Raw genomic sequence first — 57,671 nt, 5'->3', positions numbered from 1 at the left:
TATTATAAGCAGCTCTGTCCTTAACGCTGCGGGTAGGATTAAAATACTCAAGCTTTACATAAATATCTGCGCCGTTTTTCGGGCTAATTCTGTTTAATTTGACTAATGGAGTTTCTCCTATTAAATCAGCGATATTATGAACTACGCGCATCCAAAACACTTCCTTTTGATATAGTCCATCCATATCATATCATAATTTATACGGACAGAAAAACTCGGATATACAAAGAATGCGCAGTTTTTGCTACAATATGTTCGAAAGTGAGGATAGAAAAAAATGCAAAAACATTATTTTCTTGCATTGGATGTTCCGATTGAAACGGCAAAAAGTATTACAAATTGGATATCAGCGAATCAAGATCGGTGGCACTTTTCGCGTTACGTCCATCCTTTTGACTATCATGTAACATTAGTGTTTTTAGGGAATGTTGATGCAAAGAGGCTTGCTTTGCTGTCAGAAAGCTTGCTAGAGCCCTGCCGGAAAATTCCGTCTTTTTCACTTGAACTTTCAGAGGCAGGAATTTTTGGGAAACGGGAACATCCACGAATTTTATGGGTAGGCGTGAAAGAAAACGAGTTATTATACCAGTTGCGAAATGAAGTTTATAATACGTGCAAAGCTTTCGATTTCTCTTTAGATGAACGTCCGTTTAGACCTCATATTACTGTCGCCAGAAAATGGGAAGGACAGGTTTCATTTTCCTTGGAGGAGAAAAGCGACCCATATTTGTTAAACGAACATTTTCATGTGGGTTCTGTTACTTTATTCCAAACGAATATTGACCAAACGCCTAAATATGAAGCGATCAAACAAATTCCTCTTGGAGGATAATGAGAGGAGTAAGGGGTAAAAAAATTGAAAATATTTAATTTGATATGGCAAATAGGTTTGTTGTATGTCATTTATGTTATTGGGACGTTCCTTCAAAAATTGTTTCATTTAATGATTCCAGGAAGCATTATAGGCATGTTGATTCTTTTCGCTCTTTTGCATTACGAGCCTTTTCAAAATTTAGTGAAAGACGGATGCTCTTTTTTAGTCAAGCATCTTGCCCTTTTATTTATTCCTGCGACAGTTGGGGTGATGGAATATTTTTCGCTGTTCCAATCAAAAGGTATCTTGACAGTATTCATTGTCATTATTAGCACGGTGCTGGTGATGTCCATTTCATCTTTTGTCAGCCAGATGACCGCTGCCAAAAAAAAAGCAGGCTGCTGGGCAGAATGGGAGTGATCAAAGCTTATGAAAATAATAGTCTCCATCTTAATGATACTTGCTACAGTGCTGATTTATTGGCTAATGGTTAAATTGTACAATAAAATCCATATTCCATTATTAGTTCCGATTGCCACTTCAACATTTGTCATCATTAGTTTATTGATTACATTTCATATTTCGTATCATACGTACATGTATGGAGGAAAATGGATTGATGAGCTTCTAGGCCCTGCCGTAGTCGCGCTGGCATTCCCGCTGTACAAGCATCGATCAACATTGAAAAAGTACGCTGTATCAATTGTTTTGAGCGTTGTCGTCGGCACGATTATCGGGCTGTGTTCAGGAATTATGATGGCTGTTTTATTCGGAATAGATAAGGAACTGATTCTTTCTCTTGCACCCAAATCGGTCACTTCGCCGGTAGCTATGGATATCACAGACATAATTGGAGGTAATCCTACCCTTGCTGCAGTTTATGTCATGATAGCAGGAATATTTGGTGCGATGTTTGGACCTTATTTATTGAAATTACTTCGCATACATCATCCAATTGCTATTGGGATCGGATATGGTACAGCTTCCCACGGAATTGGCACAGCGAGGGCAGCAGAATACGGCAGTCTGGAAGGAGCAATCGGTTCGATTTCGATGACGTTAAGCGCTATATTTGCTTCCATTATCTGCCCGTACGTTGTTCAGCTATTTTTGTAGAGATAAAGAGGAGATGACGCGATCTTGGCTCAGTTGATTAAAATGGAGGATTATATATCAAGGTATGAAATAGATCTAAATCGTTATGCCAATCAATTTATCCGCTTGAAAAAACAACAGTGGGAAGAAATTAAAAAAAGGTTTGAGAGTATCCAATTTGCTCATTCAACCTTAGATAGTGAAAAACAATTGTTTTTAGATCGGATTTTCAACTCCCAGCTTGTATGGGCAAGCTCTACCATTCGGGAAATTTCCCCGATGGATGAAGCTTTTGAAAAGGATTCGCTGCTCAAATATTTTTTGCAGCGGTTTCCTGACACTTATTTTGTCATGTATTATCCGGTTTTTCTTATTAAAAAAGCCTCTGTCCAAGGAGAAATTATCATCATTCGGCCAACAGATATCGTATGCCTTACCGCATTAGAATATAAAGAAAACAACGTATTAATCGGTACAAAACAGAAATTTTGGCTGAAACGGGACGATCAAGGTGAGAAAAAAATATTATCTCCCATTATCGGATTGGAGCGGACAGCAAATATAGTAAAACAGATTTTATCAAATGCGGAGGTTGACTTTCCAATTCGAAAAATATTATTAAACAGAACGGGATATATACATGCTTCAGAGCTGCCGGCAGATATTGAAATAATTGATGTGAGAAGCTACGACGACTGGTTTCAAAATATGCGGCGCCAGCCTTCTCCTTTTAAAAATATGCAACTAAAAGCTGTAAAGGCTCTTTTAGCATCATGTGCAACAAATGCGGTAAAACGATTTAATGAATGAATTTTTTGAAAATGTTCGATTACATGTTGTTCTTTATGGAAGTATGAGGGTATGTTTTTACTTTTTCTTGACGAAAAAGACTGTTAGAAGATAAAATTTATTATGGATAGCTATTGGAAACATCTCATTCAATTCAATAGCTGTCTTTTTTATTGCGCAGGGTGAATCTACTAACGAAATGTGGGCTTGAAATTGAAGGTGAATTGGTTGGAAGACGTATTAGGTAGCGATTGGGAAATATCTCCGGCAGGAGGAGCGACAGGAGAAGCCTTTTATGCTGAAAAAAATGGAAAAAAACTGTTCTTAAAACGCAATTCTTCGCCGTTTTTAGCTGTTTTGTCAGCGGAAGGAATTGTTCCTAAGCTCGTTTGGACGAAAAGAATGGAAAACGGTGATGTGATTACGGCGCAGCATTGGCTAAACGGGCGCGGTTTAAAACCGAAAGATATGAAAAACGAGCACGTTGCGGAGCTCCTAAAGAAAATCCATCGGTCGTATGAACTACTTGATATGTTAAAACGTTTAGGAAAAGAGCCGCTCTCGCCTGAAACGCTGCTTGAAAATGTAAAAAAAGCAGCGAATTTGGAGCTTTTGGAGCTTCCGGTTATTCGACAAGCACTATGTTATTTGGAACAAAACGTAGGAGAGGTGCAGCATAAAGAAGCTGTTGTTTGCCATTGTGATATTCATCATAACAACTGGCTTTTATCTGAGGACAACCAATTGTATTTAATCGATTGGGATGGAGCAATGATTGCCGATCCGGCGATTGATTTAGGAATGCTGTTATATACTTACATTCATGAAAGTGAATGGGATGAATGGCTGAAAAAATACGGAGCTGATTTAACGGACGATTTAAAAGTTCGCATGCATTGGTATATGTTAGCTCAAGTCATTTTGTCCATCTCTTTTTTGAGAAAAAAAAACAATGAAAAAGAAATGGCGGAGCAGCTGGAATTTTTAAATGCTTTGCTTAGGAAAGGGCATTGATATCCTCAAGCCATTGAGTCAACTGCCCTTGATGTGAGGCGATAAAATCGGTTATATCGCTGGAATTTTTCCCGTTTTGGCAATAAGTATATATTGTTTCAAGCGATTGCTTTAACTGATCATTAACTTCAGCATTGGCCATTAATGACCGAATGAGGCGCTCTAATTGCTCATATTCCGCTACTGATCCGCAGCATTCACTTTCATGTTCAGATAAAATATCTTTCAGAAGCATCAGTTGATCACGATAATTCAATTGCATTCATTCTCACCCCATTTCTTTATTGATTAGAATATACATCATTTCGATTTCTATACAATAAAGAGCCGTTCAGTATACGGCTCTTTTGACATAGTAAAAAAATAAACAGAGGTGGAATATGCGTTTAAGAAATAAGCCTTGGGCCGGAGATTTTTTAAGAAATCATCCCCAATTTGTTATACAGCAGCCTTTTGAATGGAAAGGGAAATGGAACGATTTGTTCGGGAATGAGCATCCCGTTCATATAGAAGTCGGCACCGGCAAAGGACAGTTTATTGTCGGTATGGGGAAGCAAAATCCGCATATTAATTATATCGGCATTGAGCTTCAGGAAAGCGTCCTCGTCTCGGCTTTAAAAAAATTAAAAGAAGAGGAACTTCCGAATGTAAAGCTTATGAACGTAAATGCGAGCCAGTTAGCTGAAATTTTTGCGAAAGGCGAGGTTGAGCGAATCTATTTAAATTTTTCAGATCCTTGGCCAAAAAAACGCCATGCGAAGCGGCGCTTAACACATCATTCCTTTCTTTCCATTTTTGAGAGCATTTTAGCTGATGAAGGTGAAATTCATTTTAAAACGGATAACCAAAGGCTGTTTGAATATTCGCTTGTCAGTTTTTCCGAATACGGATTTTTATTGAAATGGGTAAGTTTAGATCTTCACCAAAGTGATTTTACAGACAATGTAATGACGGAATACGAAGAGAAATTTTCCAAAAAAGGACAAAAGATTTATAGGGCGGAAGTGAAATTGCGAAAGTGAAAATTCGGTAAAGACAAACATCCCTGCACGATAGTGTGCGGGATGTTTTTTTGATAAAAAATGGAATCTTCGAGGGATGAATCTTCTGCACTCTTCAGTCTTTTGCTTAGCAAAAACTTTAGGCGAATTGATTTGTTTCGTACACGTGAGGATTCCGTAAGCACATTTTTAAAATGTTCAGATTTATCGTTTCATTTTTATTCGTCATTCGATCTTCGAGAAAGGAGAAAGCCAGTCTTTTACGCGGCGCCTCGCCGCAAACATCGAGGCCGATCACTTTTTTTTCATTTAATATTGTCCGCAAATAAAAAAGCAATGTTGCAGCACTCATTGTACCTTGATCCCAGTTTGTCACCGCCTCCCCTTTTTTTAAAACATCTTTGTCGATGCTAATATAAACAAAATCATTTTGTATTTGTTGAATTTGTTGTAAAATAAACGGATGATTTTCAGGTGTATACGGGATGACCTTGACTTTTTCTATTTCTTGTTTTTCTGTCCATTTTGGACCGATGATAATGGCTTTTGTTAAAAAAGGATTGTCTTTTAGCGCAAAAGATAACCATGAGCCGCAAGAAATTGGCATGTTCCTCCCGATTGCAGAATCGTCTAAGTCTGTATGATGGTCAAATAGAAGAAGGGTAAACGGAAGTTTTATTTCATTCAACAGGAGATATGTAACATAGTGATAATCGCCGCTGCCGATGAACGTAATTCCTTTTTGCTTGCGGCTCAACAGCTTTCTTTTTATTACTTTTAACGATTGTCCGTCACAAAACAGCCGGGTTCCTTCTAAATCAGTGAAATCAATGCATTCGTGAGAATACGATTGTAATTTTCTTTGATAATGGTATGTTTCATCAAAATGTAAAATCGTCACACCTTTTTTAACAATCCCCATTTTTTTCACTCCCCAAAGAGACAAAGAAATTCGTTTTCTCTGTTTCTTGTTAAGAGGAAAGCTGATTTACATGTAAGATGGTTCCGCTCGATGCATCGACAATAACTTCAAACTGTTCAGTTTTCCCTTTATAAAAACGGCTGATTCCTGCCTCATACACTTTATAAGATATATCATTTTTTTCATAATCTTGCGGGATGGTGTAAATCCAGGATCCGTTGATCGGGCCTTTTTGTTTAAAAGCTTTTTTCACCGATTCAAGTGCTTTTTCCGGCGAAAGAAACGGCTTTTTATATTCGTTTTTTAATACATATCCGACGGCAATCCCTGCTGCAAAGCCGATCAGGAAATTTTTCCATTTCACAATCTTCCCTCCTTAAACAATTTACTATTAGTATAACGCAGTTTTGTTACATTTGTGGAATATACATTCATCATTCGCTAAAATAAGTTTATACATATTTTGTGTACGTGATGGTCTAAATTAAGCTAAAGAAGGGGATATAAACATGAACAACGAAACGTTGGATTTATTTAAAACATTAACAGAGCTGCCGGGTGCATCAGGCAATGAACACGCTGTTCGCTCATTTATGCGCAAAGAGCTAGAAAAATATGCAGATGAGATCGTTCAAGACAAACTCGGCAGCATTTTTGGAGTGAAAAAAGGCAGTGAGGATGGACCAACTATAATGGTTGCAGGCCATATGGACGAGGTAGGCTTTATGGTCACATCTATTACAGAAAATGGAATGATCCGCTTTCAGCCGCTGGGAGGATGGTGGAGTCAGGTTTTGCTGGCGCAGCGCGTGCAAATTATAACTGAAAGCGGTCCGGTGATCGGCGTGATCGCATCCATCCCTCCGCATTTGCTCAATGAGGAAGTTCGGAAAAAGCCGATGGAGATTAAAAATATGCTGATTGATATCGGCGCTGATAATCGCTCAGATGCGGAAGCCATAGGAATCAAGCCAGGACAGCAAATTGTTCCGGTCTGCCCGTTTACGCCGATGGCTAATTCGAAAAAAATTTTGGCAAAAGCTTGGGACAACAGGTATGGATGCGGGCTGGCTATTGAACTGTTAAAAGAAGTGAAAGATGAATCATTGCCTAACATTTTGTATTCTGGAGCGACTGTCCAGGAAGAAGTAGGGTTAAGGGGAGCGCAAACGGCCGCCAATTTGATTAAGCCGGACATCTTTTTTGCATTGGATGCGAGTCCCGCCAATGACATGAACGGGGACAAAAACGAATTTGGACAGCTTGGAAAAGGTGTTCTGCTGAGAATTTATGATCGGACAATGGTCACTCATCGGGGAATGCGGGAATTTATTCTTGATACAGCTGAAACAAACAATATTCCATATCAATATTTTACATCCCAAGGCGGAACAGATGCAGGCCGAGTACATATTTCTGGCAGCGGAGTGCCTTCAGCGGTAATCGGGATATGCGCCCGATATGTTCATACTCATGCTTCGATGATCCATGTCGATGATTATTTAGCAGCAAAAGAATTGCTTGTGAAGCTCATAAAAGCTTGCGATCGATCCACTGTTGAAAAGATTAAGCAAAACGTTTAACATAAAACATTCCGGAGGGAAAAAATGAATGTCGCAATCGGATCGAAAAACCCGGCGAAAATCAATGCGGTGAAGGAGACCTTTTCTCTTTTGGAAGAGAAGAACATGGAATTCATCTCAGTTGATGTTCCATCCGGGGTTTCAACACAGCCATTTTCCGATGAGGAAACATTGCAGGGGGCATTAAATCGGGCAAAAAATGTCTTTGAAAAAGTTAAACCGGATCTTTCGGTTGGTCTTGAGGGGGGTGTGGATGTTACACCTCGCGGATTGTTTTTATGCAATTGGGGTGCATTAATTGATAAAGATGGAAATGAATATATTGCTGGAGGGGCGAGAATCCCGCTCCCGAATGAATTTCTTGAGCCGTTGAAAAAAGGCTTGGAGCTTGGAGATGTAATGGATGCATATGCGAAAAAAAGAAATGTGAGACATCGAGAAGGAGCAATCGGAATCTTTACAAACGGCTTTATCGACCGTAAAGAAATGTTTGCACATATCGTGAAGCTGTTAATAGGACAATATCAATTTTCCAAAAAAAATTAACTTTGATCGGCTAAAGGCATGCGAGTTAGTAGCTTTTTTTGCTGAGATTTGTTACGATGCCAATGAAAAAAGATAAAAGGAGACTTTTAGAGATGGAAAACATTCAATCTGTTGATCATTTTTGGGAGCTTACGAAAGGAAAAAATGCTTTATTTGTATTTTCGGCTGATTGGTGTCCAGATTGCGGGTTTATTAAGCCGCATCTTCCTGAATTGGAAAAGGAGAATCCGCAGTTCGCATTTTATTATGTCGATCGGGATGAATATATCGATTTATGCGCAGAATTAAATGTTTTTGGCATCCCAAGCTTTATCGCATTTAACGAGGGAAAAGAGATCGGACGCTTCGTCAGCAAAGATCGGAAAACAAAAGAGGAAGTTCAGCAATTTTTAGATGGCTTAAATCTTTAATATAAAGAAAATAAAAGGAGATGATCAGCCTTATGAATTCTGAACAAATGGTCGAATTGTTAAAAGAGAAGTTAAATGATTACTCATTTCACTTTTCATTTAATCGAAAAAAGGATACGTTAAGAATCGAAGATCCAGAATTGAAAAAAGGGCTGACACTCTCCTTGCCAGGTATTATTTCAAAATGGAACGAAAAAAAAGAAAAAGCGATTGATGAATTCGTTTATTACATAACCGAGTCTCTCTCAGCTATGAAAAATGAAGGTGCATTAAGCGGCAAGGAAAAACAGATTTATCCTGTCATTCGCTCAACTTCCTTTCCGGTTGAGTCGAATGGCGTTCCTCTTATTTTTGAGGATCATACTGCTGAGACCCGCATTTATTATGCCCTTGATCTCGGAAATTCGTATCGCCTAATTGATGAACAGATGATGAAGAAGGAGAATTGGACGCGCCAGCAATTGAAGGAAATGGCTGCCTTTAATTTGCGTTCATTGCCGACAAAAGTAAAAGAAGATAAGGTCGCAGGCAATGTTTTTTATTTTTTTAATTCAAATGACGGCTACGATGCCAGCAGGATTTTAAATGAGTCAATTTTAAAAGAATATGAATCAAAAGTTCAAGGGGATATGACTGTCAGCGTTCCTCATCAAGACGTGCTGATCATAGGCGACATTCGAAATGAAACGGGTTATGACGTTTTGGCACAGCTGACGATGAGCTTTTTTACAAATGGGAGGGTGCCGATTACGGCTTTATCCTTTATTTATGAAAACAAAAAGCTCGAACCGATCTTTATTTTGGCAAAAAACCGCAGAAAACTGACGAAAGGAGACGATGACAAGCAATGAATGTATTTTACAATAAACAAGGAATCGGCGATGTACTCATCATCTCTTTAAAAGATATCCCATATGAACGGAAGCGGTTTGAAAGAAAAGGAGATGTTGTAAAAATATTTGATGCTGAAACTAATGAAACAGCAGGCTTCAACATTTTTCAGGCAACTTCTTATTTTTCGCTTGACGGAAACGGCCAATTAGATGTAACGCCGGAAATGGTGGAGAAGATCAATCAAACAATTGCACAAAACGGTTTTCAAGATAAGGTGGAGGCGGATTTATCACCTAAATTTGTCGTGGGCCATGTATTGGAAAAAGAAAAGCATCCGAACGCTGACAAATTAAGTGTATGTAAAGTAGATGTCGGAGATGAAGTGCTTCAAATTGTTTGCGGGGCACCGAATGTTGCGGCTGGACAAAAAGTTGTTGTTGCAAAGGTAGGAGCGGTTATGCCAAGCGGAATGGTGATAAAAGAAGCTGAACTAAGAGGCATTTCCTCGAGCGGCATGATCTGTTCGGCAAAAGAATTAAACTTGCCCAATGCACCAAAGGAAAAAGGGATTCTTGTATTGGAAGATAGTCGAAAGCCAGGGGAGCCGTTTTTTAAGTAAAAATGCGATAAAATTTCAAAAAGCACGCGGAAAACTTTTTGTTTGCTGCGTGTTTTTTATATGATGATTTATTAATTTTTGACTCATTTTAAATCATGATTCAACCGTTCCACTGAATGAAGTGAGCGGTGATCAGGAAAATAGCAGATAATCCAAACCAAATTAAAAATAATGGTACATAAAAGCGAACCCATTTTTGCCATGAAACTCCAGCTAGTGCTAGTGCAGCCATAAAATATCCTGAAGTTGGAAATAATATGTTGCCTAGCCCGTCTCCAAATTGGTAGGCCAAAACAGCTGTTTGTCTCGTAACTCCGATTAAATCAGAAAGCGGAGCTAAAATCGGCATAGTAACTAATGCTTGTCCGCTGCCTGACGGAATTAAAAAGCTAAATAGCATTTGGACAATAAACATCCCAATGACACTAAATGTTCCTGGTATTTCGCCTACTATCGTTCCTAGTGTATGGACAATGGTGTCCATTATTTGTCCGTCTTCCATAACTACTGATACTGCTCTGGCAATACCAACAATGATTGCCCCAACTAAAACTTCACGAAAACCGTCATTAAATGCTTCACAAATATCGTTTAATGTTAATCCAGCGATCAGGCCTACAACCACACCCATTATAATGAACAGTCCAGCCATTTCTAACATAAACCAGCCTTGAGTTAAAACACCGTACACTAATAAGACAAAAAAGGATAACAATGCAAAAGAAGCAGCTTTTTGTTTTTTATTCATTTCATTCCTTTTGGATAGGTACTGTCAAGAATTTTGTGTAATGTAAGATAGATAGGGTATCTCTGAAATGGATTTAGAATAGAGAGGGATATTTCCTCCACACAGGAGACTGAATATTCAGTCTCCTGTGTGGAAAGGGAGAATTCCCTTATTTTGTTTATTTACAATATTTGGTTAACAATAACGTTCTTCAAACATTCGTTGAAGGGCTTCATGCGCTTCGGCAAATCCTCGCAACTTTCGCCCTGCCCATTTCTCATTAAAATCTTGAACAGTCAAATACACGACTTTTTCCGCGGCTTCTAAACTGTTCAAACTGTTCATCGGCTTTAGGCGTTTCCGAATCTCCTTGATCGTTCGTTCGATGGCATTGGTCGTGTAAATCACACTTCGAATACTGTTTGGATAATCCATAAATGTAAGGAGGACATCCAACTCATTTGCCCAAGATTGAACTTCTCTTGGATATTTGCTGGACCATTTTGATTCAAACTGTTGAAACATCTCCAGTGCAATTTTTTATTCGGAGATCGATAAATGAGTTTCAAATCTTCCGCCATTTCGAATTGGTCTTTTTTCCGAACACGACTAAGTGTGTTACGGACTTTGTGAACGACACAACGCTGCACATCGGCTTTCGGATAAACCGCCTTAAAGGCTTCCTCTAAACCCGGTAGTCCATCGAATACGCCCAGAAGCACTTCCTTGACGCCTCTTTGGTAGAGATTTTGAAGAATTTCCTGCCATACATAGGCACTTTCTTGTCCTCCTACAAAGAAATCAAGAATTTCACGATATCCTTCTTCATTCACACCTAACACCACATAAATGACTTCTTTCTCAACGGTTTCACGACGAAGTTTTACGTATAAACCATCCAAATATAAGACGGAATAACGCTTATGTAGAGGACGAGTGTGCCATTTCTCGATGTCTTCCTTCACGACATCGGTAATATGACTAATCGTTGTTGGTGAGTAGGCATTTCCTAAAATTCGTTCAATAAACTTACCAATTTCCCGCGTACTCATGCCACTTTGATACATTTTGATGACGGCTTCCTCGAGCCAGCCAGTATGACGTTGGTAAGGGGCAAACAGCTGCGTTTGAAATTCCCCATTTCGATCTCTTGGGACCAAAAGACCTTCAATCCGGCCATATTGCGTATCTAGATTTCGTTGATAATAACCGTTTCTCATATTCGACGTTCCAGCCTGTTCAATTTCGAGGAAACTTTTCATTTCTTCTCGCATGATCAGTTCTAATTTTTCCTTTACAAACTGACGAATAACACTTTCCAGTTGATTTGCCCAGTCTACATTCGGTATACTTTTAGACATAGGTAGGGTTCTCCTTTCTCTGGAATGTGTTTTTGTCCAAATCAGAGAATACCCTACCTTTTTTCTTTTGGTCTAGCAAAATGCTTTACACAAAATTTTATACATCATCTTTGGATACAGATTGATTGAAGTACATATTCCTTTTAGCATGATCGTCTTTATATACTAAGCTTGCTTCGGGATTCTTTTTAACTTTTTTAGCATATTGCATAATGTAAATCATTCCTGCTAAAACAAAGACAACGAAAGCCGCTATGCGAAATTCTATACCTGAGTATATTGGAAGTCCTGCAATTTTTTGACCTAAACCAGTATTAATAGGGTTAAGAAAGCCTGTCATAAAACCAGCAGTAGTTGCAACTAAAGCAACCGCCGCCGCCACCATTGAATCAAATCCTAAAGCAATAAATAGGGGGAGAATTACAGGTATATAAACTAAACTCAGTTCTTGCGTTCCAATTAAACTGCATATAATTGCGAATACAGTCATTAAAACTGGAATTAATACAATACCATTGGAAGCAAATGTTCTTGCTAGTTTCTCTACTCCTATTTCTATAAGTCCTGTTTTTCGAATAACGGCAAATATACCGCCGATGATCAAAGTGAAAAAAACGATATCACTTGCTGCAACTAATCCTTTTGGGACTGCCATCATAAATTCAACAGGACTTACAGGTGCTGCTTCAACAAAATCAAATGAGTTTGGATCAATCGTTGTTCTTCCTTCAGGTCCTGGAATACGTTCATAAACGCCAGCAGGTACAAAATAAGTAGCGGCTGTAGCAAGAATTATTAAAACAAACAATATGACATAAATATGAGGCATTCTTAATTTCTTTTTCTCCAATTGTGGTTTTTGATTAATAAAAGCTGCATTTTTTACACCTTTTTCAGCTTCCATTTTTTATCCCTCCTCCTCTGTTTGTGACACTTTATGTTCGTTTTTATAACATAATAATTTGTGGTAGCTATTCTGTCATTGGTTATTTTCACTGAAAATGAACTATTTTTTTGTAAAATCTATTAAATTTTACAATTATTTTAATTTGAAAAGCGAAATCATGTTATAAAAAATAACATAAAATTATTTAAGTCTTCAAAAAGTGCTGATTGATATAGAGGTATGTATCGGATGTACGAGCGAAAAAGGGAAGTTAATAAAAACTTATTGAATGTGATAAGAAAACGAAAACAACGAATTTTCAAAAAAGTCTTCCAATCTGTATTAATCTGTTATATATTAAAAATGTAATTTAAAAACTGTTTTATAACAAGGTAGGTGAGGAAACGTGAAGGCTAGTGCAGCATCTAGGCTGGAAGTGAAGGGAACTCTTCTGCCTTCTTATAGGGAGATTTTAACGAACGAAGCCCTTCAGTTCGTCGAAAAGCTTGAACAAACATTTGGTTCAAGAAGAATCGAGCTGCTTGAACTGAGGAAAGAACGGGAAAGGCGAATTAATGAAGGAGAGAAGCCGTCGTTTTTAAAGGAGACGGAACATATTCGAAAAGGGGACTGGACGATACCGCCTGTTCCAAAAGATTTGCAGGATCGCAGAGTTGAAATTACTGGACCTGTCGACCGGAAAATGATTATCAATGCCTTAAATTCAGGCGCAAAAGTTTTTATGGCGGACTTTGAAGATGCAACATCACCGACTTGGGAAAATATTGTGGAAGGACAAATTCACTTAAGGGATGCGGTCAACAAAACGATTGAATATGTGAATGAAAACGGAAGGGTATATAAGCTGAATGAAGAAACGGCAACGCTGATCGTGCGGCCGAGAGGACTCCATCTAGAAGAAAAACATGTCCTATTGGACGGAAAACGGATTTCAGGCAGTCTGTTTGATTTTGGCCTATATTTCTTCCACAATGCAAAAGAACTGATCAAAAGAGGAAGCGGACCTTACTTTTATTTGCCGAAGCTGGAAAGCCACTTAGAAGCCAGATGGTGGAACGATGTTTTCTGTTTCGCGCAAGATGAATTGGGGGTAAAGCGGGGGACGATTAAAGCAACCGTTCTGATTGAAACGATATTGGCCGCGTTTGAAATGGACGAAATATTATACGAGCTGAAAGAGCATTCAGCTGGATTGAATTGCGGCAGATGGGATTACATTTTTAGCTATCTGAAAAAATTCCGAAACGATCAAAACGTCATTTTACCTGATCGGGCGCAAGTAACGATGACGGTTCCGTTTATGAGGGCGTATTCTCTGCTCGCGATTAAAACGTGCCATCGCCGGAACGTTCATGCCATTGGAGGAATGGCAGCGCAAATTCCGGTTAAAGATGATCCGGTGAAAAATGAAGAGGCGTTCCAAAAAGTGCGCGCTGATAAAGAGCGGGAAGCGAAAGATGGACACGATGGCACATGGGTGGCACATCCTGCGCTTGTACCGGTTGCCAAAGAAATTTTTGACCAATATATGAAACAACCTAACCAGATTGATAAACAGCTAGATGTTGAGATTTCAGCAGAACAGCTTCTTGAAGTCCCGGAAGGAACAATTACAGAGCAAGGATTAAGAACGAACATTGATGTCGGCATTCGTTATCTTGCATCATGGCTTTCTGGAAGAGGAGCTGCACCTATCCACAATTTGATGGAGGATGCTGCAACGGCAGAAATTTCAAGGGCACAGGTATGGCAATGGATTCGTCATCCAAAGGGGGTGTTGGAAGACGGACGGAAGGTTACAATAGAGCTTTATGAAAAAATTAAGCAGGAAGAGCTGGAAAAAATAAAACAAGAGTTTGGTGAAGAAGCCTATCAAAAAGGGCGTTTTGATGAAGCGGCGAAATTGTTTGATGAGCTTGTGAGAAATGATGAATTCGTAGATTTTCTGACGCTTCCAGGCTATGAAAGATTAAATTAAAAAATATTTCAAAAAAGGGGAGAGAAAAGATGACATTACAAGAAAAAGCGAGACAATTGCAAGAAAGCTGGGAGAAAGATGAACGCTGGAAAGGGATTACACGCCCTTATTCGGCTGAAGATGTGTTGAAGCTTAGAGGTTCCATTGAAATCGAATATACTCTTGCCAGAAGAGGAGCAGAAAAATTTTGGAATTTAATGAAAACTGAGGAATACGTAAATGCCCTCGGAGCTTTGACAGGAAATCAAGCTGTCCAACAAGTAAAAGCCGGATTAAAAGCAATTTACTTAAGCGGCTGGCAAGTGGCAGCAGATGCTAATCTTGCGGGGCAAATGTATCCGGATCAAAGCTTGTATCCTGCTAACAGTGTGCCGCATGTCGTAAAGCGGATTAATCAAGCTTTGCAGCGGGCAGATCAGATCCATCATATGGAAGGGGATCATTCAATTGATTGGTTCGTTCCAATTGTTGCGGATGCTGAAGCTGGATTTGGCGGTCAGTTGAACGTTTTTGAATTGATGAAGGCGATGATTGAAGCAGGAGCAGCTGCTGTTCACTTCGAGGATCAATTGTCTTCTGAGAAAAAATGCGGCCATTTAGGCGGAAAAGTTTTGCTCCCGACACAAACAGCTATTCGCAATTTGATTGCTGCAAGACTGGCTGCTGATGTGATGAATGTTCCGACTGTTATCATTGCTCGCACTGACGCCAATGCGGCTGATTTGATCACAAGCGACATCGATGACAGGGATAAAGAGTTTATTACTGGGGAACGGACACAGGAAGGATTTTTCCGCACTCGCGCTGGTCTTGATCAAGCAATTGCTAGAGGTTTGGCATATGCGCCATACGCAGACATGATTTGGTGTGAAACATCTGAACCTAATTTGGAAGAAGCACGGAAGTTTGCTGAGGCTATTCATAAAGAATTCCCAGGCAAGTTATTGGCATATAACTGCTCACCTTCCTTTAACTGGAAGAAAAAGCTTGATGACGATACTATCGCACGTTTCCAAAAGGAAATTGCTTCTTACGGCTACAAGTTCCAATTCGTTACTTTAGCTGGATTCCATGCATTGAATTACAGCATGTTTGAACTTGCACGCAAGTATAAAGATCATGGAATGGCTGCCTACTCTGAACTTCAGCAAGCCGAATTTAGAAGCGAACAGTATGGTTATACAGCAACACGGCATCAGAGGGAGGTTGGAACTGGTTATTTTGATGAGGTTGCCCAAGTGATTACTGGAGGTACTTCTTCTACAACCGCTTTAAAAGGGTCTACGGAAGCTGAACAATTTACCACAACTTAATTGACTGGCCATAATCATTACCTTCACATAGATTGAGCCAATCCTCTGGGATTGGCTTTTTTTTATCATTTAACGCACCCATTTCGCATATTCTTTGGATAGCTCCATAAATTTTTCTCTATCTTTTCGGTCCAGAGCATCATTAATTTTGTCTTCCAGCATTTTTTTTCGATGATTGAACCATGCTTCGTCCAGAATCATTTGGATGTATACATCCATCATGAAGTTTTCTGGATTTTCCTTCACAGAACGGGTCTTCATCAGTTCGGAATAAGATTTCCGGTTTTCCATAACCCATCACCTCTGATGCCTTTTTTATATTATATGGATTTCGGAAGGAAAAATCAACTTATAATTTGTAATTTTTAGAAAAATTATATTAACAATAACATCTTGCCTTGATCTAATGCTTTGTATTTAAAAATTTTAAAAAAATATAGAAATTTTGGAATTTTTATGATAGATTTAAATCAGTAAAAAAGAACTATTATATAGAAAAAATTAGGAGGTAAGAATTCTAGTGAGTACGAAGCAGTTTGAGGTAGAAAAATGTATTGTAAATGGGGAAACAATGGCAATTTTGCCTTTTAGAAAAGAACATCACTTGTACGCTAAAATTTTGGAAACTAGCGGAGAGCGCATAGTACCTATTCGACCTGTTTATGTTATTGATCAAAGCTGCCGTTATTATGGTTCAAGCTTTAAAGGAAGAGTTGAAGGATCAAAAGGGCTGCTTGGCATAACAAAAAAGCTTCCGATTGTCATTGATCCTGCCAATTCCCTTTATTTTTTTCCTACTCATTCACCCGCAAGGCATCAGTGCGCCTGGTTTTCCCATTCCCACATTTCCCGCTTTATGAAAACAGATTCGAATTGTACGGAAGTCATATTCCGTAACGGTCAGAAAATAGTTGCTGACATATCTCCATCTTCTTTTTCCCATCAATTTTATAAAACGGCACATCTTCGAACGATTATCTCTTCAAGAATTGAGCAGGAGCAGCGCCGCATGAACACAATCCTTTTTCCGAAGGAGCAGCATGCATATATTTATGAACAGCTCGTTCGCGAATTCAGAAAAGAAGATGGATAAGCTTTATCTTCCGGCACGCAAGCTGTCAATTTGCGTGCTTTTTTCCGTGTTAGAAAATGGGGGAGATTTCATTTTTCTGTTATAAGGGGACAGGCATTCAACGGGCGAAACAAATAGTCCTGTTCCCTCATCTTCTGTAGCGAACGGTTTGGCCGTTGTCTTTCTTTTAAGATAAAAAGTCTAAGAGGTTGGAATGCCAGATTTTTTTTCAGTTTTAAACAAATAATGTTCAATCAGTTCATTTACTTTATTTCGGATTCTTGGATTGAAGTAGCTGTGGTGTTCTTCGTAGCCGTTATAGTAGAAAGTGTACGTTGTGAATGCTTCATCCTGTTTGGCTTTTAAAACTTTCACCTTTTGTCTGCGCAATTCTTTGCGAACCTCTGCCAAATCTTTTTGTACAAGCTTTAACGCCTCTTCAATTAGATGCAAATAAGGATCTTTCAGCTTGAATGGACTTTTTTTTACGACATTCATGTCTTTGTTCAGCACCGTAGCAGTCATCGGTAAGTAGATCGACTGTTCAATCAAATGGCGAATGTCGGTTGGTATTTTCGACATAGGGAATACCTCGCTTCAAATGGAACATATGTTCTATTTTTATTATAAAACAGGAAAATAAATCATTTCAATTAATTTTTTTCGGCAAAATTTTTCAACTTATGCTCAAAAGGTGTAAAATAAAAGGAGATGTTGAAGTAAGGAGTTAAGATATGGATGTCATTGCATTTTTCGATTCCATTACATTAGAAGATGTTGAACGATTCTTTAAAGAATACCGAGCGCTCGGACCTCTTCCAGGGATTCTGCTTCCGATGCTTGAGGCTTTTTTTCCGTTCTTGCCTCTTATTCTGTTTGTAATTGCGAACGCTAATTCATTTGGACTTTGGTTCGGCTTTTTGTACTCGTGGATCGGTTCATCGGCAGGCGCATTGCTCGTGTTTTTTTTAGTGCGAAAGTTTGGCCGGAAGCGTTTTTTAAATTTTTTAAGCAGACATGAAAAAGTAAGACGAATGATGAACTGGGTCGAACGGCACGGCTTTGCTCCTTTATTTTTAATGCTCTGTTTCCCTTTTACGCCTTCTGCGCTTGTAAATGTAGTAGCCGGTCTTTCCAAAATCAATGTGTGGCAGTTTGCGCTCGCTGTTTTATCAGGGAAGCTCGTGATGATTTTTATGCTTAGCTTATCAGGGTATGATTTACGGGAGCTGATTGAAGAGCCCGTCCGGTTGATCATTGTGTTTGTTGTGATGGCGCTCATGTGGTTTATCGGAAAAAGGATTGAGCAGCGTTTAAATGTTTCGTTAATTAAACGAAAAGATAAAAAGTAGGTGAAGAGCCGTGAGGAAAAAACGAGTTATTGCGGGAATCGTCACTTCAGCTCTTTTATCAACCGTTTTAATTAAAAATATTGCGTTTGCCGCGTACACTGTTGATGGCGTATCGATGCAGCCCACCTTAAAAGAAGGCCATCATTTTTATATAAATAAATTGACGAATCGGTTTAATAAAATTGAACGGTTTGACATTGTCGTGTTTCAGATGCCCGGCGAAAAGCAAGTTTTGGTTAAAAGGGTCATCGGCCTTCCAGGAGAAAAAATTGAATATCGAAACGACAAATTATATGTGAATGGGAAATATGTACCGGAACCATTTTTAAAGAAAAATAAAGAAAAAGTATATGGAAATCCGATCACAGGGAATTTTACATTAAAAGAAATAACTGGAAAAGAAGCGGTGCCGGAAAAATGTATTTTTGTCATTGGCGACAATCGGTTAAACAGCAGGGACAGCCGGCATTTTGGCTTTGTTCATGAAAAAAATGTGATCGGAGAGGTAAAACCGTAAACGATGATTCCTATTAGTTGGAAATTCGGATTGTCCGAATCAATGGATTTTCAAAACCATTTACAGTAAAATAAATGTATTCATAAACACGAAATCAGAATGGGACAAGAAAATTGTCCCATTTTCCGTTTGGATGCCTTCTGAAGGGGGGAGATTTCATGGGTATTAAGTTTTTGGTCGGTTCATCCGGCACAGGAAAAACGACGGCAATCTTAAACGAAATTAGGGAAAAATTAAAAGAAGATCCGTATAATGGAAAACCTATTTTGTTTCTTGTTCCAGATCAAATGACTTTTCAAATGGAATATGAACTGATGAAAACTCCGGAATTAGGAGGAATCATTAGAGCGCAAGTATTGAGCTTCAACCGTTTGGCGTGGAGGGTGCTGCAGGAGGAAGGAGGCATCAGCCGTACCTTTATTTCCCAAACAGGCATGAACATGTTTCTTCGAAAAATCATCGAAGAAAAAAAGCACGAATTTAAAGTGTTTTCCAAAGCCAGTGAAAAAAAAGGCTTTATTGAGCATATCGAACAGATGATTACAGAAATGAAAAGATATATCATCAGTCCAGATATGCTCGATGATCAAGTAAAAAAATTAGCGGAAAGCCATGATCATAGAGAGCGGATTCTTTCCGATAAATTGAAAGATTTGGCGGGCATCTATCGTTCCGTGGAAAAATTATTTGCTGATAAATACATAGATTCAGAGGATTATTTGCAGCTTCTTTCAGAGAAGATTTATGAATCAAGCTACATGGACGGAGCGGAAATTTATATCGACGGCTTTCACAATTTTACGCCTCAAGAATTGCAAGTAGTCGAATCGATGATGAAAACAGCTTCTTCTATAACAATTGCTCTCACATTGGATAAACCGCCTGAAGAGGCCGTTGCCGACGAGCTTCATTTATTTTACATGACGGCTGAAACCTTTTCTTTGCTGAAAAAAATGGCTGAACGAAATAATATTTCCATTGATGAAGTAGCATATATGACTGACCGGAAACGTTTTATTGAAGAGCCGTCACTTGTTCATCTAGAAAAAATGTACTCTTCCCATACTCCCGAACCTTTTCACGGAGACAGCGCGATTGTATTTATGCAAGCGGTGAATAGACGCGCCGAAATTGAAGGGATTGCTAGAGAAATTATCCGCCTCGTTCGGGATGAGGGAGTGCGATTTCGGGAGATTGCACTGCTTATTAGAAACATGTCCGATTACAGAGATTTGCTGGAGCAATTGTTTCAAGATTACGAGATTCCTTTTTTTATAGATGAAAAAAGCTCAATGACATATCATCCGCTGATCGAATTTATCCGCTCGAGCTTGGAAGTCATAACCGGAAACTGGCGGTATGAAGCTGTTTTCAGAACGATTAAAACAGAATTTCTTTACCCGCTAGATGCCGATAAAGCCGAAATGAGAAAAGAAATGGATCAATTGGAAAATTATGTGCTTGCCTACGGTATTCAAGGGAAAAAATGGACGGATCAAGCCGGCTGGACGTACAGGAAGTACCATTCATTCTATGGCAACGACAAAAAGACAGATGAAGAAGAGGAAATAGAAAAACGGATCAATCAATTACGGAAGCTGATTGTGGAGCCTCTGCAGGCATTGGAAAATAAGATGAAACGCGCCAAAACCGGCAGGGATATGGCCGAAGCGCTATATATGTATTTAGAACAAACAAAAGTGCCTGATAAGCTGGAGCTTCTTCGTCTAGATGCGGAAAATGGAGGGAACTTGATTGAAGCAAGGGAGCATGATCAAGTTTGGAATGCTGTGATGGAGCTATTGGATGAATTTGTAGAAATTATGGGCGATCAGGAAATTTCCATTCATTTGTTTAGGGAAATGGTCGAAACCGGAATGGAATCGATGAAATTTTCTCTCGTTCCGCCGGCCATTGACCAAGTGATTGTCGCAACACTTGACCGGTCACGTTTATATGGCATTAAGACGGCATTTATTGCAGGAGCAAATGACGGAGTGCTTCCGGCAAAACCGGTGGAAGACGGAGTTTTAACAGATGATGAAAGAGAGCTTCTATATCATAATGGAGTGAAGCTTGCGCCGACAGCTCGAAGAAAATTGCTGGATGAAAATTTTTTGATTTATTTAGCGCTCGCGTCTGCTAAGCAAAAGCTGTATTTATCGTATTCTTTGGCGGATGAAGAAGGAAAAGCGCTCATGCCGTCTATTATTGTCAAACGGTTAAAAGAAATATTTCCAGATGCTAAGGAAATGATCTCTCTTAATGAACCGGAAAGTGAGGAGGCGGAAGAACAGCTTTCTTTTATTGTCAGTCCGAATGTTTCTTTGTCTGTTTTAACTTCAAAATTGCAAAATTGGAAAAAGCAGTATCCTCTCCATGAGCTGTGGTGGGATGTTTACAATTATTTTGTATATGATCAAGAATGGAGCAGCAAAGCGAAAAAGGCGATTGCCAGCCTGTTTTATTCAAATACAGAAAGACCTTTATCCGAAGAGGTAAGCAGAAAATTATATGGACGGAAAATACAAGGAAGCGTTTCAAGGATGGAGCGGTTTCGGGCATGTCCTTTTGCCCACTTTGCTTCTCACGGCTTAAAGTTAAAAGAACGGGAGTATTACAGATTGGAAGCGCCGGATATCGGCCAATTGTTCCATGCGGCATTAAAGCTGATGGCAGACCGGCTTCAAAGCATGAAAGTAGAATGGCGCGAATTAACAAAGGAGAATTGCGAAAGACTTGCTCATGATGCAGTCGAACAGCTGGCGCCGAAGCTGCAAAAAGAAATTTTAATGAGCACAAACCGCCACTATTATATTAAACGCAAGCTTCAAAATATTGTTGCCCGCGCATCAAAGGTTTTAAGCGAACATGCAAAAGCAAGCGGTTTTGTCCCAATTGGTTTAGAAATATCATTTGATGAAAAAAGCAAGCTCCCCCCGTTCCGATTTAAGCTTGAAAACGGATGTACGTTGGAGGTCGTCGGAAGGATAGACCGAGTGGATAAAGCGGAAAGTTCGAAAGGTCTTTTGCTTCGCATCGTCGATTTTAAATCGAGCGACAAAACATTAAATTTGGCAGAAGTGTATTACGGCATTGCGCTGCAGATGCTCACTTACTTGGATGTTGTTATTTCCAATTCTCAATCTTGGCTTGGCGTAGAAGCGACTCCAGCAGGGGTGCTGTATTTCCATATTCATGATCCGTTCATACAGTCCCCAGATTTATTAACGGATGATGAAATAGAAGAAGAAATTTTGAAGAAATTTAAAATGAAAGGCTTGCTGCTTGGAGACGAAGAAACGGTGCGGTTAATGGATCAAAAATTGGAAAGCGGCTATTCCAAAATCGTTCAAGCCGGCATAAAGAAAACCGGGGAATTTTATGCAAATTCTCAAATCGCCAGCGAGGATGAATTTCATGCATTACGCTCGTATATCCGGCGCGAATTTAAGCGGATCGGTACGGAAATAACAGACGGAAATATTTCCATTGCGCCATATAAAATGAAAGAGAAAACGCCTTGCACCTTTTGTTCCTTTAAATCGGTCTGTCAATTTGATGAATCGATTGAAACGAACCGTTTTCGCATATTGAAAAGCTTAAAAGGGGAAGAAGTGCTGCAAAAGGTAAGAGAGAAGGTGGATTCAGATGAAGAATGAGCTGAAAAAGTTAGAAAAAGGCCAATGGACCGATGAACAATGGAAAGCGATTGTTGCCGACGGACAAGATATATTAGTGGCGGCCGCTGCCGGATCAGGGAAAACGGCCGTTCTAGTTGAGCGGATTATTCGCAAGCTGACCGACAATCAGCATCCTGTAGATGTGGACCGGCTGTTAATCGTAACGTTTACAAACGCTGCGGCTGCAGAAATGCGCAGCAGAATTGGCGAAGCGCTGGCAAAGGCTTTGCGAAACCAGCCTTCTTCCCTCCATCTGCGCCGCCAATTAACCCTTTTAAACAAAGCGCAAATATCAACATTGCATTCTTTTTGCCTGCAAGTTGTTCGCAAATTTTATTACAAAATTGATATTGATCCCGGGTTTCGAATAGCGGACGAAACAGAAATGGAACTGTTAATGGAAGATTGCATGGATGAATTGTTAGAAGAAGAATACGGAATGGAGCATAATGAACTATTTTTCGAATTAGTTGACAAATATACAGGCGATCGCTCAGATGATGAAATCAAAAAAATTATTAGATCCATTTATGAATTTGTTAGATCTAATCCATTCCCGGAAAAATGGCTTGATGAAATGGTGCAAATGTATGACATAGAACAAGCTGAATCATACGAGGACTTGCCGTTTTTTCAATATTTACGGAAGGATATAGCGATACAGCTTTCCGGAATAAAGGATTTGTTAGCGAGAGCTCTCGACATTACGAAATTGCCGGGCGGCCCCTCTCCAAGGGCTGAAAATTTACTCGATGACATGAAACAGGTGGAAAACATTATAAACGCTTCATCGTGGCAGGAGCTTGCCGAGCAAATGAGAGCTTTTCAACCGACACGCGCCAAGGCATGCAGGGGAGAAGAATATCGAAAAGAGCTCATTGATGAAGTGACGGAAATGAGAAAGAAAGCGACAAAGGAAATAGAGAAATTAAAAAATGAGCTTTTCTCTAGGGATATTCAAAACCAACTGCTCGATTTGAAAAAAATGAAGCGCACAATGATTTGTTTAGCCGACTTGGTGAAAAAATTTGCTGTCCGGCTGGAAGCAATGAAAAAAGAAAAAGGAATTGTCGATTTTTCGGATCTTGAGCATTATTGTTTACAAATATTAACAGAAAAAGATGAGAAAGGAAATGTTGTTCCGAGTGATGCTGCTTTGTTTTTTAAACGACAATTTCAAGAAGTATTAGTGGATGAATACCAAGATACCAACTTGGTGCAGGAAGCGATTTTAAAGCTGGTGTCAAAAGATCATGAAGCGGAAGGAAATCTATTTATGGTCGGCGATGTAAAACAATCCATTTATCGTTTCCGGCTGGCTGAACCGTTATTGTTTTTGGCGAAATATAAACGGTTTACCTCCAGCGGAACGAATTCCGGCTTGCGCATCGATTTAGCTAAAAATTTCCGCAGCCGAAAAGAAGTTTTGGACGCCACAAATTTTCTTTTCAAACAATTGATGGGAGAGACTGTAGGCGAAGTCGTTTATGATGAGGCAGCAGAATTGAAGCTTGGCGCACGTTATCCAGAGAACAGTAGAATGAATACAGAGCTCCTCCTAATAGACCGCCGGAAGGAGGAATTAGCAGAAAAAGAAGAAATAATGATTGAATTTGATGAAGAAGAATTGGAAACGGTGCAGCTTGAAGCCCGCCTTATGGCGAAAAAAATAAAAGAGCTTATTCAGGAAGGCTTTCCTGTTTACGACCGAAAGCTTGATCGTACGAGACCTGTCACATACAGAGATATTGTGATCCTGCTTCGTTCGATGCCTTGGGCGCCGCAAATCATGGAAGAGTTTAAGCAGCAAGGTATTCCGGTGTATGCGAATTTATCAACAGGATATTTTGAAGCAACAGAAGTGGCCATTATGCTTTCGCTTTTAAAAATTATCGACAATCCTTATCAAGATATTCCGCTCGCTTCTGTGCTGCGTTCGCCGATTGTCGGCTTAAGCGGAAATGAACTTGCCATCATCCGTCTTTATAAGAAAAACGGTCCGTATTTCGATGCACTTGAATCATTTTTGCAGCAAGAAAAAGCCCATCATAGCGAGCTTTATCAAAAAGTAAGCGAATTTGTCAGCCGGCTCAATCAATGGCGGAACTTGGCGAGAAAAAGCTCCGTTTCGAATTTAATTTGGCAATTGTACCGTGATACCCGCTTTTTTGATTTTGCAGGCGGAATGCCCGGCGGAAAGCAGCGGCAGGCCAATTTAAGGGCATTATATGACAGAGCAAGGCAATATGAGGAAACGTCCTTTCGGGGATTGTTCCGATTCCTGAGGTTTATTGAAAGAATGCAGGAACGGGGCGATGATTTAGGAGCAGCAAGAGCTTTAGGAGAGCAGGAAGATGTTGTCCGAATTATGACGATTCATTCAAGCAAGGGGCTTGAATTTCCGATTGTTTTCTGTGCAGGTTTATCTAAACGATTTAATATGAAAGATTTGACCAAAAAATATTTGCTCGATAAAGAATTAGGGTTTGCCTCGCTGTTTATCGATGAAAAAAAGCGGATTGTGTATCCTACTCTTCCTTATATAGCTGTAAAAAAGAAATTGAGAATGGAAATGCTTTCGGAAGAGCTTAGGGTATTGTATGTGGCTTTGACTAGAGCAAAGGAAAAGCTGTTTTTAATTGGCACAGTGAAAGACGGAGAAAAAAAGTTTAAAGAATGGGAGCAATCATTCACTCACCGCGAATGGCTGCTTCCAGATTACGATCGTTTAAAGGCAGTATGTTATTTAGATTGGATCGGTCCTGCTGTCATCCGTCATAAAGATGCGGCAATTTTACGAGAAGAAGAAAGAGAAGCAGCGGATGAAATCTTCTCTTATCCGGTGAAATTGCAAATTGATGTGATTCCTGAAGAAAAATTAAAAGAGCAAAATGAGCAGGCAGCGGTTATGATGGATGAAAAAATGGACGCTTTGAGAAATTTCGTTCCTGTTCAGTCAACAAGTAGTTTCGCCAACCAAGTGCAAAGTCAGTTGTCCTGGAGCTATCCTTTTTCAGATGCAGCCTCTCTCCGGTCGAAGCAATCGGTGACGGAAATCAAAAGAAGACTTCAATTTTCAGATGAATACAGCGACATTTCCATAAAGAAGAAAATACAAGGGAATTCCTCGTACAAGCGTCCGAAATTTATGCAGGCAAAATCTCTTACAGCAGCAGAAAAAGGAACGGCCATGCACACAGTGATGCAGCATTTGCCATTGGGTGAAGACTTGACGGAACAAACGATTCGACAAACCGTGCATTCTCTCGTGAAAAAAGAAATATTAACGGAGGAGCAGGTGGAAGCGGTCAATGTAGTAGGAATTGTGCAATTTTTTGAATCACCGCTGGGTAGACGCCTAAAAGGCGCAAAAAAAATTTTTCGTGAGATCCCTTTCAATTTGGCAGTGCCGGCGAACGAAATTTACGAAAAAGGAAGTTCTCTCAATACTGAAACGGTCATCGTTCAAGGTGTGATCGACTGCCTTTTTGAAGATGACGATGGGCTCGTTCTGTTAGATTACAAAACGGATGCGGTAAAGGATCGTTTTCCATCCATTGAAAAGGCAAAACAGGTGCTTGCTTCTCGATATGAAATTCAAATTGACTTGTATGCAAAGGCGGTAGAGTCAATCTTAAAAAGACGAGTCGATGATCGGTATTTATTCTTTTTTGATGCAGGGCTCATCATAAAATTATAGATTTGCAGACTATTTTAGAGGTGAGGCAATTGAGAATCTTGCATACGGCGGATTGGCATCTCGGAAAAACGCTTGAAGGTCGGAGCAGGCTAAAAGAGCAGGCACAGTTTCTTGATGAACTGTATGAAATTGTTGTAAAGGAGAAAATTGATGTCATTTTGATGGCAGGAGACGTTTTTGATACGGTGAATCCTCCGGCAGGAGCAGAAAAGCTGTTTTATGAAAGTATTTCAAGACTTTCTGATAGAGGAAAAAGACGTGTTATCATCATTTCCGGAAATCATGACAGTCCGGAACGATTGCAAGCAGCAGCTCCGCTGGCAAAGGAGCAGGCGATCGAGTTGATCGGCTACCCGAGAGGCGATGTTTTAACGGTTGAAGTTCCGCGGACAAATGAAACAATGAAGCTGGCGGCGCTTGCTTATCCGTCGGAAGCAAGGCTGAATGAACTGCTTTCAAACGAATATGATGAACTCTTATTGAGAGAGCATTACGATGAAAAAATTCGCGGCTTGTTTGCAATGATGAGCAGAGAGTTTGAACCTCATACGGTGAATATTGCCATGAGCCATCTTTATGTAGCCGGAGGCAGCACGACAGATTCGGAGAGACCGATTGAAGTCGGCGGAGCGTATACAGTTCGAGCCACAAGCCTCCCGGAAAAAGCGCAATATGTCGCATTGGGGCATCTTCACCGGCCGCAAAATGTTAAAAAGTCCAATGTGCCGGCAAGATATTCTGGATCGCCGCTTGCCTATAGCTTTTCTGAGGCAGGTTATACGAAGTCTGTCACAGTGATCGATGCAAAACCCGGCGAGAACGCGGTTGTTTCCGAAATTTATTTGTCGAGCGGAAAACCGCTTGTGAAATGGAAAGCAACTGGCGGTCTTCTTCAAGTTCACCAGTGGCTTGAAGAAGGAAGAGACAAAAACGCATGGATTGATCTTGAAATTTTTTTGACCGACAGCCTTTCATTAGAAGAAATTCATCGGTTGAGAAAATGGCACGACGGCTTTATTCACATCCGGCCGATTTTTGAAAAAGAAGCCGAAAAGATCCAACAAGAAAGAAGAGAAAATCTCCCGATTGATGAAATGTTTAAACGTTTTTACAAAAAACAAACTGGCGGCGCCGAGCCGGAGGCAGAGCTCATTGAACTGTTTATGACATTGCTCTCTGAAGACTTAAAAGAGGAAGGAGCACAGTCATGAAGCCGATAAAACTTTCTTTAGCTGGACTGAATAGCTATCGAAAGATGCAGACGGTCGATTTTGAAACACTATGCGACGGCGGTGTCTTCGGAATATTTGGTCCGACTGGCAGCGGAAAATCAACGATATTGGATGCCATTACGTTAGCGCTTTATGGAAAAGTAGAGCGAGCGGCCAATAATACGCAAGGGATAATGAACCATGCGGAAGATCAATTATATGTCAGTTTTACATTTGAGCTTGAAGATGGCCGATCAAAAAAAAGATACACTGTTGAACGAACATTTAAGCGGGTGGATAATGTCAGGATCAACACAAGGCTGTGCCGGCTTCTCGAAATAGGAGAAGAAACGGTCGTTTTGGCAGATAAAACAAATGATGTAAATGACAAGATTTACGAGCTTTTAGGGCTGACGATAGAGGATTTTACCCGCGCTGTTGTCCTTCCGCAAGGGAAGTTTGCTGAATTTCTTTCTTTAAAAGGCTCGGAAAGAAGGAAAATGTTTGAACGATTGTTCAATTTGGAACGATTCGGCGACCAATTAAATAAAAAGCTGAAAAAACGTCTTTTGGAATCAAGACAGCAATTCGCTGAATTGTCAGCGGAACAAGCAGGTCTTGGCGATGCCTCGAAAGAAGCCGTTTTAGAGGCTGAAAAAACGTTTATACGCTGTGATACAGTGCTGAAAGAACGGGAAAAGCAGCTGGATGAGGCAGCAAAGGAATTTGAGCGGATTCAGACAATCTGGAATTTGCAGACGGAAAAAACGACTTATGAGAAAAAACGACAGGAGCTTGAGCAAGAAAAGGAGCGGTTTCAAGAAATCGAAGAAAAGCTGAAAAAAGCGGAGCAAGCGGAGATGCTGAAACCATATGCGGAAGCAGTGCTCGAACATTTAGCGGAAAAGGACCGTTTTGAAAAAGAAACAGAGCATTGGCAGCAGGAAGAGAAAAAGCTAGCAAGCCTTTATAAAGAAAAAAAGAAAGCTTTTGAAGCGATTCGTGCCAAAAAAGCTGTTGAAGAGCCGGAGCTTTTAACAAAACGTGAACTATTGAAACAGCTTATCTCATTGGATGCAGAAATCAAAGAGGATGAAGCATCGTTTGCAAAGCTGAAAGAAGACTATGAAGCATTGAAAATGAGGTTGCATGAAAAACAGCATACAGAGAGAAAGACGAGCGAATTATTAAATAGGGCGTTAGAGAAGCAGCAGGCTTTAAAACAGCAGGCGAAAGAAGAAACAGTTTCAAGAGAATTCCGGGAAAAAATCCAAAAAGCATATCAACAGAAGCTGAAAATCATGCAGCTTATGAAAGACGAATATGAATTAAAAAGCAAAAAGCAAAAGAAAGAAGACCAACTTAACGAATGGCGGGAAAAGGCTGACGAGTTCGCCCGCAAAAAGAGTGAATTAAACGAACGCCTGGCAGGTAATTTCAATCAATTACAAAAAGTTTATGATCGTTTATGCAGCCAAATGCGGGAGCATGAATTTTTTAAAGAAAAAGTAAAGGATGATTTACAGGCTGCAAAAAGTCAGCTTGAAGAAGAAAGAACAAATCAGGCGGCAGCTTTGATTTCCGAGCAGTTGACGGAGGGGGAGCCTTGCCCTGTCTGCGGCTCCACACATCATCCGGCCCCGAACAGACATTTTTCGATTGAACGTTTAAAAAAATTAGAAGAAACAACGCAGCAGCTAGAACGAATTTTCAAAGAATGTGATCAAACCGAACAGTTGTATTCCTCGCTGAAGCAAAAGCTGCAGGAGCTGACTGAAGATTTACAAGCGGAACAGTCATTCCTTGCCGGAGTGAAAGAAATAGCGTCGGCTAACGAAGAGCCGATCATTACGATGGACGATAAGCCTCATGATCTTTTGGCATATGACAAATTTAAAATCGAATGGAAAGCTTTGAACCAAGATTACTTAGAAATAAAAGACGCAATAAGAAAAACAATAGCAGACATTCGTGAAGTCAACCATATTACAGCACAAATAGAACCGTTGCTGGATGCTGGGGGAAAAGACTTATCCGAAATCATGCTACAATTGCAAAATGTAATAGAGCAGCTGGAAGAAGAAAAAAGAAAGTGGGATTTAGAGTTTGCTGATCTCGATATGGATCAAATCGAGATGTATGTAAAGGAAATTAGTAAAAAAGACTCGCTCGTTGAACAGCTGCACGAACGAATTGAAAAAAGCGTCAGCTTTATTCAAGAAAAAGAACAGGAAATCGAGCGGTTAAGGGAAGAAATACTCAATCTTTCCTCTCAATTAGCTGCCAAAAAAGGAGAAATGGACAGGCAGGCAGAACTGATAGCCGATAAACAGAAAAGGCTCACAGCGCAAAGAGCTGCAAAGGAAAACCTTTTAACAGAACTTAAGAGGATCGATCTTGCCCTTGAACAGCTAAAAAGGGATGAACAAGCAGCTTATGATATTTTCCAAAAAACGGCAAATGAATATCAAAAAGCTGAAAGTCAGCTCCATACCGCCAAACAGCAATTGACAAGCTGTATAAGCAAGCTTGAAAAAGCGGAAAAAAATTGGAACGACCGAAAACAGCAGACTCCTTTTGCAAATGTGCATGAAGTGAGAAATTCCGTTTTGCAGGAAGAAGAAAAACTGGCTATGCAAACGAGTCTAGATCAATATAAAAAAGAAATGGAGCATGTAGCATCTGCAATTGAACGTCTGGAAGAAAAATTAGGCGGAACTGTTCTTAAGCAGGAAACATGGGAAGAAACGAAAAAATGCTTAGAAGAAGCTAGAAAGCAAGTAAACGAAGCAATGGAACAAAGAGGCGCGGCGGCAAAGCATTTGCAGCTGTTAAAGGAAAAACATGAACGATATGTGGAAATAGAAAAAGAGAAAGAAGAGTTGCAGCTTCTTCTTAATCGGTTAGAAAAACTTCAAGCCGTCCTGAAAGGGAATAGTTTTGTCGAATACATGGCTGAGGAACAGCTTCAACAAATAAGCTTTGATGCTTCACAGCGGCTTGGGGAATTGACAAGACAAAGATATGCGATTGAAGTCGATTCAGAAGGCGGTTTTATCATGCGTGACGATGCAAATGGCGGAGTAAAACGACCTGTTTCGACATTATCTGGCGGAGAAACATTTTTAACTTCTTTAGCCTTAGCTTTGTCGTTGTCCACCCAAATTCAGCTTCGCGGAAAATATCCGCTTCAGTTTTTTTTCCTTGATGAAGGGTTTGGAACGCTTGATGCAGAGCTTCTCGATACGGTTGTATCGGCTTTGGAAAAACTGCAATCGCAAAATTTATCCGTTGGCGTAATCAGTCACGTGCAGGAGCTAAGGGAACGATTGCCTAAGCGGCTGATCATTGAGCCAGCTGAACCTTCCGGAAATGGAACGACCGTGCGAATCGAAACGATTTAATTACATGAAGCAAGGATATTTCTGACCTAGTATGCCGTTACCAGTTAACAGCAAGTATTACATTCTCTAAAGGATCTTAACCGCTCAACATGACGGGGCTGTCTAATAAGTCGATTTTCCGGCTTATAGACGCCCCGTTAATGTTTTAGAAATGTTGATATATCAATGTTTATGATGTTTCGTTTTCAATGGATTTTGACTTTCTAAGACAGCCCCTGCTAATCTTAGCATGTTTTGATTGCTGTGCTCATCCGTACTTGTTAACCGTTTTTCATTGTTTTGACAAGATGTGCTGTTTCAGCATTCTCCAAATAAGCGAAAAAAGCAGGTTCGATGGTGACGCCTGCTGCATCATGCACAAATCGTTTCAGCATTTCCAAATAAGCTTAAAAACAGGAGAACGGTACCATCTGCAATTTACCCCGTTTTGAAATAGGTTGAGTAAAAGTTTTCCGTCAAAAAAATAAGACTATGAAAAGGCGAGTCTTATAAAATATAAAATTCCTCTTTTACAACGGGATGAAAATCACTTTACGAAATTAACTGTATTGTATGTTAATGTTGTGAGTGCGAATGCTTTCTAACTGTATAACAGTCCATGAAAAAACTAATGCAGGTTTTCAGCTTCTTTGAACCGATTCATAGTTTCACTCTATTTGTGCATCATGAGGACATCCACATTCCTAAAAAGAGTCTTTTGATCTGAAATGCAAGACAATGCGCTTTTTCTATTGAGCAGGACAACAAATTGAATGTCCTGCTCGCAAATAGTGTTTCTGGATCATAATATAAATCCAATCGTTATTTTTCACTAAGTTTTTTTAACGAACCAGGCGGCTATGCATTTGCCGTCTGGTTTTGATCATTTACGTCCGGATCGATTCCGTTTGTTATGCTGAGACCGTTGTTATTAATATGAAAATCGCCTGTGCAGCTGCTACCAGAGCCGCTGATGGATTTTGATGCTGATTTTGGAGATAAATAAAAGGAATCTCCGAAATTCACAACTCCTCCTGAAACGGAATTAATTTTTATCGGTCCGACAATCGCTGGCATGAGGAACATCCTTTTCCTTGTTGTCTCATAAATCACATGCGTAGAGAAAATCTATTGTTCAGGGATCAATATGTTTTGTCCTGTTGAAATTACCGTTGTTTTTCGTCGCCATCAACGTTTTTAGACAATTGTCGAATATGTTTTATTCGTGCTTCCGCGCATATTTCTTCGGCTGATCCAAAGTTCACGATGCTTGAAGATGAGATGCCCAAAATTTTTACGTGATCGACATATATGTTCGGAGAATTGTTTGAATATGCGCTGGAAAATTGCTCGTCAAAGGAAGGCTGAGGAATGGATTCGCGGAAAAGCTGATAGGAGCGAAACGACCCTTCCTTTGTATTAAATTTTTCATAGTCCCGCTGAACTGCCAGAACATTCGTTTTAGGGGTAATTTTTTTCGCGTCACCGATTTGGAATACGGAACAGATGTCTACTGAGTGTATATACGCCACTCTTATGTTCGCAAATCTTTTTAACAAATACATTAGTCTAATGACAAAGGAACAAATGGACCGATGATTAATGATTCAGGTGGCGTATCAAAAATGGAAGAAAGAGAGATTTTATCCGCATCCCCTATTAAAAAAACTGATGAACTTGAAACCCCTATGATTCTCACCATGCCCACATGCAAGCCGTTATTGATGACGGTAAAATTCATGACAATTCGTCGCCTTTCTTTTTATTGGGGAAATGTTTAAAAAAATGATCGATCGATTGATCAATATCTTTTTTTACCTTTTCTTCAATCCATTGTATTTTTTCTTTTATATCTGTTTGCTCATGGAGACGGAGTCTTTGTAGATAATAAGTAATCCTTCCTTCAAGTTGTTTTCTAATGTCTTCTATGATGATAGCTTTATATGTTTCATCTAATTCATATTCATAGTTTTTAGCAAAGTCTTCAATCTTTTTCGGACATTCTTCTTGTAAATAACTATGAATGCTTTCAACGCATTGTTCGAATATTTGCTGTTTTAATTCGCTATGAACATCATCGACGTTTAGTTCTTCATTTTTTACGGAAAATTGTTCAATTGCTTCCTGATCGGCAGGATTTAAGCCGATATTCAAGACTCCTTCGAGCGTTTCGATTTTCAATTGGTCAAATTTGTACTCAACTTTTTCAATATTTGTATAAGGTTTGTTTTTGATCTCTTCCATTTGTTCTTCAAGGTAAAGAAACCCTTTTTCCAGATGGTCGATTCTTTTGCTTTGGGAATGGAGATATTGTTCCAATTTTAGGATATATTGCAATAATGATTGCACAGTGTAATTCATGATGTTCTCCCCACCTTTATCAGCATTCGTTACCATATTTATATTCTTTTCCAAATGAAAGGTGAATCGCTATGAAATGCTTGGTGGACGGAGAGGCACAATGACTCCGTTTCCCTGGCCGGATGGAGCGGGAGCCGGTTCAGTAAATTGTCCTGTGTTGTATAAATTCGACAGCGGTTTTATGATTCCGGCGCTGCCGATTTGAAATACGGATGAATTGGCGATCGTTCCGATACGTATAAATTGTATGTGAATCGATTGTTGAATATAAAAATTCATAAAACCACCCTCTAAGCGTTTAACACTTGCGGCTGATCAACGAGATCACTGTCAAACGTATTCGTAATGCTGTTTTGATTAAATACGTAAAGACCGTCGCCTGTATTGAAGGAACCGGCCCCTGCGAATGTTTTCACTTCACTGTATGGTGAAATGTTTACGACGTCTCCGACATGAACGACACTGGCCGTCCCGACGCTATTTACCTTCATAGCACCAACAATTGCAGGCATCGTTTTCCATTCCTTTACCTTAAAAGTTATTTAGCTATTTTTAGTGTATGTTATGTCTTGAAAACTGTGATAAAGGTTTAGAGTCGCATTTTTGTATCCTCAATATTTCACAAAATAACTATGCAAAATTCGTGGTGCTTTTAGCCCGTTTACATGAAAAACTCCATCAAATGATTGCACAAAAAAATTTTTTTGCCCGAATAGCATGATGACTCTTCTTGTTTTACAATGTTTTTCATTTGTCAAGGAAAAATAATGGAAAAAAGTACAAAAAAATTATTATTCTTACTTGACATATAGGATTAATACGATTAAAATGTAACTCAATATTATTTTCTTAAACTATCAAAAAGTTTTTGTCGTGAAAATCCCTACCGTTTTAGTCGAGATTAATCTAGTAAACTTTCAGGGGAAGGGGGCATTTGGTGAAGGTTTCAAGCAGAGGTGAATATGCATTACGTGCTTTGCTTGTACTTGGTCAGCAACAGGGAAAAGTCTGTCCGATCAATGAAATCGCCAAACAAACGCTAGTTACGGTCAAATACTTGGAACAAATCTTGCTCCAATTAAGAAAATTGGGGTATGTGCACAGTAAAAGGGGTATACAAGGAGGCTATATGCTCCGTTTATCGCCGACTGACATTAACATAGGGGAGGTTATCCGGCAAATTGAAGGTCCTTTATCTCCAATGGGGTGTGCCAGTACGACGGCTTATGTGCCGTGTCCATTGGAAGATAAGTGTTTATTAAAGCCGCTTTGGACGGTTGTACGTGACACAATTGCCCGCGTTCTTGAACAAACAACTTTAGATGATTTATTGAATAAAAGAATTACAACGGGAATTGGAGGGGAGAGCTTTGTTAAAAACGAAAATTGATCAGGAGTGGATTGAAAGAATTATACGTTCACTAGAAGATTTGGAATACGGATCTGTGCAAATTATTGTACATGACTCAAGAATTACACAAATCGAAAAATTGGAAAAATTCCGTTATCCTTTAGAACGAAAGGATAGCCATAACAAAGGGGCTAAGTGAACATATAAAACAATATCATAAAGAGGTCGTCGATCGGTCCACCGAAGACTCCCTATGTCTTTTCAATATTCCCGGATCGAGGAAGTTTTTTTATTTATAACACCGCCATCGAAACATAGCGGAAAGGGAGATGAATTTTATGAATATTACAAATAAACGCAAGTCAAAAGGACTATTTTTTCTATTATCTGTTATTACAAGTGTAGCTCTTGTTTTAAGTGCTTGTGGTTCAAAAAATGAAAGTGCCAGCTCCAGCTCAGAGGGAGATAAAAAGGCAGTCGAGTTATTAAACGTTTCTTATGACCCTACACGTGAGTTTTACCAAGACTTTAATAAAGCTTTCGCAAGCTATTGGAAAGAAAAAACTGGTCAAGAGGTTACGATAAAGCAATCACATGGCGGTTCTGGCAAGCAGGCGCGGTCTGTTATCGATGGTTTGGAGGCAGATGTTGTAACGTTAGCGCTGGCTTATGATATTGACGCCATTGCAGATACTGGATTGATCGAAAAAAATTGGCAACAAAGATTGGATAAAAACAGTTCTCCTTACACGTCCACTATTGTGTTTCTAGTACGCAAAGGAAATCCGAAAGGTATTAAAGATTGGGACGATCTTGTCAGATCTGATGTTTCGATTATAACCCCCAATCCAAAAACATCGGGTGGAGCGCGCTGGAATTATTTAGCTGCATGGGGATACGCATTGAAAAAATATGGCGGCGATGAAGAGAAGGCAAAAGAATTTGTTGCGAAAATATATAAAAATGTTCCAGTATTAGATTCCGGGGCAAGGGGTGCTACAACAACATTTGTCGAAAGAAAAATCGGTGATGTTCTTCTTGCTTGGGAAAATGAAGCTTTTCTAGCTATCAATGAATTAGGAAAGGATCAATTTGAGATTGTTGTACCTTCTGTAAGCATTTTAGCAGAACCTCCTGTTGCTGTTGTAGACAAGGTGGTTGATAAGAAAGGAACGCGCGAAGTAGCTGAAGAGTATTTGAAATATTTGTACACGGAAGAAGGACAGGAATTGGCAGCGAAGCATTATTATCGTCCAACATTGCCAAAAGTCGCTGAAAAATATAAAGATACATTCCCGCAATTGGAACTCTTTACAGTTGACGAACTGTTTGGGGGCTGGAGAGAGGCTCAGAAAAAACATTTTGACGACGGCGGTATTTTCGATCAAATTTATCAGCCGAAATAATGATTTGTTCCGATGAATGGAGGATTGGAAGTGGCCAAAACAAAACAACAGCACAGAAAAGGGGTTATTCCAGGTTGGGGACTCACGATGGGCTTTACGCTAACTTATCTTAGTTTAATAGTGTTGATCCCCTTGTCCGTTATCTTTTTAAAAGCCTCAACACTCAGCTGGGAGCAATTTTGGCAAATCGTCACAACTGACAGGGTGGCAGCCTCGCTTCGTTTATCTTTTGTTTCTTCATTTATTGCCGCTGCCATCAATTTAGTTTTTGGTCTTTTGCTTACTTGGGTGTTAGTGAAATATGATTTCCCAGGGAAAAGAATTATCGACGGATTAATCGATTTGCCGTTTGCTCTCCCAACTGCAGTAGCGGGAATTTCTTTAACAGCTGTTTATGCCCCGACAGGCGTTATTGGACAGTATTTGGACCGCTTCGGTATTGAGGCTGTTTATACCCCGCTCGGTGTCGTAATTGCTTTAACGTTTATCGGATTGCCGTTTGTTGTGCGGTCTATCCAGCCCATTTTGCATGATTTAGATCAGCAGTACGAAGAAGCGGCAGCTGTTTTAGGTGCAAACCGTTGGCAAACGTTTTGGAAAGTGATTTTGCCATCACTTGTTCCTGCGATGTTCACCGGGTTTTCGCTCGCATTTGCGCGGGCGTTAGGCGAATACGGATCAGTCGTTTTCATTTCCGGCAATATGCCAATGAAAACGGAGATCGCCCCTCTTTTGATCGTCACCAAATTGGAACAGTACGATTATGAGGGGGCAACAGCGATTGCCGCTATTGTATTGATTATCTCTTTTTTCCTGCTTTTTCTTATAAATTATTTGCAATGGAGAACGAGTCGAAAATATTTTATTCATTAAGTCACTAAGGAGATGTTATGCCTCAAATGGGTACTAAAACGAAGAAACAGCCTCTTGTCGGTGTTCATACAGAATCTGCGTGGATTCGTTTTATATTGACGGGAACGGCTCTATTATTTGTTGGTTTTTTTCTCATTATCCCGCTAATTACTGTTTTTACAGAAGCTTTGAAAAACGGTTTAGAAGTTTATTTTGCTTCGGTTACAGAACCGGATGCTCAATCAGCGATCCGTCTTACACTTTTGACCGCAGCAATAGTAGTGCCATTAAATTTTATTTTTGGTATTGCTGCTGCATGGTGTATCACAAAGTTTCAGTTTCCCGGGAAAACCTGGCTCATCACGCTTATTGATTTGCCGTTTTCTGTATCGCCCGTTATCGCTGGTTTAAGCTTTGTTTTATTGTTTGGTGCACAAGGTTTGTTAGCGCCGGTTTTAGATTCGCTCGGATTGAAAATAATCTTTGCTGTCCCAGGCATAATTTTGGCTACTTTATTTGTAACTTTTCCGTTTGTAGCCCGCGAGTTAATACCGGTCATGCAGGCAAAGGGGAGTGAACAGGAGGAAGCCGCTTTATCTTTAGGTGCCAGCGGATGGAAAACATTTTTATTCGTGACGCTTCCAAACGTCAAATGGGGAATTTTATACGGCGTCATCCTGTGCAATGCGAGAGCAATGGGTGAATTTGGAGCCGTTTCTGTTGTGTCAGGGCATATACGAGGAATGACAAATACGATCCCGCTCCATGTAGAAATTTTATATAATGAGTACCAATTTACTGCTGCATTCGCAGTCGCTTCCCTTTTAGCTATGTTGGCGATCGTTACATTAATTGTTAAAGGGGTGCTTGAATGGAAGGGTGTAGTTGATGGAAAAGGGTAAGGAGTGTGCATCATGGATATCAATGTGAAGCAAATTTCTAAAAATTATGGCTCATTTCAAGCATTAAAAGAAGTAAATTTAACAATACCGTCAGGGAAGATTACCGCTTTGTTAGGTCCATCCGGTTCAGGGAAAACTACGTTGCTGCGGATGATTGCCGGATTGGAAATGCCTGATAGCGGAAGCATCTATTTTGGCGACCATGATTATACGACAAAAACGGTCCGTGAAAGAAATGTCGGTTTTGTTTTTCAACATTACGCTTTATTTCATCATATGAACGTTTTTGAGAATATTGCATTCGGACTTAAAGTGCGTCCGCGAAAAGACAGACCGTCCAAACAAGACGTCCAACGAAAAGTAAATGAATTGCTTCATTTAGTCCAATTAAATGGTCTTGATCGCCGTTACCCGGCTCAATTATCAGGCGGACAGAGGCAGAGAGTTGCATTAGCTAGAGCGTTAGCAGTGGAGCCGAACGTGCTTCTGCTTGATGAGCCGTTTGGAGCTCTTGATGCAAAAGTGCGTCAAGAATTGCGGAGATGGTTGCGGCAGTTGCATGAACAATTACATGTAACAACTGTTTTTGTTACGCATGACCAAGAAGAGGCCTTAGAGGTTGCTGATCAAGTGGTAATCTTAAATAATGGACAAATTGAGCAAGTCGGAACACCGGATGAAGTATATCAACATCCAAAAACGAAATTCGTGTATCAGTTTCTAGGGCGTGTTAATGTTTTTCATGCTGAAGTGAACGATGGTCGCCTACATATCGGAGAAGCATTATTTGCTGCACCTGATGAAAACATTCAAACGAAAAAAATGATCGGGTATATTCGTCCTCATGAAGTGCGAATAACTCGACATAATGATAATCAAAAATCAATTCAAGTAAAGGTTCGCCGCATCCAATCTTATGGCCCGATTGTCCGTTTGGAATTGGAAAGATTGAAAACGAATGATCTGATCGAAGTGGACTTGAGTGTTGAACAGGCGAATCAACTGAACGTGAAAAATGATGAGATTCTTTATGCTGACTTGGAAAAAATAAAGTTTTTTTCAGATTCTCCATCCGTAGAATGAATAAATAATGTCGCCAAGATCATTATCACTTGAAAAGCCTGCATTTCAAAAAGAATGTAAATAAATTTGACTAATAGTTTTTATAAGGACAAAGGGGGTAGCAAAATGAGGAGAAAAAATCAAAAATCTTTGCTTGCCTTGCTTTTAATCATGATTGTTAGTTTATTTGCTGTTATATCCGGCTGCTCAGGAGAAGAAAAGAATGTGAAAAGCGCCGGTGAATCTCAAGAAACAAAAGATAAAGAGGAAAAGGTAGTTAGAATCGGATATCAAAAATACGGGACATTAAACATCTTAAAGAAACAAGGAACGCTGGATAAAGCGTTAAAAAGTCACGGATATTCTGTCGAATGGATTCAATTTCCGGCAGGTCCGCAGCTTTTGGAAGGATTAAATGTCGGCAGCATTGATATCGGGCATACTGGCGAAGCGCCGCCGATCTTTGCACAAGCGGCAGGCACTGATTTAGTTTATATTGGTCATGAGCCAGAAAGCCCTCTTTCAGAAGCTATTCTTGTTCCAAAAGATTCACCCATCCGCACTGTTCAGGATTTAAAAGGTAAAAAGGTTGCGCTCAACAAAGGCTCAAACGTCCATTACTTGCTCGTAAAAGCTTTGGAAAAAGCGGGGCTGACCATAAATGATATTGAACCTAAATATCTCGTACCGGGAGATGCAAGAGCAGCCTTTGAACAAGGAAGTGTGGATGCATGGGTCATTTGGGATCCTTTCTTTGCTGTTGCTGAAACGGAGACAGGCGCCAGAGTTTTGGCAGACGGAAAGGATTTAGTGAAAAATAGAGAGTTTTATTTAGCGAGCAGAAAGTTTGCCGAAAATCATAAAGAGGTTATCGATCTGTTATTGGAAGAAATCAATAAAACAGATCAATGGGCTAAAAGTGCTCCAAAAGAAGTTGCAGAACTATTGTCACCTGAATTGGGAATTGATGTTGCTTCGCTTGAAAAAGCAGCTAAAAGAAGAACATATGGTGTTCAGAAAATAAGCGAACAAGTTCTAAATGATCAGCAGGTAATAGCAGATACTTTTCATCAATTAAAATTAATTCCTGAAAAAATCAATGTAAAAGAAGCAGCTTTGGAGGAAACAAACAACTAAATGAAAACAATAGCGAACCGACCAGACAACTGGAGGCTCCTACTTAGCAGAAGCATGCTAAGAAAGGGGCCTTTTTGCGCATTTAAAACCTTGAATGACAGATGAAAATCTAAAAACGAAATGGGTGGAGTGAAAAATGAACATTTTTTGGTTTATTCCAACACATGGTGACGGGCATTATTTAGGTACTACCATTGGAGGACGTACAACCGATTTGTCTTATTTCAAACAAATTGCCCAAGCAGCGGATCGCCTTGGTTACAGCGGGGTGCTGATTCCAACTGGAAGATCTTGCGAAGATGCTTGGATTATTGCCTCTGCCTTAATTCCCGTTACGGAAAACTTACGGTTTCTTGTGGCAGTTCGGCCGGGGTTGATGGCTCCTTCCGCTGCTGCAAGGATGGCCTCGACATTTGACAGAATTTCAAATGGACGATTGCTAGTAAACGTTGTAACCGGCGGTGATCCGGTGGAGCTGAAGGGTGATGGAATTTTTTATTCACATGATGAAAGATATGAAGTGACTGACGAATTTTTGACAATTTGGCGAAAGCTGCTTGCAAATGAAAAAGTCGATTTCACAGGTCGTTACTTGCAGGTGGAAGGAGGAGACCTTTTGTTCCCGCCAGTGCAAAAACCATATCCGCCTGTCTTTTTCGGCGGTTCATCATTGGCTGGCCAGCAAGTAGCGGCAAAGCATGCAGATGTATATTTAACATGGGGAGAGCCGCCGAAACAGGTTGCTGAAAAACTGAATCAGGTGAAAAAGCTGGCAGAGGAACAAGGAAGAACAGTGCGCTTCGGCATTCGCTTGCATATCATCGTCCGTGAAACGGATGAAGAAGCATGGCAAGCAGCCGAACGGTTAATCAAATATGTGGATGATGAAACGGTCGCTCAGGCACAAAAGGTTTTTGACCGTTTTGATTCAGTAGGGCAGCGCAGGATGTCAGATCTTGTGAAAAGAGACCGCAAGTCGCTTGAAATCAGCCCGAATTTATGGTCAGGAATCGGTCTTGTGCGCGGCGGAGCAGGTACGGCGCTAGTCGGCAGTCCGGAAACAATTGCAGAAAGGATGAAGGAATATGCTGATCTCGGCATCGAGACATTTATTTTATCCGGCTATCCTCATTTAGAGGAAGCATATAGAACAGCTGAACTGTTGTTTCCTCACTTGCCGATAAGCCATGTTCAAAGAAACAGTGAACCACAACCGTTTGGACCATTTGGAGAAATTATTGCCAACAACAGTTTACCAGCAGAAATGGAGAGAATCAGAAAATGAAAAAGTCGTTGTTTTCCGATCAAGTAAAAAAACAATTAATCCCATGGCTTTTGCCTATATTGATTTTAATCATTTGGCAATTGTTATCCTCTAAAGGGATTCTTTCAACAAAAATTCTTCCAGTGCCGTCAGACGTTGTGATGGCAGGAGTGGAGCTCATTCGTTCTGGTGAATTGTTTCAGCATTTGCTGATCAGCTTTAAACGAGCCATAATCGGTTTTTTGATTGGAGGAAGCATTGGCTTGTTTCTCGGCCTTATTAACGGGCTGTTTCCGATCGCAGATAGAATTTTCGATACAACGATTCAAATGGTGCGGAATATTCCTCACCTGGCCATGATTCCTCTTGTCATCCTTTGGTTTGGAATTGGGGAGGAAGCCAAAGTATTTTTAGTAGCAGCTGGAGTGTTGTTCCCGATTTATGTGAATACACTTCATGGCATTCGGTCAGTAGATCAAGGGTTGATTGAAATGGGACGGGTATATGGACTTCGTTCCTGGCTTCTCTTTTGGCAAGTGGTGTTGCCCGGCGCCCTCCCGTCTATTTTAGTCGGAGTTCGATATGCACTGGGGATCATGTGGCTGACGTTAATTGTTGCTGAAACAATTTCCGCAGATTCTGGTATCGGATATATGGCCATGAATGCGAGAGAATTTATGCAAACAGATGTAGTGCTGCTCAGCATTCTTCTATATGCATTATTTGGAAAAATCGCGGATTCAATGGCAAAATGGCTTGAAAGAAAATGCTTAAATTGGAATCCAAATTATCAAAACTTGTAGAGAATGGGGGGATAAATGTGGAATCTCCAACTTTTGGAACTTATCTGCAAATCAATGGTGTAGAGAAACACTTCGGAAATCAGCACGTTCTGCGCGGAATTGATCTTGAGGTGCAGCCTGGCGAGTTTGTAGCGATCATCGGCCGAAGCGGCTGCGGAAAAAGCACGCTGCTTCGTTTAATTGCCGGATTAGATGAGCCGACAGCTGGTGAGATCAAGGCTAACAGTGAATTGATGAAGGGATTAAATCCGGAGGTTCGCATTATGTTCCAAGATGCCAGACTTTTGCCTTGGAAACGCGTAATTCAAAATGTAGCGATTGGCATGAAAAAAGAAGATTTACCTAAAGCGGAGTTAGCTCTAAAGCAGGTTGGACTGATCGACAGGGCAAAAGAATGGCCTCACGTTTTATCAGGAGGACAAAAACAACGGGTGGCACTTGCAAGAGCATTAGCCAGCAAGCCAAGGCTGTTGTTATTGGATGAACCATTAGGTGCGTTAGATGCTTTAACACGCATTGAAATGCAGCGTTTGATCGAACGATTATGGAAGGAGCAAGGATTTACAGCTTTGCTGATTACACATGATGTGGAAGAAGCGGTAGCAATGGCGGATCGAGTGGTGTTGATAGAGGATGGAAAAATTGCGATGGATACACCGATTAAATTTCCTCGTCCTAGGCAGCGCGGTAATGCCGCATTTGCAGCCCTCGTCGAAAAGATTTTGCGCCGCGTAATGGGTGAGGAAGAAAACACACCAGCTGTCTATGCAAGGCAATCAACGTAATAAGCTTAATAAATATATTCATTAAAGGGGGATTTACTAATGAAAATTATCAGAAAAAGTATGTTTTTAAGTTTAATTTTCCTTTTAGTGCTTTGGATTTCAGGCTGCGGCAGCAAGGAGGAGGCAAATGAGACTTCCAATGCGGAAAAATCAAATGCCAAAGCGGAAGAGGAGACATTACCAGACGAACTTAGAATTGGCTATCAAAAATCATCTATTTTGCTTTTCTTAAAGGAAAAAGGCAGCTTAGAAAAAATTTTGGCTGAAAAAGGAGTTAAAGTCACATGGCATGAATTTCAATCAGGACCGCCATTATTAGAGGCGTTGAATGCAGGAAAAATTGATGTAGGATATGTAGGCGGAGCACCTGCTGTACTTGCAGGAGCCGTTTCAGATTCTGAATTAGCCTATCTTGCCTATGAACCGGAAGTATATCGGGCGATTGTTGTTCCAAAAGATTCACCTATTCAAAAGATAGAAGATTTAAAAGGGAAGAAGGTTGCTTTTGGTAAAGGATCAAGCGCACATTATTTGCTCCTTACTGCTTTAGAGAGTGTAGGGCTGACTTTGAATGATATTACTCCTGTCTATTTACAGCCTTCAGATGCTAGAGGAGCTTTTGAACGCGGCAATGTGGATGCATGGGTGATTTGGGATCCATATCTTGCGGACGCAGAAGAAAGTGGAGGTGCTAGAATCATTGCCGATGCAAAAGGTCTCCCGCGTCAATATGGATTTATTGTAGGAAGACGCGATTATTTTCAAGAAAATCGTGAACTTCGAAATTTAGTGATCAGTGAACTAGAGAAGGTTCACAAAGAGATTCAAGCAGACAAACAAGGGGCTGCCGAAAACTTTTCACAGAAAACTGGCATTTCGAAAGATGTATGGAAGCAAACTTTGGAAAGAAGAGAATATGGAGTATTTGACATCACACCTGAAGTGGTGGATGCCCAACAGAAGCTTGCAGATACTTTTTTAGAGGCAGGATTGATAAACGAGAAAATAAATGTGCAAGATGCTGTTCTTTCAGATTAACGAAGCAAGAAAGTGGTCATTTCATGCTTTATAAGTTATAATGACCCTGAAACGGAATGTTCAAAAGAAAGATCCATGCGATAACGATTGACAAGCGCAAATAGTTGTCCTTTTACAAATGGAGGTGTTTATCCCTCCATTTGTTTTTGTGGAGAACAGCTGTCCTTATCTTCACGGAAGCGGTAATGGCCGGTTTGCAAGCGGGCTGTCTGTGAACCTTGAGGCCGTTTTTCTTTTCAAAATTTTTTTCATTGAATGAGATAATCTTTTCGCTGCGGGAAAGGATGTAATGAATGGAAATTACCCGTAAAAATCCAAACTCGTTTTTAACGAAAACAAACGGCTATTTGCAAGGGTATTCGTACAGTTTAAATCCGTATGTCGGCTGTTCATACGGCTGCCATTATTGTTATGTACAAAAGCTTCCAGTCGCATTGTTTAAGAAAAAAGAGTGGGGAACATGGGTTGAAATAAAGGATGAAAAGCCAAACCAATTTTTAGGCGAATTGAAGCGGGCCAAGAAGAAAGGGAAAGTGACGATTTTCATGTCATCCTCAACAGACCCTTACCAGCCGCTGGAAGCGAAGGAATTACGAACAAGAAGGCTCCTTGAAGTGATAGCAGAAATGCCTCCGGACTTTTTATTTGTCCAGACGAGAAGCCCGCTTGTCACTAGAGATATTGATATCTTTCAAAAATTGGGGGATCGGGTGCTTGTCAGCATTACCATTGAAACGGACAGAGATGATGTGCGCAAAATTTTTTCTCCAAAGGCGCCGCCGATTCAAGCTAGGATCAATGCGCTTAAAAAACTAAATGAAGAGAACATTCCGTCACAGGCGGCAGTTTCTCCTGTACTGCCTTTTTCTCCGAATTTTACGAATCTATTACGGAATGCGACGAAACGAGTCTGTTTAGATGATTTCTTTTTAGGAGATGGAAGCGGCGGAAGACGATCGCAGGCGCTCGGTTTGTCAAAGCTTTTTTCGCAAATTGGAGAAGAAGAATGGTTTTCGCCTGAAAACATCGAATATGTGAAAGACTTACTTTTACATGTTTTTGCGAAAGATCAGCTGTTCATTTCTAGGCAAGGCTTCATTCCGCCCGATGGGAGTCATGAAGAATGATCGATTCTCATATTCATTTGGATCAATACGATCCAAAAACTATTGATGAGCAAATCAAAAAGTGGCAGGAAGCGGGCATTACTCATGTTGTGGCCGTTTCAACCGATTTAACATCCGCCTATAAAACGCTTGAATTGAAGCAGAAACATGAAGATTTTATTATAGCAGCTGCCGGCTTTCACCCTGAACAGGAGATTCTTGATGAACGGGAGCTTGAAGAGCTTCTATCACTGATTCGAACAGAGAGGGCGATTTCAGCTGTCGGGGAAATTGGTTTGCCGTATTATGAAAAAGAGCGATTATTTGCAAAGTATTCGGAACAAACTTATATAGATGTCTTGAAGGAATTTTTGAAAATCAGCGTTGAACATTCACTGCCAGTTGCCTTGCATGCAGTGCATGAAGATGCGGAAAAAGTTTTACATCTTTTGCAAAAACATCAAGTGAAAAAAGCGCATTTTCATTGGCTTAAAGCGGCATCATCTGTAATGAAGGAAATTTTTAAACAACACTATTATATTTCTGTGACTCCGGAAGTTTGCTACCGCCTGCGCGATCAGCAGCTTGCTGAACAAGTTCCGATGGATCAGCTGCTTATTGAGACGGACGGCCCTTGGCGGTATGGGGGAGCGTTTAAAAATGTAGACACAACCCCGTTATTTTTAAAGGAAATTTGCCGCAAATTGGCGAATATTAAAAAGAGGCCGCGTGAAGATATTGTGCGCACAACTGCAAATAATGCGAAAAAACTTTATCTTAATTGGGGGTAGAACATGAAGCTTGTCACTGCAAATATTCACGACAGAACGTTTATCGGACTAATTTTTAACGAAGATTCGGTTATTGATATTCAAAAAGCGGAACTGAAGCTTTATGAATCGGAAATATCGCCTGCATCGCTGCAAGCGTGCATTGAAATGGGTGAAAAATTTGTCCGCCATATTGAAGCATTACAGGAATGGGTTGCGAAGGAAAAAGAAAGGGAGACATATGTCTATCCGCTGTCAGCTGTTAAACTCCAAGCACCGATTCCACGGCCGAAGAAAAACATTATGTGCGTCGGTAAAAACTACCGTGACCATGTTGCGGAAATGGGAAGCGAAAGTGATATTCCTTCCGATTTGATTCTGTTTTCCAAACCTTCAACATCCGTTATTGCTCATGAAGGAGAAATTGATCCACATCTTTATTTAACCGACGAACTTGATTATGAAGGGGAACTTGCAGTTGTCATTGGGAAAAAAGGAAAACAAATTCGCGAAGAAGAAGCCTATGACTACGTTTTTGGATATACGATCATCAATGATGTCACAGCAAGAGATTTGCAAGCTCGCCACAAACAATATTTTTTAGGAAAAAGCTTGGATACATCATGCCCGATGGGACCGTATATTGTACATAAATCGGCCGTTTCGAATCCACAGCATCTGTCTATCGAGACGAAAGTTAATGGCGAAATTCGGCAGCAAGCCAATACAAATCAAATGATTTTCCCGATTAAACGGATCATTTCCATCATTTCTCAAGGCATGACTCTTGAGCCGGGAGATATCATTGCAACAGGTACACCTGCGGGAGTCGGAAAAGGCTTCAATCCGCCGAAATTATTAAAGCCTGGCGACACTGTCGAAATTACGGTAGAAGGAATTGGCACGTTGAGAAATAAAGTCAAGGAAATTTAATAGCGAAAGGACGGGCAAGAGTGAGCCCCTTTAATCTTTCGTTTTAGTGCGTCTTTGTCAATTTAGTGAAATCATTTTATTTATCATAGTAATTGCTATGTTTTTGGATGATCATTTGATATGATGAATGTGGACTTGCAAGTATAGATGGGGGAGGGCATTTATGACACATTTGCATATTACATCATGGGTCATTTTGCTGATTTTGTTTTTCATTGCCTTTGCCAAACCTTCAAAAGGTTTGCATATGGCTGTGCGAATCTTTTATTTAATCGTGTTGGCAACTGGACTTGAATTAATTTTCCGCTATAATGTGTTCAGCATGGCCAACTATGTAGGGGAATATGTCGCTAAAATTTTCCTTGCCATTGTTTTGATCGGGCTTATGGAAATGGTTTTGGGCAAAAAGAAGAGAAACGAATCGTCCAAAGGAATTTGGATCGGCTTTTGGATTGTGCTGATTCTCGTCATTTTGCTTGGATTTAGACTGCCTCTTACTTTTTAAAAAATATGTTGATGCAAAAATATAGGAGCGTATTTCGCTGGGGCTGTCTTAGAAAGTCAAATCGCCATTGAAAACAAAAAATCATAAACACCGATATATATCAACGTTTCTAAAACATTAATGGGGGCGTCAATAAGCCGTAAAAACGACTTATTAGACACCCCCCTATTATTTTTCTTTCTTGTCTTTGACAATAAAAACCAGCCTTAAAAAAACATCCAAATCCTATAATTATTAGAATTATATGGCCTATATTTTATATCATCAATGGTTAATGAAAATAAAAAAGCTCCAAGCAAAATAAATGGAATAGCTAATAACCACCCCAAATTATGAAACTCCCCTTATCTCGTTTTTTATTAAGGCTTGAATATTAATTCGATATGAGTTCATTGAAACCTTGCTAATCGCCAAAAAGTTGGACGAAATTCCATGATTGGAAAAAAGTTTCAATGCAGGCGATGCTTACGTTTACTTTCTTTTTGTAAATATCCTAATGTTTTAGGTTCATATTTTTGTTTTTATAAACATTTTTCTGTAGCGCAGTCTACATTGATGTTGGGCAGCCGGTCTGTTTCGCCCATCATTGAATAAATACTTAGCCACAGGATGACAATTCGAACGAATAGCATCTTTTTGAATATCCAGCATTATCAGGCTGCAGCTGTTTTTTATGTGTCTCCTTAAAAAATTTAAATGACTATTTCTGCACTCCCCCTATCAATTGCAAAGCTTTCATTACTCCGACTGTCTTAAAAGTACTTTTTAACTAAATCCTTTTTTCCTTGAATTGCAGTTATGAAATAGAGCTGACAAAGCTTCGTTCCCCTGTGCTTACAGTGAATTCAAACAGGTCTTTTTGTTTGTCTCCCCGATGGAAAAAATGCTGAACTGCACAAAGAGAATCCGTATTATCAAATATAAAAACAGAAGCGCCTTTCATCGGTTTGTTTCCATGGTGATACAACAATTGATTGTGGCAGTAAATGATGTCATAAACGGAAAAGGATAAAGCATTTAAATGGTGTACAAACATTATAAAGCTTTCATCATCCAATTCATTTAAAAAAGAATGAAATGCATAGGGGAATGTCTTCTTGATTCGAATTTTTCCGCCTGACCGCAAGTATTCTTCCTTATTATGTCCAATATCAACCCATCGGCCGTTTTTCAAAAGTTCAATGTGCTGATCGTTTAAATCATCAAGAGAAATCTGTTCATCATCTTCATCATCGATCAAAATCGGTTCTGCTTGAAGCATTTCAACGGTTGCGGTCCGAAAACTCCTTTTTTGTTTATGGAGAAGGTCATTTTTTATGTCCGAAAACAATATGAACACCTCAATACTTTTTATTGATTGTTTTAGACAAAATGCTTTCTTTTTATACAAATGGGCAGGTAACATTGAACTTTTTTTGCATACAATAGCTACATCTTTCATGTTATAGATAGTGGGGTGATAAGCATATGTGTGGAATTGCTGGCTGGGTAAATTTTCAACAATCACTTTTCCAAAATACTGAAATAATGGAAGACATGATTGACACGTTAAGCAAAAGAGGGCCTGATGATACAAATATTTGGGGAAAGAAGCACGTATTGTTCGGGCATAAAAGACTTGTTGTCATTGACCCGGAATGCGGTCGACAGCCGATGACAAAACAAAAAGAAGATAATTCCTACACGATTTGTTATAACGGCGAGCTATACAATACGGAAGATATTCGCAAAGAATTATTGAAAAAAGGCTATACGTTTCGCGGCCACTCAGATACGGAAGTTCTTTTAGCTTCATACATGGAGTGGAAAGAAGAATGTGTGCACCATTTAAACGGAATTTATGCTTTTGCCGTTTGGGATTCAGCAGATGAAAAATTATTTATAGCACGCGACCGTCTTGGCGTTAAACCGCTCTTTTTTTATGAAAACAACGGTAATTTTCTGTTCGCTTCTGAAATAAAAGCCCTTTTAGCCAATCCTGAAGTCGATGCTTTGCTCGATCAGGAAGGGCTGCAAGAAATTATGGCGCTGGGGCCGTCGAGATCTCCAGGTTCAGGCGTTTTTAAAGGAATCGAAGAGCTTAGACCCGCCCATGCCCTCGTTTTTAGTCGAGATGGCTTAAAAATATGGAGGTATTGGAACGTTAAAAGCCATCCGCATGAGGATTCTTTTGAAGAAACGGTCGAAAAAGTGCGTGAATTACTAATAGATGCCGTCACAAGACAGCTTGTCAGCGATGTTCCGCTATGCACGTTTTTATCGGGAGGATTGGATTCGAGCGCCATTACAGCGATTGCCGCCAGGACATTTGAAAAGGAAGGAAAGGGGCATCTTCATACTTATTCAATTGATTACGAAGGGAATTCTGAGTATTTTCAACAAAGCGAGTTTCAGCCGAATGCTGATGCCTACTGGATTCATTTAATGAAGGAATCTTTTCAAACCATTCATCACGAATGTATCATGACACAGGAAGAGCTTGTCTCATATTTGCAGGAAGCAGTTGAAGTCCGTGATCTTCCGGGGATGGCGGACGTCGATTCTTCACTTCTTTGGTTTTGCCGGCAAATTAATAAGGACTTTGTCGTGAGCTTGTCGGGAGAATGTGCGGACGAAATTTTCGGCGGATATCCGTGGTTTTATCGTCCTGAGGAATTGGCAAGAGAAGGATTTCCGTGGATTCGTTCATTAGATGAGCGGATCAAGCTGCTCCGGAACGATTGGCAAAAAAAGCTGAATATAAAAGAATATGCTTTAAGGCAATATGAAAAAACGATTGAAGAAACACCTGTTTTAGATGGAGAACCTGAAACGGAAAGAAAAAGGCGGGAGCTTTTTTACTTAAATATGATATGGTTTATGACAACATTGCTTGACCGAAAGGATCGCATGAGCATGGGTGCATCGCTTGAAGTGCGCGTTCCGTTTGCAGATCACCGGCTTGTCGAATACGTCTGGAATATTCCGTGGGAATGGAAACGATATGGCGATCGGGAAAAAGGCCTATTACGGAAAAGCTTAGAAGATCTTTTGCCGAAGGAGGTTGTCTACAGGAAAAAAAGCCCGTATCCGAAAACACATCATCCGAAATATACGAAGCTTGTAAAAGAACAGCTTGAAAACGTATTGGCCATGAAAGACTCCATATTGCACGAGCTTTTCGATGGGATTGCATTAAATAAATTAGTAGAGACAGACGGTGCATCTTTTCAACGCCCATGGTACGGACAGCTGATGACGGGACCGCAGCTGTTAGCCTATCTTTGGCAAATTCACATTTGGTTTGAAAAGTACCGGATTAATATCATTTGATGAATTTAGGGAAAATGAGGCTGTCTTAGAAAGTCAAATCGCCTTGAAAACAAAAAATCATACACACCGATATATCAACGTTTCTAACACATTAATGGGGGCGTCAATAAGCCGTAAAAACGACTTATTAGACACCCCCTTGCTTTTTATAATAAAGAAGGACAAACATGTTCAGCATGTTATAATGTTTTTTATAATGAAATTCAAAAATGATCTGCAAGGGGAGCGGGAGGGGAGAGATATATAAACATTTTGTAGAAACTGAATGATTCATCGGTAGAAAAAAGATTTTTATGAAAATGATGAACGTTTTCAAAAAATTTTCTAATGTCTAGGAATCAAGCAGGGAGAGAAGCTTACAATAAGATCCGAATTTGGCCTGGTACGGTTCATGTTGTAAGATAATAGTTCAAGAAGATCATGAATGAAAAATTAACTGACCTAACTTTTTGAATACGTTGACGAACTGTTTGATCGTGGCGCAATCCAGGCAAAATGATGTAGGTAACGCAATGATTTCAAACATGTAAACTTATTTTTCAGTTAGCATGGAAGGAATAAAGGCTCTTTCAAATGAAACGGGGATAAGCCAGCGAGTGATTCGCGAGGCTTATAAAGAAAAACTCATCGGAAAAGGGGATAAATCCCATCAAACATTACATACATTCGATGAGAAGATTGACAGCAAACCAAAACAGATGCAACACCGCTTGCCGATTTTGCGGAAGAGTTGAAGCGGCGAACTTAGATGAATTGAGCGACAAGCATGGATTTTGCTGACATAAGGAGGATTTTGACGAGTGAAAAAAGGATTGATCTTCATTTTGTGTGTTTCATTGCTTTTTTGTTTTTCAGCGACTGCTAGCGCTGTAAACTTGCAGGATGAGTCAATTTATCACGTAGCAGTTGACCGCTTTTACAATGGAACGACGGCCAATGACGGCGAAAGAAAGGGCGGTCTTGAACATTTTCTTGGGGGTGACTTGCAAGGGGTGATCAAAAAGCTGGATTACATAAAAGGAATGGGCTTTACAATCGTTTCATTATCACCAATATTTCAAAATGAGGCAAACGGCTTTCATGGGAAATGGGTGAAAGACTTTAAAAAAGTGGACGAGCATTTTGGAACAATGCAGGATTTAAAACAGCTGACAAAGGAAGCACATAAACGTGATCTAAAGGTCATGATAGATTTTGTTTTCGAAACAGGACCGAACCACCCTTGGCTGTCTGATCCAGCTAAAAAAGAATGGTTTGTTGAAGGAAGTACGACATTCGATGTTTCTCGCCCCGACGTTCAAGCATTTATAATCGATGTCGCTAAATGGTGGATCAAACAAAGTGATATTGACGGGTATCGGTTGATTGACGCGAATCGAACTGAACCTCAATTTTTTAAAAAAATGGCTGAAGAAGTTAAGTCTGTCAAAAAAGATTTCGTTTTAGTGGCAGATATTGGCGGGGGTGATCCGAATACATATCAAAACAGTGGAATCGATGCCGTGATGAATACCTATTTTGCGAAAAATGTGCAAAAATCATTTTCGAATGTGGATGAACCGCTTTCAGGATTGGACGGGTTTACGCAATCCAATCTGCCTGTCGTTTCGTTTTTAGATGACGAGGATATCGTTCGTTTTACAAGAAAAGCTGTTGAGAATGAAGCGTTTCCAGTGACAAGATTAAAACTTGCCTTGACGTATTTATATACTTTACCGGCTGTTCCTTTTGTTTATTACGGGACGGAGATTGCATTGGATGGCGGAAATGGAGCAGTCAATTATCGGATGATGGATTTTCGCACGAGCACCGAAATAGTCGAGTACATAACAAATTTAGCCGACATTCGCAAAATCCTGCCTTCTCTCCGAACAGGGCAATATCATTTGTTGTATGAAAAGGACGGCATGCTCGTTTATCAATTAAAAAGCGGTGATGAAACATCCATTATTGCCATTAACAACACATCGCAAACAAAAAGCGTAACGATCGGATTTCGATATTTGCCGGATAATCACGAATTGAGAGGGTATTTAAAAGGGGGAAGCATAAAAAGTTCAAAGGACGGATACACGATCACTTTGGAACGGGAAACATCGGAGATTTTTAAACTGGACGAACAAAAAGGCGCGAGCATCCCTTTTATTTCCATTTTGGTCGGAGTCCCAGTTTTGTTTATCCTTTTCTTATATGCCGCATATAAAAAAGGGAAGGGAAAACAGCCGTCGTAAAATGCAAAATAAAAAGCTGATCCCTTAAAGGTGCAAAAAAAGGACAAACTCGTCTTGATTTGCCATTTTTAAGCTGCTTCTATGTACACATAGGCTTTAAACAGGAATTTTTCAACTGAAAGCTTCGGGGCGGAAAGTTCGCCTATCACATCTTCCTTTTCATATTGAGATGTTGGAAAAGAAGCCTAATTCTTCCTTTTTGAACGCAAAAAAGCCCCTTCCTCATATCAAGACGCTGGAAAAGGAGCGGCTCCATTTAAAGTGGGTAAAACAATATTGATCAATAGATAACAGATTAGGAAAGAGGGCTTCTTATCAATAGCTTGTGAATTTGGAACAAGCTTTTGCTCGCTTTTTCGTTGTGACGCTTGTATTTTAATTTTAAAGGATGCAATGTTTTTTCACGTTTATGTTGTAGGCTGGTGCTTTTTCTCATAAGATGGGAGTAATAGAAAAAGGGGAGGAGAAATGTATGAAGCCGCTTCGCTTACGGGGGCATCATTTATTATGTGTGCACGGATTTCGCGGAATGGGATATAGTCCATCGTTTGTAGAGAAGATGTGGGAAGTAGTTACAAAAATTCGTGATGAAGAGCAAGACTTTCCCATTCAAGTCGTCTCTGCACTTGATGATGCGTGCATGGCATGTCCGCACCATGGAGAATCGACGTGCCAAGCGGATCCGAATTCAAATGAGCATGTGATTTCCATGGATCAAAAAGTAATCCGCCATTTAGGCATTGAAGAAAATGGGATTTACTTAAAATCGGAATTAATGGGGCTCACGGCCCAAAAAGTAGTCCCTGACGACTTAGATTACTTATGTGCGAATTGCTCCTGGCTTCCGCACGGTGTATGCAAAGAAGGCATCGCCAATGTCCGTAACGGGAATATTGCGCAAAAGGAAGCTAAGTAGCTTTTTACAGTTTTCGTCACTGCCAAATCTGTCAGTGTAGCTGATTGCGGCTTTTCAAAATTATTGGTGCATATTGGCGCAATCTTGTTGAAATTTTGTTCTCTTTTTCGTCTTCGTCATCTTTTACATAATCCAAGTATTAGCGAAACCATGTTGAGATTTTGCCCCTGTTAAGCAGGAAATAACCTCTTCGTGGAAATAGCCGAGCGACAATTCGGCTATTCTAATTTTAAACACGGAGGCTATGCTTCTTCACTATAATACTGCAAGCTTTGTAGAAAGCTGTTTCCGTTTCTTTTCTATAGGAATCATGAATGAAGATGTCATAAAGGTTTGCAACATTTGTTGTCCTATGGATCATAAGCGGTCAGCTTAAAAGAAGGGTGCTTCCATGACGATTTTTCTTTCGAGCTCTGGAATTGGATTAATAAGTTGGAGGAAAACTAGATTGTTTGAAACGCTCTGTATCGGACGACGATAAGATTTGAATTAATAAGTTGGAGGCAAACGGATTGAGCAGCACTTCACCGTTTTTATACTCTTTCACTAGGGATTCGCACTGTGATCGAAGTTGACCAACACCAGTAGGCTCCTAAATTAAAAGTCTGATGGAAGGTGCCAGTTTTATAAAAATTTGAAAGGCTCGTCTTGTTTTAAAACAAGATGAGCCTTCTTTTCGTAAAGGTGAAAATAGATTGCAAAGACATTTTTTTAGCCTTGATGAAGAAATTTCACGCAAACCGGATCAGGCACGGAAATTTCTGATGGCAAGCGTGTCAATTTGCCGGTTTCAGGATCGCGTTCAAATAAGACGGCGTTGCTTGATTCTTGGTTTGTGGCGATCACAAATCTTTCTGTCGGATCAAGGACAAAGTCTCTAGGCCAATGGCCGCCGGTGCTTGTCCATTCAACAAATTCAAGCTTGCCCCCATCATTTTCTACCTTGAAAACAGCAATGCTGTCATGGCCGCGGTTAGCAGCATAAACGAACTTGCCGTCGGAAGAAATGTGAATGGCGCTGCCTTGGCTGTTTTCTGCGAAATCTTCCGGAATTGCTGGGATGTATTGCAGCTCTTGAAAGCTTCCTTCATCTGCATTATAAGAAAGAACGATCACTTCATTGCTTAATTCCGTCATCACGTAAGCGAATTTTCCGTTTGGATGAAAGACGATATGGCGAGGGCCGCTTCCAGGTTTAACAGAAAGGCTGCTCACCTTCTTTAAAACACCTTGATCACAAGAGTAGGTAATAATTTGGTCAATTCCTAAATCAACAGCTACAACATATTTTTCATCTGGTGTAAACCCCGAATAGTGAGCGTGCGGTTTTTCTTGCCTTTCAAGATTAGGGCCTGAACCTGTATGTTCTGCAACGCTTGCCGCTGGATTTGCGCTTTTGTCTTCATTCAGCAAGTAAGCCTCGATCGTTCCGCGATGGTAATTAGCGGTGACGACGAAATGGTTTGCTTTGTTGACGCTGACGTGGCACGGAGAAGGTCCTTCCGTCACTTGTCGGTTGATGCTTTGCAGATCGCCTGTTTGTTCGTCAATGGAAAAAACAGCAAGCCCCCCTGAATTTCCGTCTTTAACAACCGAATATAAATTTTGATTGTCTTTGGAAATCGCGACATATGTCGGATTGTCAAGCTCTGCTGCTACTTTAGCTTCACTAAGCTCTTTTTTCTCAGTGTCCAATGTAAATTTGTAAATGCCTTTGCTTTCACCTTTCGTATATGTACCGATATAACCGATGAATGGATTTGCCACGAAACATGCTCCTTTCAAATATACTTTTCTAGAATTATATCATGGAAATTCTCCTATTTTTCTATTTTAAACTGAACGAAAATTAGACAAAAATTTACAAATAATTAAAATCAACTAAATATTTCGATATTACAATAATTTGAGGTTAGAAAATTTTAGGGAGGAGTTTTATTTGAAAAAAAGAAAGAGACGCTCTATGCTGGCTGGAGCTTCCGCTGTTTTGCTTGTTCTTGTTTCCGTGTTAACACCGATACATACGTATGCAACAGCAACAGTTGCAGGAAACGCCGAGCAGCAGATGGAGAAACAAACGAAATCAACGGATAAACCAAATCAAGAACAACCGCTTCATCAAAATGACAGCGAGCCAAATGTTGAAGAAAACAACTCTCAGCAAAACGAAGTTCAACAGGACAAAAGTGATGAAAGACAGCCTGATGCAGCAAATGAAGAAGTGAAAGAACCTGCAAAAGGAGGGGATCATCCATCTTTTCCGGTTAATGAAAGTGAACAAAAGCAGCAAAAACCAGAACAGCAAGATACTGATACAGTTCCCGAAACTTCAAAACAAGAACCAGAAGCAAATTCACAATCTACCCCCCAACTTGAACAGCAAGCTGTTACACTGCCACTGGAAATCGTTCATCAGCCACCGGCAGTTATTCAAAAAGGCCGGCCGCTTAAAATTGATGCGGAAGGAAAAGACCTTGCAGAGTTGACATTGTTTTATCGTACAGCTCCGGGTATGCTTGTGAAAAGCATGAAAATGGAGAAAATAAATGATACAACCTTTACGGCAACTGTACCAGAAAGCGACTTATGGTCTTATACTTTTTCTTATTGGTTTGAAGGGAAAAATGAGACAGAAACAACAAGACTTCCAATAAATTCTTCTGAAACATTTTCAGTAGCTATTCAACAAGATGCGGAACCGGATTATCAAAAAGTTCCGAAAATCTTAATCACCGAACTGGCTCCAGACACGTCAAATGTCGGAAGTGCTGACGGATATGAATTTATTGAGCTTTACAACAATACCAACAAGCCGATTGAATTGCGAAATTATGAACTTCATTATCAATATCCGGGTACAGCAAAAGCCGATCAAGTTTTTCAATTTTCGGATAATCAAGTAATAGCTCCGCAAAAAACTTTCATTCTCTGGGTGAAAAATAGTTCTAATCAATCTTTAAGATTGGAAGATTTTAATCAATTTTACGGAACGAATTTGAAAGAAAGCGAAGTCCAAGCCTTGCCATTTGAAGGAATGGCTAACAGCGGCATCCGGGCATTAGCTGTTTATTCAAAGGATGGTTCATTAGTATCTGCAGCAGCATATAATGATGGAGCTGATGATGTTGAAAGAGATAAAGGAATCATTTATCAATTTACGGAAGGGACGAAAATGAAAAAAATTGGCTTAAGTGAAAAAGCCAATCCAGGTGCATTCATCGAAGGGCAAGTGCCGAAGACACCTGTCGTCATTGAAGAACCTGATGACAAAGAAGTTCCTGTCATTACACATCAGCCAATAGCAGAATGGGAAAGCGAGGAACCATTAATTGTAAAAGCTACAGTTACTGATAATAAAAAAGTCCGTTATGTCACATTATTTTATAAATTGACGGAAAATGGAGCATACAAATCCCTTCAAATGACTGAAAACGGAAATCAAAATGAATATAGGGCGGCGATTCCCAGTGCGGACATGTGGGGAAGCGAACTCCTATATTACATAGAGGCATCAGATGGAACAAACACGGTCAAAACAGAGGAACACCATGTTCAACTCAAAACTCCCAATATTGATTATCAAAAAGTCCCAAAACTTCTCATTACTGAAGTAGTTCCGGACAGCGCCAATATAAATGGGTTGGACGGTTATGAATTTATTGAAATTTATAATAATACTAATCAGACCATTGACTTTAAAGACTACAAAATCCGTTATCGATATCCGCAGGAAGGTGCAGAATCCGATCTTATTTGGGGACCTCCTAATGATGATCAATCACTGCAAATTCCTTCAGGTGGGACGCTTGTATTTTGGATCATCAATCAAGGGAATGCATCGTTCGCTGTTGAAGATTTTAATAAACATTATGGTGTTTCGTTAGAAGAGAATAAAAACATTGTGAAAATTTATAATAACGGGATGGCCAACAGTAGTGCGAGATCATTAGTAATTGCCACAAACAGCGGAAAAGAAATTTCCGTTGCTCATTATAATGATCAGGTAAATATTGATGATACTAAAGAGGACAAAGGGATTTTGTACAAATATCCTGCGGATGGAAGCAATATAATGAAAAAAATTAGTGCCGGCGTTGAAGCGGCTA

General features: G+C 40.0%; 55 protein-coding genes and 1 pseudogene (2 of these 56 running past the window's edge). 39 read left to right on the top strand and 17 right to left on the bottom strand.

Going from position 1 to position 57,671, the window contains the following annotated elements:
• Positions 1-151, bottom strand: the start of a protein-coding gene (cysK, locus tag FB379_RS00820; protein ID WP_063386604.1) for a cysteine synthase A. 782 nt of this gene lie to the left of the window's left edge; the window shows 151 of its 933 coding nt (coding positions 1-151); its start codon is at positions 149-151; its stop codon lies beyond the left edge, outside the window.
• A 126-nt stretch (positions 152-277) separates the two neighbouring features.
• On the opposite strand from cysK, the gene thpR reads away from it, so the two are divergent.
• From thpR to FB379_RS00795, 5 genes are all read left to right on the top strand, one after another.
• On the top strand, positions 278-832 hold the full coding sequence (gene thpR / locus FB379_RS00815; RefSeq protein ID WP_144596676.1) for an RNA 2',3'-cyclic phosphodiesterase: 555 nt from the start codon (positions 278-280) through the stop codon (positions 830-832).
• A 24-nt stretch (positions 833-856) separates the two neighbouring features.
• Complete coding sequence (locus tag FB379_RS00810; protein WP_311067008.1) at positions 857-1,234, top strand: CidA/LrgA family protein; 378 nt, start codon at positions 857-859, stop codon at positions 1,232-1,234.
• A 9-nt stretch (positions 1,235-1,243) separates the two neighbouring features.
• Entirely contained in the window at positions 1,244-1,930 is a 687-nt protein-coding gene (locus FB379_RS00805) for an LrgB family protein (RefSeq protein WP_186439324.1), read from the top strand.
• A 24-nt stretch (positions 1,931-1,954) separates the two neighbouring features.
• A complete protein-coding gene (locus FB379_RS00800) occupies positions 1,955-2,719 on the top strand; it encodes an NERD domain-containing protein (protein WP_130157150.1) in 765 nt (254 codons plus the stop codon).
• A 198-nt stretch (positions 2,720-2,917) separates the two neighbouring features.
• Positions 2,918-3,712 (top strand): phosphotransferase family protein, encoded by a 795-nt coding sequence (locus FB379_RS00795; RefSeq protein WP_144596718.1) that lies wholly within the window; start codon positions 2,918-2,920, stop codon positions 3,710-3,712.
• On the opposite strand, the gene FB379_RS00790 is transcribed toward FB379_RS00795, so the two are convergent.
• On the bottom strand, positions 3,696-3,974 hold the full coding sequence (locus tag FB379_RS00790; protein ID WP_063386609.1) for a YtzH-like family protein: 279 nt from the start codon (positions 3,972-3,974) through the stop codon (positions 3,696-3,698). The two genes, FB379_RS00795 and FB379_RS00790, sit on opposite strands and share 17 nt — an antisense overlap.
• 118 nt (positions 3,975-4,092) lie before the next feature.
• Here FB379_RS00790 and trmB point away from each other — a divergent pair, with 118 nt between their 5' ends.
• Positions 4,093-4,734: a tRNA (guanosine(46)-N7)-methyltransferase TrmB gene (trmB, locus tag FB379_RS00785; protein ID WP_063386610.1), complete on the top strand. Its 642-nt coding sequence runs from the start codon at positions 4,093-4,095 to the stop codon at positions 4,732-4,734.
• Positions 4,735-4,852: 118 nt separating this feature from the next.
• On the opposite strand, the gene FB379_RS00780 is transcribed toward trmB, so the two are convergent.
• On the bottom strand, positions 4,853-5,635 hold the full coding sequence (locus tag FB379_RS00780) for an arginase family protein (protein WP_066250639.1): 783 nt from the start codon (positions 5,633-5,635) through the stop codon (positions 4,853-4,855).
• A 49-nt stretch (positions 5,636-5,684) separates the two neighbouring features.
• Entirely contained in the window at positions 5,685-5,999 is a 315-nt protein-coding gene (locus tag FB379_RS00775; protein ID WP_063386612.1) for a PepSY domain-containing protein, read from the bottom strand.
• Positions 6,000-6,144: 145 nt separating this feature from the next.
• On the opposite strand from FB379_RS00775, the gene FB379_RS00770 reads away from it, so the two are divergent.
• From FB379_RS00770 to ytpR, 5 genes are all read left to right on the top strand, one after another.
• Positions 6,145-7,218: a M42 family metallopeptidase gene (locus FB379_RS00770; protein WP_144596674.1), complete on the top strand. Its 1,074-nt coding sequence runs from the start codon at positions 6,145-6,147 to the stop codon at positions 7,216-7,218.
• A gap of 24 nt (positions 7,219-7,242) precedes the next feature.
• Positions 7,243-7,764, top strand: a complete 522-nt coding sequence (locus tag FB379_RS00765) for a DUF84 family protein (RefSeq protein ID WP_144596672.1) — start codon at positions 7,243-7,245, stop codon at positions 7,762-7,764.
• 92 nt (positions 7,765-7,856) lie between these two features.
• Positions 7,857-8,174, top strand: coding sequence for a thioredoxin family protein (locus FB379_RS00760; protein ID WP_063386615.1), 318 nt, complete (start codon positions 7,857-7,859; stop codon positions 8,172-8,174).
• A 32-nt stretch (positions 8,175-8,206) separates the two neighbouring features.
• On the top strand, positions 8,207-9,025 hold the full coding sequence (locus FB379_RS00755; RefSeq protein WP_063386616.1) for a DUF1444 domain-containing protein: 819 nt from the start codon (positions 8,207-8,209) through the stop codon (positions 9,023-9,025).
• The gene (gene ytpR / locus FB379_RS00750; protein ID WP_144596670.1) at positions 9,022-9,627 is read left to right on the top strand and encodes a YtpR family tRNA-binding protein; all 606 of its coding nucleotides are present in this window, start codon (positions 9,022-9,024) and stop codon (positions 9,625-9,627) included. The genes FB379_RS00755 and ytpR overlap by 4 nt, the downstream gene beginning before the upstream one ends.
• Positions 9,628-9,727: 100 nt before the next feature.
• Here the strand turns inward: ytpR and FB379_RS00745 are convergent, their stop codons facing one another.
• From FB379_RS00745 to FB379_RS00735, 3 genes and pseudogenes are all read right to left on the bottom strand, one after another.
• Positions 9,728-10,375 carry an AbgT family transporter gene (locus FB379_RS00745; RefSeq protein ID WP_144596668.1) on the bottom strand — a complete coding sequence of 216 codons (648 nt, stop codon included), beginning with the start codon at positions 10,373-10,375 and terminating at the stop codon, positions 9,728-9,730.
• Between the two features lie 174 nt (positions 10,376-10,549).
• Positions 10,550-11,715 (bottom strand): annotated as a pseudogene (locus FB379_RS00740) (IS256 family transposase).
• A 97-nt stretch (positions 11,716-11,812) separates the two neighbouring features.
• The gene (locus FB379_RS00735) at positions 11,813-12,619 is read right to left on the bottom strand and encodes a hypothetical protein (protein WP_242009264.1); all 807 of its coding nucleotides are present in this window, start codon (positions 12,617-12,619) and stop codon (positions 11,813-11,815) included.
• A 418-nt stretch (positions 12,620-13,037) separates the two neighbouring features.
• On the opposite strand from FB379_RS00735, the gene aceB reads away from it, so the two are divergent.
• Positions 13,038-14,600 (top strand): malate synthase A, encoded by a 1,563-nt coding sequence (aceB, locus tag FB379_RS00730; protein ID WP_422386920.1) that lies wholly within the window; start codon positions 13,038-13,040, stop codon positions 14,598-14,600.
• A 29-nt stretch (positions 14,601-14,629) separates the two neighbouring features.
• Entirely contained in the window at positions 14,630-15,913 is a 1,284-nt protein-coding gene (gene aceA / locus FB379_RS00725; RefSeq protein ID WP_063386619.1) for an isocitrate lyase, read from the top strand.
• A 69-nt stretch (positions 15,914-15,982) separates the two neighbouring features.
• Here the strand turns inward: aceA and FB379_RS00720 are convergent, their stop codons facing one another.
• Positions 15,983-16,204: an IDEAL domain-containing protein gene (locus FB379_RS00720; protein WP_063386620.1), complete on the bottom strand. Its 222-nt coding sequence runs from the start codon at positions 16,202-16,204 to the stop codon at positions 15,983-15,985.
• 229 nt (positions 16,205-16,433) lie between these two features.
• Between FB379_RS00720 and FB379_RS00715 the strand changes: the two genes are divergently transcribed.
• Positions 16,434-17,006 (top strand): competence protein ComK, encoded by a 573-nt coding sequence (locus tag FB379_RS00715; protein ID WP_144596666.1) that lies wholly within the window; start codon positions 16,434-16,436, stop codon positions 17,004-17,006.
• A 180-nt stretch (positions 17,007-17,186) separates the two neighbouring features.
• On the opposite strand, the gene FB379_RS00710 is transcribed toward FB379_RS00715, so the two are convergent.
• Positions 17,187-17,567, bottom strand: a complete 381-nt coding sequence (locus tag FB379_RS00710; protein WP_063386621.1) for a YhjD family protein — start codon at positions 17,565-17,567, stop codon at positions 17,187-17,189.
• A 152-nt stretch (positions 17,568-17,719) separates the two neighbouring features.
• On the opposite strand from FB379_RS00710, the gene FB379_RS00705 reads away from it, so the two are divergent.
• From FB379_RS00705 to FB379_RS00680, 6 genes are all read left to right on the top strand, one after another.
• Complete coding sequence (locus FB379_RS00705) at positions 17,720-18,337, top strand: TVP38/TMEM64 family protein (RefSeq protein WP_063386622.1); 618 nt, start codon at positions 17,720-17,722, stop codon at positions 18,335-18,337.
• A 10-nt stretch (positions 18,338-18,347) separates the two neighbouring features.
• Positions 18,348-18,854 carry a signal peptidase I gene (gene lepB, locus FB379_RS00700; protein ID WP_063386623.1) on the top strand — a complete coding sequence of 169 codons (507 nt, stop codon included), beginning with the start codon at positions 18,348-18,350 and terminating at the stop codon, positions 18,852-18,854.
• 158 nt (positions 18,855-19,012) lie between these two features.
• The gene (addB, locus tag FB379_RS00695) at positions 19,013-22,516 is read left to right on the top strand and encodes a helicase-exonuclease AddAB subunit AddB (RefSeq protein ID WP_144596664.1); all 3,504 of its coding nucleotides are present in this window, start codon (positions 19,013-19,015) and stop codon (positions 22,514-22,516) included.
• The gene (gene addA, locus FB379_RS00690; RefSeq protein ID WP_144596662.1) at positions 22,506-26,237 is read left to right on the top strand and encodes a helicase-exonuclease AddAB subunit AddA; all 3,732 of its coding nucleotides are present in this window, start codon (positions 22,506-22,508) and stop codon (positions 26,235-26,237) included. Before addB ends, addA begins: the two co-directional genes overlap by 11 nt.
• A 29-nt stretch (positions 26,238-26,266) precedes the next feature.
• Positions 26,267-27,448: an exonuclease SbcCD subunit D gene (locus FB379_RS00685; protein WP_130157162.1), complete on the top strand. Its 1,182-nt coding sequence runs from the start codon at positions 26,267-26,269 to the stop codon at positions 27,446-27,448.
• Positions 27,445-30,852, top strand: a complete 3,408-nt coding sequence (locus tag FB379_RS00680; RefSeq protein ID WP_144596660.1) for an AAA family ATPase — start codon at positions 27,445-27,447, stop codon at positions 30,850-30,852. Before FB379_RS00685 ends, FB379_RS00680 begins: the two co-directional genes overlap by 4 nt.
• A gap of 837 nt (positions 30,853-31,689) precedes the next feature.
• On the opposite strand, the gene FB379_RS00675 is transcribed toward FB379_RS00680, so the two are convergent.
• The 6 genes from FB379_RS00675 to FB379_RS00650 all read right to left on the bottom strand — a co-directional run bounded on the left by FB379_RS00675 (position 31,690) and on the right by FB379_RS00650 (position 33,704).
• Complete coding sequence (locus FB379_RS00675) at positions 31,690-31,908, bottom strand: spore germination protein (protein WP_063386628.1); 219 nt, start codon at positions 31,906-31,908, stop codon at positions 31,690-31,692.
• A gap of 89 nt (positions 31,909-31,997) precedes the next feature.
• Positions 31,998-32,363, bottom strand: coding sequence for a spore germination protein GerPE (locus FB379_RS00670; RefSeq protein ID WP_157727918.1), 366 nt, complete (start codon positions 32,361-32,363; stop codon positions 31,998-32,000).
• A gap of 32 nt (positions 32,364-32,395) precedes the next feature.
• Positions 32,396-32,572, bottom strand: a complete 177-nt coding sequence (locus FB379_RS00665) for a hypothetical protein (protein WP_063386630.1) — start codon at positions 32,570-32,572, stop codon at positions 32,396-32,398.
• On the bottom strand, positions 32,569-33,192 hold the full coding sequence (gene gerPC, locus FB379_RS00660) for a spore germination protein GerPC (RefSeq protein WP_063386631.1): 624 nt from the start codon (positions 33,190-33,192) through the stop codon (positions 32,569-32,571). Before gerPC ends, FB379_RS00665 begins: the two co-directional genes overlap by 4 nt.
• Before the next feature lie 69 nt (positions 33,193-33,261).
• Complete coding sequence (locus tag FB379_RS00655; RefSeq protein ID WP_063386632.1) at positions 33,262-33,471, bottom strand: spore germination protein GerPB; 210 nt, start codon at positions 33,469-33,471, stop codon at positions 33,262-33,264.
• Positions 33,472-33,482: 11 nt separating this feature from the next.
• The gene (locus FB379_RS00650; protein ID WP_063386633.1) at positions 33,483-33,704 is read right to left on the bottom strand and encodes a spore germination protein; all 222 of its coding nucleotides are present in this window, start codon (positions 33,702-33,704) and stop codon (positions 33,483-33,485) included.
• A gap of 425 nt (positions 33,705-34,129) precedes the next feature.
• Here FB379_RS00650 and FB379_RS00645 point away from each other — a divergent pair, with 425 nt between their 5' ends.
• The 15 genes from FB379_RS00645 (at position 34,130) to FB379_RS00575 (ending at position 47,106) form a co-directional block, all read left to right on the top strand.
• Positions 34,130-34,582 (top strand): RrF2 family transcriptional regulator, encoded by a 453-nt coding sequence (locus FB379_RS00645; protein ID WP_063386634.1) that lies wholly within the window; start codon positions 34,130-34,132, stop codon positions 34,580-34,582.
• Entirely contained in the window at positions 34,563-34,742 is a 180-nt protein-coding gene (locus FB379_RS00640) for a YezD family protein (protein WP_094245314.1), read from the top strand. Before FB379_RS00645 ends, FB379_RS00640 begins: the two co-directional genes overlap by 20 nt.
• 139 nt (positions 34,743-34,881) lie before the next feature.
• A complete protein-coding gene (locus FB379_RS00635; protein WP_063386636.1) occupies positions 34,882-35,949 on the top strand; it encodes a sulfate ABC transporter substrate-binding protein in 1,068 nt (355 codons plus the stop codon).
• 30 nt (positions 35,950-35,979) lie between these two features.
• Positions 35,980-36,822: a sulfate ABC transporter permease subunit CysT gene (gene cysT, locus FB379_RS00630; protein ID WP_261308785.1), complete on the top strand. Its 843-nt coding sequence runs from the start codon at positions 35,980-35,982 to the stop codon at positions 36,820-36,822.
• A 26-nt stretch (positions 36,823-36,848) separates the two neighbouring features.
• Entirely contained in the window at positions 36,849-37,703 is an 855-nt protein-coding gene (cysW, locus tag FB379_RS00625) for a sulfate ABC transporter permease subunit CysW (RefSeq protein ID WP_094246455.1), read from the top strand.
• A gap of 12 nt (positions 37,704-37,715) precedes the next feature.
• Positions 37,716-38,786 carry a sulfate/molybdate ABC transporter ATP-binding protein gene (locus FB379_RS00620; protein ID WP_063386638.1) on the top strand — a complete coding sequence of 357 codons (1,071 nt, stop codon included), beginning with the start codon at positions 37,716-37,718 and terminating at the stop codon, positions 38,784-38,786.
• A gap of 105 nt (positions 38,787-38,891) precedes the next feature.
• Positions 38,892-39,902 carry a sulfonate ABC transporter substrate-binding protein gene (locus FB379_RS00615; protein WP_130158334.1) on the top strand — a complete coding sequence of 337 codons (1,011 nt, stop codon included), beginning with the start codon at positions 38,892-38,894 and terminating at the stop codon, positions 39,900-39,902.
• 136 nt (positions 39,903-40,038) lie between these two features.
• The gene (ssuD, locus tag FB379_RS00610; RefSeq protein ID WP_066250608.1) at positions 40,039-41,187 is read left to right on the top strand and encodes an FMNH2-dependent alkanesulfonate monooxygenase; all 1,149 of its coding nucleotides are present in this window, start codon (positions 40,039-40,041) and stop codon (positions 41,185-41,187) included.
• On the top strand, positions 41,184-41,969 hold the full coding sequence (gene ssuC, locus FB379_RS00605; protein WP_066250605.1) for an aliphatic sulfonate ABC transporter permease SsuC: 786 nt from the start codon (positions 41,184-41,186) through the stop codon (positions 41,967-41,969). Before ssuD ends, ssuC begins: the two co-directional genes overlap by 4 nt.
• A 17-nt stretch (positions 41,970-41,986) precedes the next feature.
• Entirely contained in the window at positions 41,987-42,754 is a 768-nt protein-coding gene (locus FB379_RS00600) for an ATP-binding cassette domain-containing protein (RefSeq protein ID WP_242009262.1), read from the top strand.
• A 39-nt stretch (positions 42,755-42,793) separates the two neighbouring features.
• Positions 42,794-43,792 carry an aliphatic sulfonate ABC transporter substrate-binding protein gene (locus FB379_RS00595; RefSeq protein WP_186439323.1) on the top strand — a complete coding sequence of 333 codons (999 nt, stop codon included), beginning with the start codon at positions 42,794-42,796 and terminating at the stop codon, positions 43,790-43,792.
• A 293-nt stretch (positions 43,793-44,085) separates the two neighbouring features.
• A complete protein-coding gene (locus tag FB379_RS00590) occupies positions 44,086-44,919 on the top strand; it encodes an SPL family radical SAM protein (RefSeq protein WP_144596656.1) in 834 nt (277 codons plus the stop codon).
• Positions 44,916-45,689 carry a TatD family hydrolase gene (locus tag FB379_RS00585; protein WP_144596654.1) on the top strand — a complete coding sequence of 258 codons (774 nt, stop codon included), beginning with the start codon at positions 44,916-44,918 and terminating at the stop codon, positions 45,687-45,689. The genes FB379_RS00590 and FB379_RS00585 overlap by 4 nt, the downstream gene beginning before the upstream one ends.
• A 3-nt stretch (positions 45,690-45,692) precedes the next feature.
• Positions 45,693-46,601, top strand: a complete 909-nt coding sequence (locus FB379_RS00580) for a fumarylacetoacetate hydrolase family protein (protein WP_063386644.1) — start codon at positions 45,693-45,695, stop codon at positions 46,599-46,601.
• 163 nt (positions 46,602-46,764) lie between these two features.
• Positions 46,765-47,106 carry a YisL family protein gene (locus tag FB379_RS00575; RefSeq protein ID WP_063386645.1) on the top strand — a complete coding sequence of 114 codons (342 nt, stop codon included), beginning with the start codon at positions 46,765-46,767 and terminating at the stop codon, positions 47,104-47,106.
• A 796-nt stretch (positions 47,107-47,902) separates the two neighbouring features.
• Here FB379_RS00575 and FB379_RS00570 read toward each other — a convergent pair.
• Positions 47,903-48,436 carry a DUF2777 family protein gene (locus FB379_RS00570; RefSeq protein WP_158640143.1) on the bottom strand — a complete coding sequence of 178 codons (534 nt, stop codon included), beginning with the start codon at positions 48,434-48,436 and terminating at the stop codon, positions 47,903-47,905.
• 137 nt (positions 48,437-48,573) lie between these two features.
• On the opposite strand from FB379_RS00570, the gene asnB reads away from it, so the two are divergent.
• The 3 genes from asnB (at position 48,574) to FB379_RS00555 (ending at position 53,565) form a co-directional block, all read left to right on the top strand.
• Positions 48,574-50,418: an asparagine synthase (glutamine-hydrolyzing) gene (gene asnB, locus FB379_RS00565; RefSeq protein WP_144596650.1), complete on the top strand. Its 1,845-nt coding sequence runs from the start codon at positions 48,574-48,576 to the stop codon at positions 50,416-50,418.
• Between the two features lie 800 nt (positions 50,419-51,218).
• Positions 51,219-52,649 carry an alpha-amylase family glycosyl hydrolase gene (locus FB379_RS00560; RefSeq protein ID WP_144596648.1) on the top strand — a complete coding sequence of 477 codons (1,431 nt, stop codon included), beginning with the start codon at positions 51,219-51,221 and terminating at the stop codon, positions 52,647-52,649.
• Positions 52,650-53,121: 472 nt separating this feature from the next.
• Positions 53,122-53,565, top strand: coding sequence for a DUF1284 domain-containing protein (locus FB379_RS00555; RefSeq protein ID WP_066250588.1), 444 nt, complete (start codon positions 53,122-53,124; stop codon positions 53,563-53,565).
• 711 nt (positions 53,566-54,276) lie between these two features.
• On the opposite strand, the gene FB379_RS00550 is transcribed toward FB379_RS00555, so the two are convergent.
• Positions 54,277-55,332 (bottom strand): lactonase family protein, encoded by a 1,056-nt coding sequence (locus FB379_RS00550; RefSeq protein WP_144596646.1) that lies wholly within the window; start codon positions 55,330-55,332, stop codon positions 54,277-54,279.
• 172 nt (positions 55,333-55,504) lie between these two features.
• Between FB379_RS00550 and FB379_RS00545 the strand changes: the two genes are divergently transcribed.
• Positions 55,505-57,671, top strand: partial view of a lamin tail domain-containing metallophosphoesterase family protein gene (locus FB379_RS00545; protein WP_144596644.1) — the 5' portion only. 3,302 nt of this gene lie beyond the right edge of the window; 2,167 of the gene's 5,469 nt are visible here — the first part of the coding sequence; it begins with the start codon at positions 55,505-55,507; its stop codon lies beyond the right edge, outside the window.

Source organism: Aeribacillus composti (assembly GCF_007827555.1).
GTDB lineage: Bacteria > Bacillota > Bacilli > Bacillales > Aeribacillaceae > Aeribacillus > Aeribacillus composti.
Note: the sequence above shows the minus strand (reverse complement) of the source record. Positions and strands in the feature narration are given on the sequence as shown.

What these genes read in the sequence shown, in the direction of transcription:
- thpR (WP_144596676.1), top strand. Translation starts at nt 278, where the DNA reads ATGCAAAAACATTATTTTCTTGCATTGGATGTTCCGATTGAAACGGCA.
- FB379_RS00805 (WP_186439324.1), top strand. Translation starts at nt 1,244, where the DNA reads ATGAAAATAATAGTCTCCATCTTAATGATACTTGCTACAGTGCTGATT.
- FB379_RS00790 (WP_063386609.1), bottom strand. Translation starts at nt 3,974, where the DNA reads ATGCAATTGAATTATCGTGATCAACTGATGCTTCTGAAAGATATTTTA.
- trmB (WP_063386610.1), top strand. Translation starts at nt 4,093, where the DNA reads ATGCGTTTAAGAAATAAGCCTTGGGCCGGAGATTTTTTAAGAAATCAT.
- FB379_RS00780 (WP_066250639.1), bottom strand. Translation starts at nt 5,635, where the DNA reads ATGGGGATTGTTAAAAAAGGTGTGACGATTTTACATTTTGATGAAACA.
- FB379_RS00770 (WP_144596674.1), top strand. Translation starts at nt 6,145, where the DNA reads ATGAACAACGAAACGTTGGATTTATTTAAAACATTAACAGAGCTGCCG.
- FB379_RS00765 (WP_144596672.1), top strand. Translation starts at nt 7,243, where the DNA reads ATGAATGTCGCAATCGGATCGAAAAACCCGGCGAAAATCAATGCGGTG.
- FB379_RS00760 (WP_063386615.1), top strand. Translation starts at nt 7,857, where the DNA reads ATGGAAAACATTCAATCTGTTGATCATTTTTGGGAGCTTACGAAAGGA.
- FB379_RS00755 (WP_063386616.1), top strand. Translation starts at nt 8,207, where the DNA reads ATGAATTCTGAACAAATGGTCGAATTGTTAAAAGAGAAGTTAAATGAT.
- ytpR (WP_144596670.1), top strand. Translation starts at nt 9,022, where the DNA reads ATGAATGTATTTTACAATAAACAAGGAATCGGCGATGTACTCATCATC.
- FB379_RS00745 (WP_144596668.1), bottom strand. Translation starts at nt 10,375, where the DNA reads ATGAATAAAAAACAAAAAGCTGCTTCTTTTGCATTGTTATCCTTTTTT.
- FB379_RS00735 (WP_242009264.1), bottom strand. Translation starts at nt 12,619, where the DNA reads ATGGAAGCTGAAAAAGGTGTAAAAAATGCAGCTTTTATTAATCAAAAA.
- aceA (WP_063386619.1), top strand. Translation starts at nt 14,630, where the DNA reads ATGACATTACAAGAAAAAGCGAGACAATTGCAAGAAAGCTGGGAGAAA.
- FB379_RS00720 (WP_063386620.1), bottom strand. Translation starts at nt 16,204, where the DNA reads ATGGAAAACCGGAAATCTTATTCCGAACTGATGAAGACCCGTTCTGTG.
- FB379_RS00710 (WP_063386621.1), bottom strand. Translation starts at nt 17,567, where the DNA reads ATGTCGAAAATACCAACCGACATTCGCCATTTGATTGAACAGTCGATC.
- FB379_RS00705 (WP_063386622.1), top strand. Translation starts at nt 17,720, where the DNA reads ATGGATGTCATTGCATTTTTCGATTCCATTACATTAGAAGATGTTGAA.
- addB (WP_144596664.1), top strand. Translation starts at nt 19,013, where the DNA reads ATGGGTATTAAGTTTTTGGTCGGTTCATCCGGCACAGGAAAAACGACG.
- addA (WP_144596662.1), top strand. Translation starts at nt 22,506, where the DNA reads ATGAAGAATGAGCTGAAAAAGTTAGAAAAAGGCCAATGGACCGATGAA.
- FB379_RS00680 (WP_144596660.1), top strand. Translation starts at nt 27,445, where the DNA reads ATGAAGCCGATAAAACTTTCTTTAGCTGGACTGAATAGCTATCGAAAG.
- FB379_RS00675 (WP_063386628.1), bottom strand. Translation starts at nt 31,908, where the DNA reads ATGCCAGCGATTGTCGGACCGATAAAAATTAATTCCGTTTCAGGAGGA.
- FB379_RS00665 (WP_063386630.1), bottom strand. Translation starts at nt 32,572, where the DNA reads ATGAATTTTACCGTCATCAATAACGGCTTGCATGTGGGCATGGTGAGA.
- gerPC (WP_063386631.1), bottom strand. Translation starts at nt 33,192, where the DNA reads ATGAATTACACTGTGCAATCATTATTGCAATATATCCTAAAATTGGAA.
- FB379_RS00655 (WP_063386632.1), bottom strand. Translation starts at nt 33,471, where the DNA reads ATGAATTTTTATATTCAACAATCGATTCACATACAATTTATACGTATC.
- FB379_RS00650 (WP_063386633.1), bottom strand. Translation starts at nt 33,704, where the DNA reads ATGCCTGCAATTGTTGGTGCTATGAAGGTAAATAGCGTCGGGACGGCC.
- FB379_RS00635 (WP_063386636.1), top strand. Translation starts at nt 34,882, where the DNA reads ATGAATATTACAAATAAACGCAAGTCAAAAGGACTATTTTTTCTATTA.
- cysW (WP_094246455.1), top strand. Translation starts at nt 36,849, where the DNA reads ATGGGTACTAAAACGAAGAAACAGCCTCTTGTCGGTGTTCATACAGAA.
- FB379_RS00620 (WP_063386638.1), top strand. Translation starts at nt 37,716, where the DNA reads ATGGATATCAATGTGAAGCAAATTTCTAAAAATTATGGCTCATTTCAA.
- FB379_RS00615 (WP_130158334.1), top strand. Translation starts at nt 38,892, where the DNA reads ATGAGGAGAAAAAATCAAAAATCTTTGCTTGCCTTGCTTTTAATCATG.
- ssuD (WP_066250608.1), top strand. Translation starts at nt 40,039, where the DNA reads ATGAACATTTTTTGGTTTATTCCAACACATGGTGACGGGCATTATTTA.
- ssuC (WP_066250605.1), top strand. Translation starts at nt 41,184, where the DNA reads ATGAAAAAGTCGTTGTTTTCCGATCAAGTAAAAAAACAATTAATCCCA.
- FB379_RS00595 (WP_186439323.1), top strand. Translation starts at nt 42,794, where the DNA reads ATGAAAATTATCAGAAAAAGTATGTTTTTAAGTTTAATTTTCCTTTTA.
- FB379_RS00590 (WP_144596656.1), top strand. Translation starts at nt 44,086, where the DNA reads ATGGAAATTACCCGTAAAAATCCAAACTCGTTTTTAACGAAAACAAAC.
- FB379_RS00585 (WP_144596654.1), top strand. Translation starts at nt 44,916, where the DNA reads ATGATCGATTCTCATATTCATTTGGATCAATACGATCCAAAAACTATT.
- FB379_RS00580 (WP_063386644.1), top strand. Translation starts at nt 45,693, where the DNA reads ATGAAGCTTGTCACTGCAAATATTCACGACAGAACGTTTATCGGACTA.
- FB379_RS00575 (WP_063386645.1), top strand. Translation starts at nt 46,765, where the DNA reads ATGACACATTTGCATATTACATCATGGGTCATTTTGCTGATTTTGTTT.
- asnB (WP_144596650.1), top strand. Translation starts at nt 48,574, where the DNA reads ATGTGTGGAATTGCTGGCTGGGTAAATTTTCAACAATCACTTTTCCAA.
- FB379_RS00555 (WP_066250588.1), top strand. Translation starts at nt 53,122, where the DNA reads ATGAAGCCGCTTCGCTTACGGGGGCATCATTTATTATGTGTGCACGGA.